Genomic DNA, 55707 nt, shown 5'->3' on the forward strand with positions numbered 1-55707 from the left:
GCTCAGCCTATCAGTCCGGGCCCGTCGCCTGCCCGTCGGTGACGTGCCGGGATGCATCCCAGCAACTCATTGTGGCCGGGATCTCGCAGTGGCCCAGGCGATTCCTACCAGTCCTCCAATAGTGCTGTGGTTCGGCCATCAGGCCCCCGCGAACTCGGCCTTGATTAACTTCGGCCGTGGGCACAAGTGAACCCCGCCTCCAGGCATCAAGGCGGGGGCCAGTGCGACGTTGGAAACCCTGGTGGGTGCCACTGTGTGTTGGTTCAGCAAGGGGTGTCACAGGTGGTGGTGCGGGTGCCGGGCAACGGTGGCGCTGTGGAGTGGTAGGTTTTGCCGGCCGGGGTGGTGATTCGTAGTCCGTGGCGTGTGCCGTGGGCGGGAGTTTCCTTCCATCCGGGGTATTCCTTGGTCTGGTTGCACCAGGCGCAACGGGCGCTGGCGTTGTCGGCGGTGGTTTGCCCGCCACGGAACCATTGGTCGATGTGGTCGGTGTGCCTCACCCGGTTTTCGCAGCCGGGGGTGGCGCAGATCTGATCGCGGATCTGCACCCAGTGGACCAGCCCGGCAGGGTAGGTGCGGCGGCGGGAGTCCATGGCCAGCAGTTTCCCGGTATCCGGTTCGGTATAGAGACGCCGGATCCAGCGCTTGAGTTTCAAGTCGGTGTCCCGGCCGCGGATCAGTTGGCGGGCCAGGCAGGCCGGGATGGTGCCGTAGCCCTGCAGGTATGCCGGTTCCGCGTCACTTTGGAACAGGGTCCGGTCGGTCATGACCAAGTTGATTTCCACGGGTGGGGTGATGTTGGTTTCCCCGGTGAGCAGTCCGCAGAATTCGTCGGTGCGGATCTGTTCGCGGGTGCGTCCGTTGGCGGCGCCGGTGGCCAGGGCGGTATCGGCGAGGTCGGACAGGACCTGGTGCATGAGTACGGCTTGTTCGGCGGGAATTTCCCCGATGATGCGCATGGTCATGTTGCCGGTCGGGATGAAACGGATGTAGCGCTTGGCGCGGGCGTCATCGATGCGTTCGGCGGCGGTGGCGGGGTCGATTTCCTGGACCAGGGCCCTGACGCGGTTACCCAGGGCCTTGAGGCTCTCACCGAGGAAGTCCTCGGGGTTCGCGTTCAGTTCCACATCGACCCATTGGCGGTATTCCGGGGCCAGTGCGCTGGCTTCGTGGGCGATGAGCATAGCCCGGTTCTCACTCAGGGCCCCGAAGGTGAAACGCGAGAGGGTCAGGGGCATGTCCGCGCACAGGATGCGGGAGCCGGCGAGGTGTCTGCTGCCTTCGAGGGGTGATTCGCTGCGGGCCAGTGCGATTTCGGTTCCGGTGCCGCGTCCTCGGGAGGTTTTATTCACTCCGTTGTCCGCATGGCGGTGGACGGCTGCGGCGTGCAGGGCGGTGGTGTCGCGGGCTTGGAGGGCCGCGAGGCAGGTCTTGACCTGTTCGGCTGATTCGATCCGGTCCGCCAGTTGGCGTTCGGTGAGCTGTTCGGAGGTGGTTCCGGCGATCAGATTCGCGAAGCCGGCCAGGAAGGAATGCGCCGATGTGGCCGGGGCGGTTTCCCCGGAGGGTCCCATCTGCGGGTTTTCCGGGTTCGTTTCCTGGGTTTTCCCGGTCTCGAACATGGAACTAGTGTCGGCCTTACGATTCCAGTGAGATGGACCCGTCGATTTCGGTTGCGGATGGACCGTCGGCGATGCGCCGCCGGGCTGCCGCTTTCACCTCGGCCCGGGCCTGCAATCTCAGCTGGGCCGCCGCGGACCACAGACTGTTTTCGGCTTTCCTTCCGTCCGGGGTGACCCGCCGATCGCAGATGTCGCGATACCTGCGCTGCGGGTGTCCCTGGTTGGCTAGCAAGTGCGCACGGATCGCCATGGCGTAATCACCGGCGTTGTCGGCCCGCAGCTCCCGCAACCTCATCAACTCCAGCAACAGGTTCAACCGGGCACGATTGCGCAAGGACAAGGCCCGGTCTCCGATGCATTTCTTCACCCGGACGAAAACGCTTTCCAACGCACCGTTGGTATAGATCGGCGCGATCGCCTCCCGGCGTCCGGCTTGTCGGCGGATCTGCTGGCCGTGGCCACCGACCCAGGTCTGGATGGCCAGCAGGCCCGACTCCTGAACCGCGGTTTCGAACGCATCCCACCGATGGATATCGTTCAGTGCACCGTGGAACAGCTCCCGTAAAACACCGGACCCGACGGTCCGTTCCAACGTTGCCCTCCCGCTGGCATACAGGTGGTGTTCGCACGCGTGGTAGCGCTCCAGCCAGAACAAGGCGCCCCAGCGCTTGATGATCGCGGCCCGAATACCGGGATCCTCGTCGGCAACGATGGACAGCGGGGTCCCCGGAAAGCGATCGAGGAACTCACCCCAGGCGGCGGTCGTGCGCGCGGGGTGGGCCTCCAACCGCCACAGCTGCCCGTTTTTGCCGTTCCGGTCATAGCCGTAGGCCGCCAGGACCGTATAGAGGGCGGTCCGGTCCGTGAATTCCCCGGCGGCATGCCACCAGAACGTCTTCGAGTCCAGAACGAGGATTGTCGGCCACCGCACGGGGGCCTGGGCCGCGGCCACCACGGGGACAAAATCAGCCACCCAATCAGCCACGGTTTGGCCGTTATGCAGAAGCTTTTGCCCCTGGGCGGGAGTATTGCCGGAGGCCTGCATCCGTACGCGCCGTGCGGCATCGATATAGGTGCTTCCGCGGCCGATATCAACAAGGGCCGCAGCGATTTCACGGATCAGGTATTCAAACTGTGCGGGAGCTGCGGGTCCTTCATGGGGTGCCAGATGGCTCTCACATTCGACGCACGTTTCGTGGTCTGCACGCGTCCGGCTGACCACGCCGAGGAAGCGGTGGTAGGAACCTCCCGGGAGGTTACACCGCCAGCGTTGCCGGGGCCGGCCTCCGTCTTTTTGCAGACCGTCACGCACGACCCGGCCATCGAGATGCCCACGGGGACAAGCCGGGATTTCTCCAGCCATGGCTTGATTTTACGCCGAAACCATCTCACTGGAATCGTAAGGCCGACAAGTATACGACTTAATAGGTAAATTAGGAAGAGTGTTCGAATGTTTTGAAGCTATGAATTTTTGCGATACAAGGTCTAGTCAAGTCGTGCTTTTTGGGTTTTTCACAGGGCTGCTTGGAGACGTTGACAAAGTACTTCGGACCTTAATATTCGAACAAAGGATCAGTCTGGCGCTAGAGCGACCTAACACTTGAGCAAGCAAGCGGGAGGCGATCCACACTGCAGCGCGTGGATCGCCTCCGTCATTTGCCGCTATCGGCCATGGACCCTGGAATCAGGCGGACAGCCCGGCCAGGGTCTCGGCGAGCGCAGATGCCGCACTTTCCTCGCGGGCGGCAATGCCGCGAACCAGGTGAGCCAGCATGGCGAAGTGGGCGGCCCGGGTCTCCGGATCAACGTCCGGGTCGATCAGGTCGGTCAGTTCCTCCCAGGCCTCGGCCAGCGCCTGGTAGTCGTCCACGTGCCCGGCCAGCGGCTCGAGCCCGGGCAGCGTCGCGGCCTCGGCGAGGAAGTCGGCGTAGAGCCCGCGCAATCCGCCCTCGCCGCCAAAGCGGGTGTCCGTGAGGAATCCGGCAACTTGGACCAGACCGGCGTGCAGGCGCTCGGGTTCCTCGAAGATCCGGGTCCAGCCCTTCTTCGTGGTGGTGTCCTCCAGCCGATCGGCCCAGGAATTCATGCCGGCAATGCCGAAGTTCTTGGTGAAGTGCGCGGGGATGCCCTCGAGCTCGGCGGTGCCGAGCAGCCGGGAGGTGGTCTGCGCGATGGCGGCACGGACAGCGGCACTGAGCGTTGCGGCATCCGGTCCCTTACTGGACGGAATCCAGGCCTGCCAGTGCTTGTTGCCCTTGTTCTTGGCGCGGGCCGCGGCAAGGTCTTCGGGAGAGATCGGCACCAGGTCCCCGGAGCCATCGTCGAGAAGCAGGTCATCCCCGTGTTCACCGACCACCACGAGGTCGATCGAGTCCTCGGCTTCCACGCCGTCGGCGTCGACCCAGGGAAGCGCGCCCACGGCGACGCGCACCACGACGGCGCGGCCCGCATCGAGTCCGGCATCCAGGTAATCGGCTGCCAGCCGGCCGCTGCCGGTGCTGCGTTCGCTCACCTTGGCACCGCAGCGGGCCAGCAGGTTGGCCGTATACGGCTCGGGGTGGGCGCGGGTGACCACGGTGGCGGTGGTCACCGTCTCGTACTGGAAGGTGAACACCATGAAGCCGATGCCGCCGGCCAGTCCGGAGAGCAGCGCCTCGCTCAGCGGCTCGCCGGTCAGCGGGTGGGTCACCCCGGCCTGGGTGAGGACGCGGCTCCAGAGCCCGGCGTCGTACTGGCGGACGTTTTCCGGGGCCGGGTATTCGGGGAGCTCGGCTTCCTGCGCAGCGGCTGCCGCCTCAGCGGCCTCGAGCGACGTGGTCGGTCGTTCGGGCTTGGCAGCCAGGATGTGCTTGCGGGCCGTCGTGTAGCTTTCGCCGGTACGTTCCATGCGGGCACGGGTCAGCTTCTTCAGGTTCTTCGGCATGGCCATAGTGGTGTTGTCCTCCTTGGGTGCGGCAGCGGGGTCCTCCCGCACGCCAGGGATTGGCGCCACCGGTCGATTCTACCGGCGCCGGGCCACCAACAGCATCGGGGCGAGGGTACCTGCGTCCATGGCGGCCATCACGTTGCCGATCCGGTCCACCGGGTCACTGCCTAGGATGATCGGCATCCCCAGCGGCATGGGATGCTCGCGCTGGGTCCGGCCCTGCGCCGCCATGGCCGCCAAGGCGGGGGCGCTCATGTCCTGCTCGCGTTCGACCTCGAACCCGGATTCCGCCAGCAGCTTCCGGTACCCGCTGACCGTGTCGACGAACGAACCCGCAGCCTCGTTGGCCCAGGGCTGCGGGTAGTGCAGGTCGTTGGAACCCATCAGGTCGTAGACGCCAAAGACGCCGCCTGGCGCCAATAGCCGGTGTACCTCGGCGAACACCGAGGCCTTGTCCTCCAGATTCATGCCCACGTGCAGCAGCGTCGCCACGTCGAAGCTTCCCGGCTCCAGCCCGGTGTCCTCGCCCGCCGCGCACAGCGAGGTGATCGACTCCCCCAGCCCGCTGGCGTGGTTCAGTTCCCTGGCGAGCTCGACGAACTCCTCCGTCAGGTCGACCGCCGTGACATAGGCGCCGTGGGCGGCAAAGGCCCGAGCAGCTCCGCCGATGCCGGAGCCGACGTCCAACACCCGGGTTCCGGGGCCGATGCCGGTGGCGCGAATCAGGTCCATCGTGGCCGCGGTTCCCCCGCTGTGGAACTGGTCTGCTTCCTCCAGATCCCCCGGGGACAACGCGCCTGGATCCCTGCCCTGGGCACGGACCGCGGCAAAGAGCCGCTCGCGCAGCGTCCCGGTGGTGTACCTGTTGATGGCCTGCTCGTGATCACCCATGCTCAACACTCCCCTGCGTCCCTGCCCCCGGGCACGCCGGACGGTGCCCGTAGCCCCATGGTAGATCCAATCGCCCGCCATGGCGGCGGGGAACGACCACCGGGCGGACCCTTGCGGTTCTTCGCGCCATGCCATGGACTGGTGGAGGTCCATGGCCGCCCGGTGCCATGGCGAAGAAGGAGAACCATGAAAACCACTGCCGCCATCGTTCCCACCCAGGGTGCACCCCTGGAACTGCGTGAGCTTCAGCTCGATGATCCCCGTCCCGACGAGGTGCAGGTGCGCATGGTGGCCTCGGGGGTCTGCCATACCGACGCCATCGTGAGGGACCAGTGGTATCCCACCCCGCTGCCGGCGGTCCTGGGCCATGAGGGTGCCGGCGTGGTGGAAAGGGTGGGCTCCGGCGTCACCTCGGTGGTCCCCGGGGACCACGTGCTGCTCAGCTTCGCCTCCTGCGGTTCGTGTTCATCGTGCCTGTCGGGCAGCCCCTCGTACTGCACCGACTTCTATGGGCGGAACTTCAGCGGGGCCCGCACCGACGGCAGCACCGCCTTCACCGATACCGACGGCTCCCCCGTCTCATCGCACTTCTTCGGCCAGTCCTCCTTCGCCCGGCTGAGCAACGTGAACGAGAGCAGCGTGGTGAAGGTGCCCTCCACCGCCCCCTTGGAACTGCTGGGCCCGTTGGGCTGCGGCATCATGACCGGGTCCGGGGCCGTGCTGAACGTGCTGGATCCGGAGGCCGGGTCCAGCTTCGTGGTCTTCGGCAGCGGCGCCGTGGGCCTGGCCGGCCTGCTGGCCGCCGTGGTGGCCAATGCGGCGATCATCATCGCCGTCGACGTGGTGGACAGCCGGCTGGAACTGGCGGCGTCCCTCGGCGCGACCCACACCATCAACGGCAGGAACGAGGATGTGGTGGCCGGGATCAAGGAGATCACCGCCGGCGGGGCGAACTACGCGCTGGATACCACCGGCAACCCGGTGGTGTTCCGGCAGATGGTTGATTCCCTGGGTCTGCGCGGGCACGGGGCCCTGGTCGGTGCCGCGGCTCCCGGCACCGAGGCGGCCATCGACATCGGCTCGATCCTGCTCACCGGGCTGAAGCTGAGCATGGTCATCGAGGGCGACGCGGTACCCCAGATATTCATCCCGAAGCTGATCGCCCTCTACGAGGCAGGCCGGTTCCCGTTCGACCGGCTCGTGAAGAAGTACCCGATCTCCGAGATCAACACGGCCTTCGCCGACAGCGAGAGCGGTGCGACCATCAAACCGGTCGTGGTGTTCTAGACCGCGCAGCGGCCGCCTCTCAGGGGCGCTGCAACGTCCCGGGGACCAGGACCAGACCGGTTTCCGGGTCGGCGTCCAGGAAGAGCGCCAGTCCGCCGGAGATGAAGAAGATGAAGGAGGCGATGGCGATGGCGCCGAGCACCAGGGCGAAGACGAGGGCTTTTCGTTCGGGGGTCATGCGTCCATCCTAGGCAGCGGTGGCCCCGGGATACGCATTGCCCGGGCCGTTCGCCCCGAACAGGGGCAATGCCACAGCAAGGCCCCAAGCCCGCAAACGGCCACAGGCGCCCCGCTCCCTCCAGGGAACAGGACGCCTGTGGCGGTGGAGCGGGCGGGTCTTAGCGTGAACGGTAGTTCGGCGCCTCGACGGTCATCATGATGTCGTGCGGGTGCGATTCCTTCAGCCCGGCCGCGGTGATGCGGACGAACTTGCCCTTGGACTTCAGTTCCTCGATGGTGTGCCCACCCACGTAGAACATGGTCTGGCGCAGGCCGCCGACGAGCTGGTGCGCCACGGCCGAGAGCGGGCCGCGGTACGGGACCTGGCCCTCGATGCCCTCGGGGATCAGCTTCTCGTTGGAGGGCACATCCGACTGGAAGTAACGGTCCTTGGAGTAGGAGGTGTTCTTGCCGCGGGTCTCCATGGCACCGAGCGAACCCATGCCGCGGTAGGCCTTGAACTGCTTGCCGTTCATGAACACCAAGTCGCCCGGGGATTCGGCGGTGCCTGCCAGCAGCGAGCCGAGCATCACCGAGTTGGCGCCGGCAACCAGCGCCTTGCCGATGTCGCCCGAGTGCTGCAGGCCGCCGTCGGCGATGATCGGCACGCCGGCCGGGATGGCTGCCTTGGCGGATTCGTAGATCGCGGTGATCTGCGGGACGCCGACACCGGCGACGATGCGGGTGGTGCAGATGGAGCCCGGGCCCACGCCGACCTTGATGGCGTCGGCGCCGGCGTCAACCAGGGCCTGGGCGCCCTCGCGGGTGGCCGCCTGGCCGCCGATGACATCGACGTGTGCGGCAGCCGGGTCCTTCTTCAGGCGGGCAATCATGTCCAGCACGCCCTGGCTGTGGCCGTTGGCGGTGTCCACGACGAGCACGTCGACGCCGGCATCGATCAGCGACATCGCACGGTCGTAGCCCTCGCCGAAGAAGCCCACGGCGGCGCCGACGCGCAGGCGTCCGTCATCGTCCTTGGTGGCCAGCGGGTACTGCTCGGCCTTGTCGAAGTCCTTGACCGTGATCAGGCCCTGCAGGATGTCATCGGCGTCGACCAGCGGCAGCTTCTCGATGCGGTGCTTGCCCAACAGCTTGATGACCTCTTCGCGGCTGACGCCGACCTGCGCTGTGATCAGCGGCATCGCGGTCATGACCTCGTAGACCTTGGTGGTCATGTAGGTTTCGCGCGGCACGAAGCGGGTGTCGCGGTTGGTGATGATGCCCAGCAGCTTGCGGTTCTCATCCACCACCGGCAGGCCCGAGACGCGGTAGTGCGCGCACAGGTCGTCCCATTCCTGGAGCGTGGCGCCCGGGTGCACCGTGACGGGGTCGGTGATCATCCCGGATTCGCTGCGCTTGACCTGGTCGACTTCCTTGGCCTGGTCATCGATCGACAGGTTGCGGTGGATGATGCCGATGCCGCCTTGGCGCGCCAGCGCGATCGCCATCGGGGCCTCGGTGACTGTATCCATCGCGGCGGAAAGCAGCGGGATGTTGATGTTGATCCGCTTGGTCAGGCGGGTGGTGGTGTCCGCCTCGGAGGGGATCACATCCGTCGGGCCGGGCAACAGCAGGACGTCGTCGTAGGTGAGGCCTTCAAGGGCAAATGGATTGAACTCAGTCACGGGGGACCTTTCACGCCGGTGCGGGGATTGGTTACATCCTAGAACGGTTCGCCCCGCTCCGACATTCCCGTAGGCCAAGGTGTGGCGAACGCAACTCCCGCACCCGGTTCGGGTTCGGCTCAGGCCCTCACGAAGACCGCCGTGGCGCGCGATGAATCGATCCCGGTGCGGCTGATCGCCTGGATCATGTACCAGTAGGAGATCCCGGCGGCCACGCCGGTATCCAGCCAGCTCTGCGAGCGGGTGGTACGCCGCACCACGGCGCGTAGATACGTTGCGGTGGACTGGATGTAGGGCAGCACCGAACCGGTTGAATCCCAGCGCCAGATGGCTATCGAATCGATCGCCTCCCCCGAGCCGCTGGAATCCCAGCGCAGCCTGATACCCCGGGATTCACGCCGGGCCGAGGTGATCACCGGGGTATAGGGACGGGTCCCCTTCAGGCCCGGCAGCGGCACCGGCAGTGCCGGTCGCGCGTAGTGCCTGGCGGCCAGGATCCCGAAGGCGTTGAGCTGATTGGCACGCACCGAGGCGGCGTTGTAGTAGACCTGCCCGTTGACACCGGATATCGCGCGGCCCAGGGTGAGGTGGTCGCGCAGCTCGTTCTTATCCAGCCACCCGGCGGGCGTTGGGGAACCGACCTTGTAGGCGGCCTCGCCGGTGAAAAGTCGGACACCGGTCCCGGCCACCGCCCTGGCCCACCAGGCGATCAGCACGTTGTAGTCGGCCGGCGTGTAGCCCTGCGGCCAGTACAGCTGCGGGGCGATGTAGTCGACCCAGCCCTGCTTCACCCAGTAGCGGGAGTCGGCGTAGAGCGCCGAGTAGGATTCCAGCCCGTTCGTGGCCGATCCCAACGAACTGCTGGAGGAGTTGCGCCAGATCCCGAACGGGGCGATCCCGAACACGGTCCGCGGCCGCACCCGGTGGATGGCGGCATCGGCCTCCTTGATGAACAGGTTGACGTTGTGCCGCCGCCAGGAGGAGAGCGAGGTGTAGCTCCCCCGGTACTTCTTCCATGCCGCGGCATCGGGGATCTGCGCACCGGAGACCGGGTAGGGGTAGAAGTAGTCGTCGAAGTGGATGCCGTCGACATCGTAGCGTTTGACCAGATCAGCCACGACGTTCCCGATATACGTGCGCACCGCAGGGATGCCGGGGTTGTAGTAGCGCTTGCCGCCGTAGGCGAAGGACCAGGACGGGTTCCTGCGGGCCGGGTGGGATGCCACCAGCGAGGAGAGCGAGGTGGACATCGATACCCGGTACGGGTTGATCCACGCGTGCAGGGCCAGGGCCCGGCGGTGTGCCTCGGCGATGGCGTAGGCCAGCGGGTCATAGCCGGGGTCCTGGCCCTGGGTACCCGTCAGGTACGCGGACCACGGTTCGCCCAGGGTGGATACCCACATCCGGTCGGCCGCCGGGCGGACCTGCAGCAGCACGGCGTTGAGCCTGCGCTTTACCGCCAGGTCCAGCCAGGCCCGCAGTTCGGCCTGCTGCGTGGCCACCGGCAGGCCGGGCTTCGATGGCCAGTCGACGTTCAGCACGCTGGCCACCCACAGGCCGCGGAATTCGGTGCGTGGGCAGGTCGGGCTGGTGACGGTATTGCGTTGGGAGATGGTGTAGACCCTGCCGCGGAGAGCCGCCGCCTGGGCCATCGGGGCGGCGGTTCCCGCCTGCAGCAGCAGGCCCGCGCCCACGGCGGCGCCGGTGAGCAGCTGGCGCCGGTTGGGCATCAGCGCCGTAGGTTGTGGATCGCGCATGGCTTCCTCCAGGGCACGGGCCACGGCCCGGGGTGGCCGTCGGCCGTGGCCCCATTCTGAGCCGGAACCGGTGAGAGGCCAAGCACGGGAGAATGACGATTCGGCACCGTTCGACTCCGGGGTGCGGTCCCCGGCCTCCGGGCTACGTCCAGCCGAGTGCGGCGTACAACCGCTGCCCGAAGACCGGGGTGGTGGTCCGCACGTACGTGCTGGTGAGGTGCGATTCGTCCATGTAGGCCAGGACGTTGCCGATCACCGGGCGGCAGCTGTCCTGCGGGCAAAGCAGGTCGGTCAGGTCCAGCGTGGAGAACCGGTGCCCAGGCAGGTTCATTTCCGGCAGCCCGAGAACCGGGCTGGTCTTGGCCATCGCGTAGTCCACCTCCATGGTGCAGGGTTCGCCGTCTGGACCAAACCTGTCTACGCATTCGGGAATGGAGGCGTCGAACCGGGGCGTATCTCGCATCCCGATTACCTGGATGCCGGCATCGAGGAACGCTTTGATCCCGGCCCGGTAACCGGTGGCCAGGCGCTCGCGCTGCCCGGGTGAATTCCCGTCGGCATCCGGACCCTGGGCGGTGCGCGTGGCAAGCGTCAGCAGGGCATCGGGCCGGTGTTCAAGTACGTATTTCGCTGCCACTGCGTTGAAGTCCGTGCAGTCCGCGTCGGTGTCTTGGGTCTCGTCGCCATAGCGGCAGCCCGGTCGGGTGAGCAGCACCCAGTGCAGGTCTTTCTGCTCCGCCAGCTGCGCCACCGCCCCGCTCCAGTGCTGCATGTGGGAGTCGCCCAGCAAGAAGAGCGTCTTTTCAGCTGCCGGGTTCCCGCCTTCCTGGCAGTACTCCATCAGCGGGTCATCCGATGCGTAGGCACCGGAGCAGTCATCGCCGAAGTTCGACCAGTCGAAGCTTGCTCTGCTGGTCAGCGGGATCATCAGCGCCCCGGGATCCCCGGAGGCGACATAGCCGGGCTCAAGCACCAGCGCGCCGGGGTTATCGACGGCCGGCTGCGTGGCGGCCAACTGTTCCTGCGCGGCGACCCGGTGTTCCCAGCCGTTCAACGGCACCATGACCACTGCAAGCATGAGCGCGATGACCACGCCGACGCGGCGGCGCTTGGCCGAGAGCCACTTCCAGGAACGCATCGGTGATTCCACGATGCGGGTCGTGGCCCAGGCCAGGACCAGCGAGAGCCCCATGATCATCAGCCCCTGGACCAGGCTCGGCTTCGATTCGCCCGAGCGCACCACGAAGAACACCAGCACCGGCCAGTGCCAGAGGTACAGGGCATAGGCGATGCCGCCGAGCCAACCAAGCACCGGCAGCGCCAGCAGCCGGTCAACGCCGAAGCGGGACTGCCCGGCGATGATGACACAGGCCGCCGCCAGCGTCGGCCAGAGTGCCAGGTAGCCGGGGAACTGTTGCTGGACCGGGAGCAGGATCCCGCAGCTGACGATCGCGGCAAGGCCGATCCAGCCCAGCGGCGCGCGCACGGCTCCCGGCAACCGGCTCATGAAGGGCAGCGCGATGGCCACCATCGAGCCAAGCGCGAACTCCCAGAGCCGAGCCCCGGTGTCGAAGTAGGCCCAGGCCTGATCCGAGGCCGTGATCCGGATCGAGTAGGTCAGCGAGGCTGCGAACACCACTGCAAACAGCATTGCCATCACCATCGCATAGCGCAGGCGGGGGAAGCGGCGCACCAGCAAGCGGTGGACCAGCAGCCCGGCGCCCAGGAGCAGCGGCCACAAGAGGAAGACCTGGCCCTGGATGGACAACGACCAGAAGTGCTGTAGCGGGCTGGTGGTGGCGCTGTTCGCCGCGTAGTAATCGACCGCGTCCTGGGCCAGTTGCCAGTTTTGCCGGTAGAACAGGCTCGCCCAGGCCTGTTCGAAGATGGAGCTCCAGCGGCTGGAGGGCAGCAGTGCAGCGGTGGCCACCAGCGAGGCAAGCAGCACCGCCACGGCGGCAGGCAGCAACCGGCGGAAGGTGTTGAGCCAGTATCCGGGAAGGTCGAAGGAGCGCCCGCTCTCCGCCTTGCGGATGAAGGAACCGGTCAGGAAGAAGGCCGAGAGCATGAGGAACACGTCGACGCCGCCTGAAACCCGGCCCATCCACACGTGATAGACCATGACCAAGACGACGGAGAGGGCACGAAGGCCCTGGAGCTCGGGACGGAACGGGGCACGGGAAACAGGGAGCATGTTTCCCGCCTCCAGTGCCGGGGCCGGCGCAAGGGTGAAACGGGACATCGATGACTTTCGTTGCTGAAAAGGGCCCAGGGCCGAACGGGACCTTGGTGGCGTCCATCATTCTAGCAACACCGTTATTCGTTCGTTACTGACGCTTGGCTTCAATCCCCAACCGGCGGCCCTGCGGGGCACCCCCCTCATGGAGAGGAACATGAAACTCATCGACACTGAGCAAAACCACTGCGGGACGTGAGGAGCCGGGACGGGAACCAGCTGGGGAGTCGAGAAGTGACACGGCCGGGCGCCGCCGCCCGGGCACCGCAGGACGCCATGGCGAGGACATCCTCTGCGCACCAACGATCTACGGACTGATCATGGTTTCGGCCCTGATCCTTGTCACCGAGCAGCATGGGATCGCCTCGGCCGAGGCCTTCGGCACGGCCCTGGGCACCGTCCTGGTGTTCTGGCTGGCGCATCTCTTTGCCGGAACCCTGGCCCGGCTGAGCATTTCAACGGCCGGCACTCCGGATATCCACGACGCCCTGGCACTTGCGCTGAGGCACTCGATCGGGCTGCTGCTGGGGCTGCTGGGCTACCTCGTCTCGCGCGGATGGACCAGGATCCGGGCTACCGGCTCCTGGCCGGTGTCATGACCTCCTCGTTGGGGCTGGTCATCGTGCTGCTCAAGGCGCGCATGCACTAAGGCTCCGCCGCCGGGCAGGGGGGGTGGAACGAAAAGGCCGCCGAGGCGCTCCCCCGGCGAAGGGGATTGCCTAGGCGGCCTTCGGCAGCGGTCCGCTAGTGCGAGTGGCCCGCGTGGGAGTCCTGCTCGCCGCTCTGCTTCTCGGCAACGAGCGTCTCGGTCGTCAGCACCAGGGCTGCGATCGAGGCGGCGTTGGCGAGGGCCGAACGGGTGACCTTCACCGGGTCGATGACGCCGGCTGCCAGCAGGTCCTCGTACACGCCGGACTTGGCGTTGAAGCCGTGGTTCGGAGCGGACTCGGCAACCTTGGAAATCACGACGTAGCCGTCGAAGCCGGCGTTCTGTGCAATCCAGCGCAGCGGCTGGACCAGTGCACGGCGCACGATGCCGACGCCTGCCAGCGCGTCGCCGGTCAGTGCGGCCACGGCCGCATCGGTGTCGAGCACTGCCAGGGCGTCGACCAGGGCGGTGCCGCCGCCGGCGACGATGCCCTCTTCGAGCGCTGCACGCGTGGAGGACACGGCGTCCTCGATGCGGTGCTTGCGTTCCTTCAGCTCGACCTCGGTGGCTGCGCCGACCTTGATCACGCCGATGCCGCCCGAGAGCTTGGCCAGGCGCTCGGAGAGCTTCTCGCGGTCCCAATCGGAATCGGTGCGCTTGAGCTCGGCCTTCAGCTGGGCAACGCGGTCCGCGACGTCGTCGGCTGCGCCGGCCCCGTCAACGATCGTGGTGTTGTCCTTGGTGATGGTGATGCGGCGTGCCGAACCCAGGACCTCGAGGCCGACCTGGTCCAGCTTCAGGCCCAGTTCCGGGGAAACGACCTGGGCGCCGGTGAGGATCGCGATGTCCTGCAGCATGGCCTTGCGGCGGTCGCCGAAGCCCGGGGCCTTGACGGCAACGGTGCTCAGGGTTCCGCGGATCTTGTTGACCACCAGGGTGGAGAGGGCTTCGCCCTCGGTGTCCTCGGCGATGATGAACAGCGGCTTGCCGGCTGCCAGCACCTTCTCCAACAGCGGCAGGAATTCCGCCACGGTGGAGATCTTGCCGGCGTTGACCAGGATCAGCGCGTCTTCCAGGACGACTTCCTGGCGCTCGGCATCGGTGATGAACTGCGGGGACAGGTAGCCCTTGTCGAACTGCATGCCCTCGGTGACGACCAGCTCGGTGGCTGTCGTGGAGGACTCTTCGATGGTGATGACGCCCTCGGTGCCGACGGTGCCGAAGGCCTCGGCGAGCAGGTCGCCGATTTCATCGCTCTGGGCGGAGATGGCAGCCACGTTGGCGACCTGCTTGCCCTCTACCGGTCGGGCGTTTTCGGCCAGGCGGCCGACGACTGCAGCAACGGCCACCTCGATGCCACGCTTGAGCGCGAGCGGGTCGGCGCCCGCTGCAACGTTGCGCAGGCCCTCCTTGACCAGTGCCTGGGCCAGCACGGTGGCCGTGGTGGTGCCGTCGCCTGCCACGTCGTTGGTCTTGGTGGCTACTTCCTTGGCCAGCTGCGCACCGAGGTTCTCGTAATTGTCCTCGAGCTCGATCTCGCGGGCGATGGTGACGCCGTCATTGGTGATCGTCGGGGCGCCCCAGGCCTTGGCCAGGACGACGTTGCGGCCGCGCGGGCCCAGGGTGACCTTGACCGTGTCGGCGAGCTTGTCGATGCCCGCCTCCAGTGCGCGGCGCGCGTCTTCGTTGAAAACTAGCTGCTTTGCCATTCGATACTCCTTTTAGGCTGCGAGAAGCCCCGGCCTGTGGACCGGGGCTTCACACGGGGAAACTACTTGACGACGATGGCCAGCACGTCGCGGGCGGAGAGTACGAGGTACTCCTCGCCGGCAACCTTGACTTCGGTTCCGCCGTACTTGGAGTAGATCACGACGTCGCCCTCGGCAACGTCGACCGGAACGCGGTTGCCGTTGTCATCGACGCGGCCCGGTCCAACAGCCACGACCTTGCCCTCCTGGGGCTTTTCCTTGGCGGAGTCCGGGATAACGAGGCCGGAAGCCGTCGTCAGCTCTGCTTCGAGCGGCTGGACAACAATACGATCCTCGAGAGGCTTGATGGAGATCGACACGGATCTCTCCTTTGCATGAGTTACCAATGGTTTACGGGCCGTTGGGGCGCTACCAACCGTCGTCGCGGTGCCAGCTGGCAAGTACCTCAGGCTTTCGGCTCCCGAACGGGCCGGGTGCCGTAAACGACTCTAGGCAACGGCTGGCACTCGGTCAAGGCGAGTGCCAGTTTGTGTCAGCTTTACGCCCTCGGCGCAGGGCTTTGGGGCGGGCGCTCAGGCGTCGGGTTCGGTGGGGGTGGCTGGTGCGGCCGGCATTCCACCGGAAAGCAACGAGCTCAGGCGGGACGCCGTGGCCGCATTGTTGGCGGCTGCCGCGGCGCGGTTGACCTCGGCGACGGCTGCGATGACTTCCTGGCGCTGGATCCGCACGCCCTTGGGCGCGTCGATGCCGATCTTGATCGATTCACCGCGGACATCAAGGACGGTCACCACGATGTCCTCGCCAATCAGGATCTGTTCTCCGACCTTCCGGGTAAGTACCAGCACCGGCTCATCATAGCCCAGTAACGGGCTTCACCTTCGTTCGGGCGCGCCCGAAGGCAGCCACATCCAACACCGGAAAGCCCAACTCATCCACTGTTTCCGGGCTCAGCGTCTCGGCCCGGTTCAGTGCCGCAACGGCATCGATCTGATGCACGGCACCCAGCGCCGCCAGCCATGCCGCACTGTCAACCGGTTTGCGCCCGGCATCGACGGCGGCCCAGAGCTGGTCCGGGGACAGGAGCTCGAGCGGTGCCAGCTGGGCCGCCATGTCGGCCACCGGGTCCAGTGCCAGGGCGACGACCAGCGGAACACCGGCGGCCACCGCGCCGGCACGGGCGCCCAGCACGGCACGGCGGTCGGCCAGCGGCGCCACGGCGGCGGAACCTGCGGCGAACATCGCGGCCAGTTCGCCGACGGCCGCCACGATGGCACCCTCGGGTGCCAGCACGCGCGCGGCACCGTGCGCGTCGGCCCACAACCCGATCACCAGGACCAGGTCGCCGGGGCCGTGCAGCGGCAGCGGTCCGCGCGGCGCTGCGACATCCTGCGCTGCCAGCCGGGCCGGGCCCGGGAAAAGCGGAACCCGCACGCCCGGGCCGGTGGGTGTGGCAGCGGAGGCCGGTGCCGGTCCCGGCTCCAGCGCCCGTCGGCGCGGGGACTGCTCGAAGGCCAACTGGTCCATGACCCGGGCAAAGTCCGGGGTGCCGGTGGCAACCACCGGCTCCTCGCGCCCGTGGATCCTGGCTTCGGCACCCTCGGCCTCGGCCAGCAACGCGGCGATGCCCACCCGCGAGGCCGGCGCCGTGGCACGCGAGCGCCGACCGCGGGAAGCCGGTGCCGCCGGAACTGCCGGACCGGGAACGGCCGCGGGAACCGGGGCCGCAGGGCCCGTCCCCTCGTCCGGGATCTCGATGAGCGCCTCATAGTGGGTCCGGCCCAGGAAGCCGCCCACTCCCCCGCGCGTGACCTTCTCGGCGGAAATGATCCGGGCTGCCGGTCCGTGCTCGGCCCGGATCCGCCTCGTCAGTTCCGCGGCGCTGGGTGCCTCAAGCCGTAATCTGCTCGGCACCGCGCACCACCCCCACGGTTTCGATCTCCGTGCCGCCCGCCGTGGCCTCCTGGTAGGAGAGCACCGGCAGGGAAGCGGCGTTACCGGCCAGCAACCTGCGCACGGCGGGGCGCAGCGCCGGGGCGCAGACCAGCACGGCCGAAAGCCCGCGGGATTCGATCAGCGCGGCGGTATCCTTCACCGATCCGAGCACCGACTCAAGCCGGTGGGCATCGAGCATGATCTGGGTTCCGTGTTCGGAGGGGCGCAGGCCCTCGAGCATCGACTGCTCAAGTACCGGGTCGATCATCACCACGCGCAGCAGATTGCCCTCGAGGTACGGCACTGCCAGCGCCGGACCCAGCGCGGTCCGCGCCGCCTCAATGAGCCCCTCGGGGTCGGTGGAGGCCTTGGCGCGCAGGCTCAGCGCCTCGTAGATGCGCTGCAGGTCGTTGATGGCCACCCCTTCGACCAGCAGCCCCTGCAGCACGCGCTGGACCTCGGCCAGGGACAGCATCGCGGGCACCAGCTCGTCGACTGCCGATGGGCTGACCTCGCGCACTCCCTCGGTGAGCACGCGCACATCCTCCCGGGTGAGCAGCCGCGCCGCCTGCGACTGCACGATCGAGGACAGGTGGGTGACCACCACCGAGACCCGGTCGATGGTGGTGGCACCGGCCATTTCGGCGTTGTGCCGCAGCTCGGCGGGGATCCATTTACCGGCCAGTCCGAAGACCGGCTCGTTCACGGCGATACCGGGCAGCGCATCCAGCTGGTCGCCCAGGGCCAGCACCTTGCCGCGCGGGGCCGTCCCGCGGCCGGCTTCGACCCCGGCGATGCGGATGACGTAGGTGGCCGGCGGCAGGTCCACGGAGTCTCGCGTGCGCACCGGGGGCACCACGATGCCCAGCTCCAGGGCGATGCGCCTGCGCAGCGCACGCACCCGGGCCAGCAGGTCATCTCCTCCCCCATTGACCACGTCGACCAAATCCGGTGCCAACTGGATTTCCAGCGCATGCACCCGCATCGCCTCGAGCAGGTCCTCCGTGGTCTCCTTGGGCACCACCGCCGATTCGGCCGCTGCCATTGACTTTTGCGCTGCTTCCTTCGCGGCGGTGATCGCCTTGATCCGCTGTGCGGTGAAGATCAGCAGCCCGCCGATCAACACGAACGGGAGCTTGGGCATGCCCGGCACCAGGGCCAGGGCAATTGCCGAGGAGCCGGCGATCAGCAGCGCCGTGCGCGACTGCGCCAGCTGCGCCGAGGCGGTGGAACCCATGTCGTCCGCTGCATTGGAGCGGGTGACGATCATGCCGGTGGACACGGCCATGAGCAGCGCCGGGATCTGCGTGGCCAGCCCATCGCCGATGGTCAGCAGCGCATAGGTGTTCAACGCCTCGCCGACCTCCATGCCGCGCTGGATCATGCCGATGGCGATGCCACCGACGAGGTTGATGATGATGATGATCAGCCCGGCGATGGCATCGCCCTTGACGAACTTCGAAGCACCGTCCATGGCACCGTAGAAGTCGGCCTCGGCAGCCACCTCGGCCCGGCGCTCGCGCGCCTGCGAGTCGGTGATCAGCCCGGCGTTCAGGTCCGCGTCGATGGCCATCTGCTTGCCCGGCATCGCATCCAGGGTGAAGCGGGCACCGACCTCGGCGACGCGCTCGGCACCCTTGGTGACCACGACGAACTGGATGACCACCAGGATCAGGAAGATCACGCAGCCGATGATCAGCGAGCCGCCCACGGCGATATCGCCGAAAGCACCGATGACCTCCCCGGCATAGCCGTTGCCCAGCACCAGCCGGGTGGAGGCGACGTTCAGGCCCAGGCGCAGCAGCGTTGCCACCAGCAGCAGCGAGGGGAACACGGAGAAGTCCAGCGGCCGCTTGGCGAACATCGTGGTGAGCAGGATGACCAGCGCCAGCATGATGCTGACGGCTATCAGCACGTCGAGCAGCGCGGCGGGGATCGGTACCACCAGCAGCATGATGATGCCCACCACGCCCAACGGGACGGCGATCTTGGACAGGCCGGCTAGTTTCATTCGGTGCCTCCGGTGGTGTGGACGGGGTCGGGAACCGGGCTTGCGCCCGGGAGCGTGTGGATGGCGTCGGCGGCTCCGCGGACCTTCAGCGCCATCACGAAGGCCAGCACCCGGGCGACCTGGTCGTAGGCACCCACCGGGATTTCGGAGCCGATCCCGCAGTCGGCATGCAGCATCCGGGCCAGGGCAATGTCCTTGACCAGCGGGACCCGGGTGCGCCCGGCTTCCTCGCGGATGCGCCCGGCCACATGCCCGGCGCCCTTGGCGACAACCCGCGGGGCCGAGACGCCGGGTTCGTATTTCAGTGCCACGGCAAAGTGCACCGGGTTCACGATGACCACGTCGGCATCGGCAATGCCGGCCATCATCCGGTTCCGGCTCATGGCCATCTGCCGGGAGCGGCGCTGGGATTTGATCAGCGGGTCGCCGTCGGAGCGCTTGTGCTCGTCGGTGACTTCCTTGCGGGTCATCCGGGTGTGCTTCCGGTTGCGCCGCATGACCACGAAGACGTCGATGGCGGCCAGCACCATGCCGGCCATCACCGAGGCCCGGATCAGCGATGTCGCCCCGGCGGAACCCGACGCCAGCAGCGATGACAGCGGCAACGAACCGGACAGCAGCAGCAGCGGCATCAGCGTGGAGATCACGGTCCAGAGCACCAGGGCGATCACCGTGAGCTTCAGCAGCGCCTTGAGCCCCTGCCACAGGGCCTGCGGCCCGAAGACCCGTTTGGTTCCGGCGATCAGGTCCAGGTTCTTCGGATCGATCTTGAACTTCTTGAAGCGGATCCCGCCCTGGGCCGTGGAGACGGCTATCACCGTCACCAACGCCACGATGAGCATCGGCGCCAGGATGCCCGGCATCGAAGCGAAGCCGGCATCCAGCGCGGCCAGCGCGACGGCCGGCTCCGGGTGGGCGATGACAGCCTCGAACGTCTGCACCTGGACGCGCATCGCCTGCGTGGCCAGTGAAATCAGCCCCGGAATCATCAGTGCAGCGGCGCCGATGCCCAGCCAGGCGGCGAGGTCCTGCGAGCGGGAGGTCTTGCCCTTGGAACGGACATCCTTCATCCGCTGGTCGGTGGCTTTTTCGCTGCGTTCGCCCGAATCCTCGCTCATGGCCCGATCACCGCCCCGATGGCTTCCAGCCCCTGGCGTACCAGCGCCGAGACGACCGATGGCAGCACCACGAACACCGTGCCGGCCAGGGCCAGGGTCAACATGATCTTCAGCGGGAAGCCCATCGCGAACGCGTTGAGTGCCGGCGCCGCTCGGGTGAGCAGGCCCAGGCCGATGTCCGCGAGCACCAGCACCACCAGCAGCGGTCCGGCGATCTGCACGGCGGCAATGAACATCTGGCCCACGGCGGCAACACCCTGGTAGGCGACGGCATCCAGCCCGATGCCGCCGCCCAGCGGTATCACGTCGAAGGAGCGGAACAGCCCGGCGAGCACCAGCTGGTAGCCGTCGGAGGCGAGCAGCAGCGCCAGCGCGGCAAAGTGGAAGAAGCGGGAGAACTGGGCGCCGTTGACCATCGACTGCGGGTCAAAGCCCTGGGCCATCTGGAAGCCGCCGAACAGATCGAGCAGCCCGCCGGCCGCCTGGACGGCGGAAAAGACGATCATCACCAGCAGGCCCAGCGCCGCACCGGTGATCAGTTCGAGCACCAGCGCGCCCAGGAAGGGTCCGGTTTCCAGCGAGGTGTACCCGGCGCTGGTCCGCGGAACCACGGCAAGCGCCAGGCCCACGCCGATCATCGCCTTGATCCGCAGCGGGAACGCATTATGCGAGAACGGGGGCGCCACCACGATGAACGCCGTCACGCGCAGCGAGGCAAGCAGCATGGCCTCGAGCGTGGCGAGCGGCAGCGAGACCTCCACCTCAGCCGCCCTGCAGCAGCGAGGGCAGCTTATCGAAGAGTTCGTGGGTGAAGAGCATCATCTCGGAGATCATCCAGTGCCCGCAGACCAGCAGCGCCATGGCCACGGCGGCCGCCTTGGGCACGAAGGAGAGGGTGACCTCCTGGATCTGGGTCATCGACTGGAACAACGAGATGGAGAAGCCGACCACCAGCGAGGTGATCAGCACCGGTGCGGCCAGCTTGGCGGCCACCAGCAGGCCCGCAAGCCCGATGTCCAATACGGCATTGGGATCCATGTCAACCACCCGTCCTGTAACTGCCGATCAACGCCGTGAGGATCAGGGCCCAGCCGTCCACCAGCACGAAGAGCAGGATCTTGAACGGCAGCGAGATCATCACCGGCGGGAGCATCATCATGCCCATCGACATCAGCGCCGAGGAGACCACCAGGTCGATGACCAGGAACGGGACGAAGACGACGAAGCCGATGATGAACGCGGCCCGCAGCTCCGAGAGCATGAAGGCGGGGATCAACGTGGTCAGTTCCACGTCGGCCGGGGTCGCCGGGTTGGGCATTTGCGCGGCCCGGGTCATCAGCGCGATGTCCGCCTCGCGCGTATGCAGCAGCATGAATTGGCGCAGCGGTTCGACGCCGGCCTCCAGGGCTTGGCCGAAGTCCAACGTGCCATCGAGATAGGGCTGCACGCCGAGCTCGTTCATCTGGCTCAGCACCGGGGCCATGATGAACAGCGAAAGGAACAGCGCCAGGCCGGCGAGCACCTGGTTCGGCGGAATGGTCGGCAGCGCCAGCGCGTTGCGGGTCATCGCCAGCACCACGAAGATCTTGGTGAACGAACTCATCATCAGCAGCAATGCCGGGGCGACCGAGAGCAGGGTGATGGCAATCAGCGTGACGATGGCCGAACTGGGGGCGCCGTCGGGCCCGTTGATCTCCACCGAGACCCCGCCATTGCCGGAGCCCGGGGTGCTCCCGGGGTCAAGCGGGGCTGCGGATGCCGGGGCGGCGCCCGGGATGCCGAGCACCGCCAGGGCCAGGACCAGCAGCGCGATGCACGCGCCAAGGATCAGCAGGCGCACCGGGAGCCGGTGCGCAATGACGGGTGAACTCATGCGGAGATGCTCCGCTTCAGTGCCTCGGCGGCCTGCTTCCAGGTCGCCGGGGAAAGGATCGAACCGGCAAGCACGCCGGTTGCTTGCGGCCGGAGGGGCCCCGGAACGGTACGCCTGGAGCGCCGCGAGGGATCGAGCAGCTCATCGAAGGCGGCAAGGCCGGGTTCCGCGTCCTGATCGAATCCGGCCCGGGCATGCTTCGGCTCCGGGGCGGCCGGGCCGGAGGCCTTCAGCAGGCTCAATGCGAAGCGCGGGCCGGTGCCGGTGGAAACCGGGAGTTCCGGCTCCTGGACCTCGGGCGCGTCATAGCTGTCGAGCACGTTGACCGAGGCCTCACCGACGCCCAGCAGGTAGCGCTTGGAACCCGATTCGAGCAGCACGACGGAGGACTTCGGACCGACACCGTGGCGCTCGATGATCCGCACCTCGCCGGTGGCGGCCGAGGCAAAGCGCGGCAGCAGGCGCTTGCGCAGGTAGAAGAGCAGGCCAAGCACCGCAGCGAGTGAAACCAGTACCCGCAGCAGGAGGAAAAAAGTGTCCAATCTAGCCCAGGCCCTCGGCAACGTCGAGGATCTTGGTGATGCGGATCCCGTAGTCCTGGTCCATCACGACCACCTCGCCATGGGCGATGAGCCGGCCGTTGAGCAGCACGTCGGCCGGGGCGCCGGCCGAACGGTCCAGCTCGACCACGGCACCGGTTTCCAGGTTCAGCACGTCGCGCACCGACATCCGGGTGCGCCCGATTTCCACCGTCAGCGCCATTTCTACGCTGTTGATCCGGCCCAGGCGGGCGCCGACATCGGCACGCTCGGCATCGGATGTCGCCCGGGCCGCCTCGGGGGCTGCGTTTTCGCGGATGCGCAGGGCGAAGAAGCCGATCAGTTCACCGGCGCTGGCCAGGTCGAAGCACACGGTTTCGCCATCGCCGAGCAGCGCGTCGTCCTGGATCGCCGGGCCGGCGGAAAGCACGCCGGTGCCCAGCACGCCGGTGGATGCCTCCAGCGCGGGACGCAGCACGTCGGCCCCGGAAACCAGGGCACTGGTATCGCCGGGGGTTCCGCCGAGCAGTCCGGCGTTCACCTGGACCAGCACGTCGGCCGAAAGTTCTCCGACGAAGCTGGCACCGGCACCGTGGCCAGCGGAGCTCATGACCGGACGCGGGCCGGAGCACAGCGTCGCGGTGACCGGGGCCTCGGTGGGCAGCATCGCGGCGAGTGCCTGTGCAGCGGCGGTGTACAGCGCGGTGGAGTGCAGGACCGGGCTGGAGACTGGTGGGTGGTTCATGCTGGGTTCTCCTCGGTGGATACGACAACTGCGGCAATCCGGCCGCTGCGGGTCCCGGCCGCAGCTGTACCCAGCCGCCGCCCGTCGACTGACAGTTCAAAGGGGCGGTGCGTGGGGTGCGGCAGTGCCAGGACGTCGCCCACCGCGAGGTTCAAGATGGTGCCGGGGGTGACGGCGGAGGGCGCCAGGCGCAACGCCAGGTCCACCGGAATGCCGGAGAGGTGCTGGGCGAGCAGCCCGGCGGTATCCCCGTCGGCGGGGCCGGTGTCTGCGTCCCCCAGCTGGGGCAACAAGAGTTCGGCGGGAAGCGCGATGCTTGCCACGGTGCTGCGCTCCCCCACGCGGACGCGCAGCGTCGCGGCAATGACGAGCTCGGACTTTGCCGCAGCCTGCGCGAACTGCGAGTTATGCGTAATCCCGTCCACGCTCAGGGGCCGTTCTAGCAGGGTGCCCAGCGAGTAATGCAGGTCTTCCAAGGCCTCGTTCATCAGTCCGCGGACCAGCGTCTGCTCGATCCGGGTGAACTTGCGTTCGGCGATGTCACTGGGACCGGGACTGCCGAGCATGTGCGAGATCCAGTTAAGTGCTGCCGCTGCCGGGAACTGGATGACGGCCTTGGCCTTGGCACCGGAACCGGGTGTTTCGCAGAGCACCATGGTCGTGGTGGCTGGAAGCAGGGACACGTAGTCGTCATAGGCCTGCATGCAGAGGGAGACCAAGGAGACCTGGGACATGACCCTGACCTTGGCCGTGAGCTGGGTGCCCCACTGCCGGGCGAAGGTCTCAAAGGCCAGTTCCAGCACGCGGGCGTGCTCGCGGGCCAGTGTGGTGGGCCGACGGAAGTCGTAGGGTACTGCTTCAGCGGCGTTGGGGCGTGTTTGTCTAGGAGTCCCCTCATCGGGATCCCGCACGGGCAGGGCAGTCACGGTTTCCACTATCGGACGGCTCGGTGCAAGCGTTAGCAGTTCTCCAGATTCGCCACCCGCGCCCCGGGCAGGGGGGCGTGCGGAAGGTCCAAGGCTGAATCAGCCGGAGTATCCGGGCAGCAGGTTGCGCACGCTTTCCGGCTGGTTGGACAGCACCACGACGTCCACGCGCCGGTTCAGCGAGAGGTTCTTGCGGCCGGCGATCGGCCGTGCATCGCCATAGCCGACGGAGGAGATCCGCGGAGCCTTGACCCCGCCGTCCTCGACCAGGTTACGCAGCACCCGGGTGGCCCGGCTGGCAGAGAGTTCCCAGTTGGTAGGGTACGGGGCCGCGGGGGTCAGCACGTCGGCGAACCCCTCGATCTCGAAGTGCCGGTCCGTCGGGGCCAGCACCGGGGCGATGGCGCCCAGGATCTGCTTCGCATTGGCCGTCATCGTCGCGCTGTTGGGTTCGAAAAAGGTCTCGGCACTGACCAGCCTGATGGTCAGCCCGCGCTGGTTGATCGAGAAGGCTGCTGCGCCCTTGTGGCCGGATTCCTCGAGCCGTCCCTCGATGCGCTCCTTGAGCTCCAGCAGATCGTCCTGCTCGGACTTGGCCAGCGCCGTCAGCGTTTCCCTGGTCTTGTCATCGAGCTCGGCGCTGGCCAGCAGCCCCTCGGAACCGATGAGTTCCGGGGGCACCACGATTCCCTCCGCCGTATCCGCATTCTGTGAGGCCACGCTGCCGAACCCCGTGGCCAGCGAGTTCTTCAACGCCGCGAACTTGTCCTGATCCACCGTGGACATCGCGTAGAGCACGATGAACAAGCACATCAGCACGGTGACCATGTCCATGTAGGAGGCCATCCAACGCTCATCGGGGCCATCGTGGCCGCCGGCGGCGCCACCGCCGCGGCCGCGCCGGGAACTTCGGCTGCGGGAACTCATGCCGCCTCCTCGAATTCGCGCAGCGGTGATTCAGCGGTGGCTTCCTTCTTCGACTTGCTGCCACGCAGTTCATGGGCCGGGACCATGGAACGCAGACGCTCCTCAAGCAGGATCGGCTGGGTGCCGGCCTGGATGGCGAGGATGCCCTCCATTGCCAGCACCATGCGGTCCGCCTCGATCTCCGCAAGCCGGCGCAGCCTGGTACCGATGGGCAGCCAGATGAAGTTGGCAGAGACCAGGCCCCACAGTGTGGCCACGAAGGCCGCCGCGATCATGTGCCCGAGCTCGTCGGGCTTGGAAAGGTTTTCCAGCACGTGCGTCAGGGAGATCACCGTGCCGATGATGCCCACTGTCGGTGCGAAGCCGCCGAGCGTGGCGAACCACTTGTAGGCGACGGCATCGACGCGTTCACGGGTGGCTATCTCGTCCTCAAGCGCGTCGCGCAGGTCATCGCCGTCGACCCCGTCGGCCAGCGACTGCAGTGCGCGGGCCAGGAACGGGTCTTTGGTGACGTGGGCCTCGGCTTCGAGCGCCAGCAGCCCGTTGCCGCGGGCGATTCCAGCCAGTTCCACCAGCCGTTCGATGAGTACCGATGCTGAGCTGATCTTTCCCTTGAAGGCCGAGGGCAGTGCCTTCACGGCGAGCAAGGCGTCGGCCAGGGTACCGCTGGCCAGGCCGACGGCGATGGTTCCGAAAAACACGATGATCATCGGGGCGGGAAGCAGGATGGAGGAGACGTTGGCGCCCTCCATCTGCAGCATGGTGAACATGGCACCGAAGGCCAGCAGCAGGCCTATGAGGGTTGCGGGATCCACTATGGCCTCCGGGGTAAGGGCTGGGGTGTTGAGGGGATCCGGTCTTCGGGGCCACCAAGGTGGGCCAGGGACACCACGCGCGCGCGCTGGGCAGCGATCAGCCCGATGAGCTCTTCCATGGATTCGGTGACCACGTATTTGGCCCCGTTCACCAACACCACCACGGTGTCGGGGTTCTCCTGGATCCGTTCGATCAGATCGGGATTGATCGCGAAACGGGTGGCGTTAAGCCTTGTCACAACGATCATGTTTACACCGGTCCTTTCAGCCCACACTCTCGGCAGCCGGGCCGTTCCCGTTAGCTGGGTGGAAGCGCCAGGACCCCGCATGACGCAGCTCCCACCACCCCGGCCCGGGAGCGTACCAGGCAGGTCAAGCACCGGCCCGGGACCAGCCCGCCCCGCGCCCCGGACGGTGGCGATGCGGCAGCAGCTGCCAGTCCTGCCCACGTAAAAACCCCGTTGCGCAAGTCTTTGTGCAGCGGGGTTTTTACGTGGTGGTCACAGGCGGTTTTAGCGCTTGAGGTTGGCCAGTTCCTGCAGGATCTCGTCGCTGGTGGTGATGATGCGTGCGTTGGCCTGGAAGCCGCGCTGGGCCACGATCAGGTTGGTGAATTCCTGGGAAAGGTCGACGTTGGACATCTCCAGCATGCCGCCGGCGATGGCGCCCATGGCACCGGCGCCCGGTGTGCCGAATTCCACTTCACCGGAGTTGGCAGTGACGGCGTAGCCCGAGCCACCGGTCTTCTGCAGGCCGGCCGGGTTTGACACGGAGCCGAGCACGATCTGGGCAATGGCCTGCTGGGTTCCATTGCTGAAGGTACCGGTCAGGGTACCGTCCGAGCCCAACGTGTAGGACTCCAAGGATCCGGCCGAGCGGCCGTTCTGCTCGGAGATGGACACGGTCTTCAGTCCGGCGTAGCCGGTGACCTTGGTCAGGTCCACGGTGATGCCGCCGACGGCCATGCTGGTGCCGTTCAGCTTGCCCTGGCCGTCCAGCATCAACGACTGGTTCACGACGGGGCCGATGCCGTCGTTGGCCGCAATGTCCCATCCGGCCGCGGTGCGGGTGAAGGTCATATTCATGGTGCGGCTGGATCCGTCGGCAGCGAAGACCTCCTTGTCCTGCGTGATGGTGTCGCCTACCGCGGTTTCCTTGGGCAGGTTGCCAGCCAGCTTTGCCGTGGTGGTTGCGGCTCCGGGGGCGATGAGGCCACTGGGCAAGATGATGTCCTGGACGGAGCCGCCGTTGGGCAGCACGCCGTTGTTGTCGGCCATCCAGCCCTGCACGATGCCGCCGTCGGGGCTGGTCAGGCGCCCGCGGGGATCGAAGTCGAAGGCACCGGCACGGGTCAGCGTGGTAGTAGTCCCCGAACGGGTCAGGAAGAAGCCGTCGCCGGCGATCATCATGTCGGTAGCGCGGCCGGTGTTCTGCGCCGAACCCTGGGTGAAGTTCATGGCAATGCCGGCGACCTGCACGCCGAGGCCGACCTGGGCCGGGTTGCGGCCACCGGTGTTGGCCTGGGGCGTGGTGGCACCCTGGGTCATCTGCGAGAGCGTGTCCTGGAACTGGACCGAGGAGGACTTGAAGCCCGCTGTGTTCACGTTGGCGATGTTGTTGCCAGTGGTGTCGAGCATGGTCTGGTGGGCGCGGAGGCCGGAGATTCCGGAGTACAGCGAGCGGAGCATGATGTGCCTTTCAGCGAGCGGTATGGGGAAAAAAGATGATGGAGGGCGTTACGCCGCGGTGCCGATTTCCGGGACTTCGGGGGGTTCGGGAGACTCTGGGGCATCAGGGGTTTCCGGGAGATCGGGTATTCCCGGGCTGCCAGAGACCTGGCGGATGCTCAGGACGTTGCCGTAGGACACCTGTTGATCCCCGATAGTCAGTTGCGGCTCGTTCCCGGCGAAGGAGACGCCCGTGACTATCCCGGTGATCGGGCTGTCACCACCGGTGGTGACCTCCGTGCCGATCAACGATGCGACAGCGGTGCGCTGCTGGAAGCCCAACGCGACGTCCTGCGTGGCGCTGAGCATGTTCAGCTTCTCCATGGAGGCCAGCTGAGTGGTCTGGGCAATCATCTCGTTGGTATCCATGGGCGAGCTCGGATCCTGGTTGGCCAGCTGGGTCACCAGCAGGTGCAGGAACACTTCGCCGTCCAAGGTCTTTTTGGGGACTCGAGGTGGCTGGGCGGCAGCTCCCGCGGTGGCCACACCGATAGGTGGAATAGGCATGTCTTCCTTCCTAGGCCAGTATGTCGAGGCCGGATGAACGGGTGGTGGATGTTACCGGTGCAGCGGGTTCCGGCAGCTGCGCAGGGCTCCCCGGCTGGGGACCCGCTGCCGATCCGGGGCATTGGCGGCCCGGGGCAAAGTGCCCCGCTCCCCCGGAGGCCGGACCGTTGCCTGTGCCACCCTGCTCCGGTCCGGTGCCGATGTGCACCGTTCCGGCGCCCGTGGAAGCAAGTTCGCGGCGCAGCTCAGGAAGCATGTTCCGTAGTGCCTCACGGCCGGCTTCACCGGGTGCCGTGAGTTCAACACGCAACCCCTCGACTCCGATCACCGCTTTGACGGTGATCGGCCCCAGGGCTTCCGGGGCTACCTGGATGCTGAGCGTGCGTTCGCCGTGCGGGCCGGTGGCTAGCATCAGCAACGGACCGGCCAACTGGCGGTGCAGGGGTTCGGCCTGTGGCGCCCGAACCGGGGCGGAGGCAAGAGCGGGTGCCAGAGCAGTGGCGGGTTCCAGCTGTACCGAAGCATTGGCCATTCCATGCGGGGCGGCGCCTGCCGGTGTCTCCTCAACGGGGACGAGCAGCGGGATCGGAAGGGCAACTACTGGTTGCCCCGCCGTTGCGGCAAGCGGCGGAACCGGGTGGGAGGACGTCGTTAGCGCGGCGCCTTGGACCTGCTCCGCGCCCGGCCCTGCCGTAAGTACCGCGGCGGCCGTGAGCGGCCGTACCGGGGATTCGGCGTGAACCGCCATGGCCGCTCGAGCTGGTGCCGTCGCGGTGAACCCGGCCGGGACATGCCCTGGATTGACGGTGGTCGCTGCTGTCCCAATAGCGTCCTCGGTCGGCTCCTGCACTGCGGATTCCTCCGGCTGCGATGCGACGGCTGGCAACGGTGAAGCAGCATCAAGCTCTGGTCCGGTCAGCTGCTGCGTGGTTGCTGGTAAGGCTGTTCCGGCATCCGGGGTTCCTGCCCCCACCATGTCCACTACAGCGGGTGTAGCGGGTGTAGCGATACCTTCGACAGCCGGAGCAGCCGGAGCAGCGACAGCGAGAGCAGCAGGCGCACCGGGCGCGGCGACAGCCAGCGCACCGGGCGCGGCGGGTGCACCGGGCGCGGCGACAGCCAGAGCAGCAGGCGCACCGGGCGCAACGGGCGCACCGGGCGCAACGACAGCCAGAGCAGCAGGCGCACCGGGCGCAACGGGCGCACCGGGCGCAACGACAGCCAGAGCAGCAGGCGCACCGGCAGCCGGTTCACCGGAAACGGTGGGGGCCATCGGACGATAGTCATCGGGCAGCACAAAGCCAGGGACGGTTAGCTGGGTACCGGCCCCCTGCTCACCGGCTGAATCTTCTACGGGCGCCGGTGTTCCGGCTTCGAGGGTGTTTTCCCCGGCACCGAGCAAGGAGGAGAGCACGTCTTCGAACTGGCCGGGAGCCGAGACGGGGGCAGTTGAGGATCGTTGGGCACCGGGTGCCGGCGTCAGGAAGCTGACCGGGTTCATGTCTTAGCCCCCTCAAACGCGGCGCGCTGCGCGGCAAGCCCGCGATCGGCACCGGTCGGATGCCCGGTCGGCACGGATGCCGCCTGCGCGGCATTTGCCGGGACAATGCGTCTGATGGTCATGATGTCGGCGTCCGTTTCAAAGAGTTCCCTGATGCTCACGTTTTCCCCTGGCCGGGGAGCATGGAGCATCCTGTTATCGCCCAGGTAGATGCCGATGTGGCCGCCACCGCGGGTCACTATCAAATCCCCCGGCTTGGCCTGTTTCAGCGAGGGAACCTCTGTGCCCTGTTTTGCCTGGTCCCGGGCGACCCGGGGCAGGCTCACGCCCAGGTCCTTGAAGGCATGCTGGACCAGTGAGGAGCAGTCCAACCCGATCTTGGGGTTGTTTCCGCCCCATATATAGGGAACGCCGAGGTATTTGCGGGCCGCGGCGACCACGTCGTCACCGGTGGTGCCGCTGCCCGATGTCACCGGCCCGGCAACCGCCTGAACCGGTGCGGCGCCAGGTACCAGCGCCGTGGACTGCACGCCGGCCTGCCCGGTAGCCTGCACCGTGGCCGATACCGGTACCGGGTTCAGCGCGGCAGAGAGCTGCGACACGGCGTCCCCGTTGCCCAGCGCCGCACCGAGTGCCTGGGTGAAGGCCTCCGGATCGATACCCGACGGGGCCACGGGGGTTCCGCCCGCCACCGTCGAGTTCTGGATCCGGTCCTGCAGGGTCACCGGCCGTGCCTCGGAACCTGCGGTTCCGGCGGATGCTCCATCGCGGTAGCCGGTCAGGCTGGCCATCGTTTCGCGAATCTCGCCGATGCGGCCCATCACCTCATTCAAACTCACGATGCAGCCCTTCCGGCACCCTGGCGGGTTCCCAAATCATCAAGTAGCAGCTGTTCGCGGGCGAGGTCCTCGGTCCGGACCATCACTTCGTGCTTCTCGGCAAGTTTTTGCAGCATCGCCGCCGAGCCGCGGGCCTGCAGGTAGTCGGTTTCCGCGTTGAGTACGTGGGTAGCCTGTGACTCCACCAGCGCGTTGAGTTCAAGCAACATGCTGCGGCTCGAGGCCCGGGCAGCAGCGATGGCCAACAGTGCATCAGCATCCACCGGCTCGGCCGTGGACGCTGCCACGGTGTCGCGGACCCGCAGGACCCGCTCCTGTCCACCATGCAGCGCCGAGTTCGCCGAAGCGAGTTTGCCGGCAGCCCGCTTTTCCTGAAGTTCACGTAGCCGCAGCAGGCCGGCCAGTGGGAAAACGCGTCCCATCAGCACACCCCCAGTCCATGCAGCAACGCATCCAGATGCGCCCAGGATCCGGAGGCTGGCATCGGCTCATCCAGGCGCTGGCAGAGGAACGCGGAAATGGCGTCCTGGTTATCTACCGCAGCGTCAACCAGCGGGTTAACCCCGCGCTGATAGGCACCGACATCGAGCAGGTCCTGGGCCGAGGCCCGGGCTGCCATGACCCGGCGAAGCGTCGAGGCAGCGGCACGCTGGGGCCCGGTGGTGACCTTCGATGCGACACGGGAGACCGAGGCCAGGGCGTCGATGGAGGGGAAGTGCCCGGCCACGGCCAGCTTCCTATCCAGCACGATGTGTCCGTCCAGCAGCGAGCGGGCCGAGTCGGCGATCGGCTCATTGTGGTCATCGCCGTCCACCAGCACCGTATAGATGCCGGTGATGGATCCCTCGGCCGATGTGCCGGCACGCTCGAGCAGCCGCGCCAGCAGCGAAAAGGTGGAGGGTGGGTAGCCGCGGGTTGCCGGCGGCTCGCCGGCGGAGAGCCCGATTTCGCGCTGCGCCATGGCAACACGGGTGAGCGAATCCATCATCAGCAGCGCCTCGGCGCCGCCGGCGCGGAACTCCTCGGCGATGCGGGTCGCCACGAAGGCGGCACGCAGGCGCATCCGTGCCGGTTCATCCGAGGTGGAGACCACCACGATGGAACGGGCCAGGCCCTCGGGGCCCAAATCCTCCTCGAGGAACTCACGCACCTCGCGGCCGCGCTCGCCCACCAGGGCAATCACGTTCACCTGGGCATCGGTGCCCCGGGCGATCATCGAGAGCAGCGAGGACTTGCCGACGCCGGAACCGGCGAACAGCCCGATGCGCTGCCCGGAGCCCACGGCGGTCAGCGTGTCCATGACCCGCACGCCGAGTTGCAGCGGGGTGGTGATCCGGCGGCGTTCAAGCGGCGAGGGCGGGTCCCGGTCCAACTGCACCAGGGCATGCGGGCCCAGCGGACCCTTGCCGTCAAGGGGCCGGCCGAGTCCGTCAATGACCCGGCCAAGCAGGCCGCTGCCCACCGGGACCAGGGCGGGGCCCGATCCGGCATGGGCCTCGTCCCCGACAGTGATGCCGTCCAGGGAGCCCAGCGGCATGCAATGCAGTCCGCTGGACCGGGCTGCGACGACCTCTGCCGGGACCCGGTCCGGGCCAATGCCCACGACAGTGCCCAGCGGGCAGGAAAGCCCGGCGATATCCAGGCCCAGGCCGAGCACCGAGGTGACGATGCCGACCCGCGTGGGTGCGGCTGCACCCACTGCCGACTGTAAAGCGGTCCAAGACCCGGCAGTCAGGGTCCCGACGCTCATGTGGCCCCGCCCAACAGGGCGGTTCGAGCGCGGTCCAGTGCCGTGGAGATGCGTGAATCGAGGAAACCGTCGGCAAATTCGCTGATGGCATCCCCGGGAAGCAGGCCGGCATCAGCCACCAGCTTCACGCCGGCCGCCGGGCCGACGGCCGGGTCCAGCAGTCCCAGATCGGCGGGGTTCATCCGGATCGAGTGGATCTCGGCATCGCGTCCTGCCGACAGGGCCCGATCAAGGGCAGCCCGGGCTCCGGAGGGGGCATTTGAGAGTTCAACGCCGAGGATTGCCTCGGCCAGCAGCAGGGCCGATTCAGCCAGCACCGCGGAGGCATGATCGAGTGCCGGAACGGTGCGCCGTTCCAGCGCCTCGCTCGCCGTGCGCAGCACGGCGATGGCCCGGGCGTGGTCGCGAGTCCGGGCCCGTTCGGCCTCGATGGTCCGCGCCTCCAACTCCCGGCGCTGGTTCCGGGCTGCCGACTCGGCAGCCCGGATGCCATGCGCGTACCCCTCGGCATAGCCGCGGGTGCGGGCCGACACTGTCGCATCTTCGCCGGGTCCAAGCCCAGCCAACGCAGTGTATGCGGCCGGTTCGAAGACCAGCGGTTCACAGGACATAGTCTTCCTCCCCGCGCGTCATGGTGATCTCGCCCTGGTTTTCCAGTTGGCGGATCATCCGTACCACCTCGGCGCGCGCCTCCTCGACTGCGCTGAGCCTGACCCTGCCCATGGTGGAGGATTCGGCCTCGAGCAGTTCGCGGGTGCGCTCGGAGACGTTGGCGCGGATGGAATCGGCCACCGATTCGGCGGCGCCACGCAGCGCAAAGGCCAAGGTCTTGGGATCGAGGCCACGCAGGATGCGCTGCACGTCGCGGGGCTCGAACTTCACCAGATCGGCGAAGGTGAGCATGCGCGAGCGGACCTCTTCGGCCAGCTTCGGGTCGCGGGCATCCAGCCCGGCCAGCAGCTCCTTTTCCACGGCCACGTCCGAGCGGTTCAGGATCTCCACCAGCGGCGCAATGCCTCCGACTGCCTCGACCGGCTCACGCGGGGTCACCACGGCGATGGCGCGTAGCTTCAGCGCCTCGGCCACCACCCGGACGGCCTCCGGGGAGGCCGGGCCCATGGTGGCCAGCGCACGGGCGATCTCGGTACGCATGAGCGGGTCGAACCCGGACAGCACGGCGGAGCCTACCTCCGGGCGCAGGTGCCCAATGACCAGGGCGATGGTCTGCGGCAGTTCCCCGTCCAGCAGGGCAATCAGCTGCGGGGCCTCGGCACTGTCCAGGAAGTCGAAGCTCATCCCGGCAAGCGAGGAGGAGAGCCGGTCCATGACGGCACCGGCGCGCTCGACGCCAAACGATGCTTCCAGCAGTCCGGCTGCAACATCCCGGCCGCCACGCTGGTTGCGGCGTCCCGAGGTGGTCAGCTCGTGCACCTCATCGATGGCACTGGCCGCGAGGTCCGGGTCAACCCGGCGCAGGCGCACCAGCTCGGCTGCAATCTCGTCTGCCTCGAACTCGGTGAACTGGCGCATCACCTCGGCGGCGTGTTCGCGCTCCATCTGCATGAGCACCACGGCGACCTTCTGGGTTCCGGTCAGTTGGATCTGGCTCTGGTTCCTCATTCGTTCCTCCCATCGTCCATGACGCTGCGCAGGTAGTCGGCCATCTGCCTGGGATCGTTTGCCGCTATCATCGACAGCTCGCGACGCTTTTCATTTGCGTCGGAGGCGAAGGCCGGCACCAGTTCGGGTGCCGGGATCACTGCCATGGTCGTGGTTGCCGGGCCGGGGATCTCGCCCAGGGACTCGATGACCGACGGGTACTCGCGGAATTCACCCAGGTCGATGGCCTCGCGGCTCTGCTTGTTCCGTCGGGCGTACAGGGCGTAGGCGGCGGCGAGCACCAGTGCGAGGGCGACGACCCCGGCGATGATCAATTGGTGTTGCAGCTGGGCCGTGCGTGCTGCCGCCTCATCGGCGGCAGCAGCTGCAAGCGCGTCCTTGGCGGCTGTCGCGGCTGCCATGTTGAAGGGCACGACAGAGACGTTCAGCGCATCGCCGCGGGCCGTATCGATGCCGGCGGCACCGGAGACCAGCTGGGTCACGTCGGCCATGTTCAAGCCCTGGGCCGTTGGCGCATCGATGGCCACGGAGACCGTTTGGCGGCGCAGCGAACCGGCGGGGATCACCCGGTTCTCCGTGACTTTGTCGATCGCGTTGTTGCGTTGGGAGTCCTTGGAATTGAAATTGCTGTCCTTGGTGGCTCCGTTGGGCACGGCGATGTTATCCGGACCCAGGACACCGGTGGCACCGGCACCGTTTGCGCCGGCACCGGTGAGCTTCTCGGTCTTCAGGCTTTCACTTAGTGCCGGTTTGCCCTTGGGATTCTTGAACTTCTCCGAGGTGCGTTCGGCCGATTCCATGCTCATGTCGGCGGCGACGGCGACGGTGGCATTGCCCTGGCCCACGATCCGGTCGAGCATCGCCTGGACCGAGGTGCCCACGCGAGCCTCGTAGTCCAGTGCCTGCGTGTCAGCTCCCCCGGTGGCTCCGACACCGACGGCGGAGAGCAGCCTGCCGGAGGCATCGACCACGGCGACATCCTCGGGCTTGAGCCCATCCACCGCGGCGGAGGTCAGGTGCACCAGCGCCTGGACCTGGTCGCGGCTCAAGGACGCCCCGGGCTTCGTTTCGATGAAGATCGAGGCCGTGGGGTTGGTCTTGGAATCGACGAAGACACTCTGTTCGGGGATCGCCAGCTTCACCGAGGCGGCTCGCACACCGTCCATGGCCTGGATGGTGGAGGCCAGTTCGCCCTCCAGGGCGCGCTTGTAGGTGATGCCCTGCTGGAATTCGCTGGAGGTCACACCCATGTTGTCCAGCAGCGAGTAGCCGGCGTTGGAGGAACTGGGCAACCCCGCGGCCGCGGCCTTGAGCCGTGCGTCGTAGACGTTCTGCTCGGGGACCATGATGGTTCCGCCGCCGCCGGTGAGTTCGTAGGGAATGGAATCGGCCTTGAGCTGCTCCACGATGGTGGAGGCGTCGGCCGGGGCCAGCCCGGAGTACAGCGGGGAGAGGTTCGGTTTGTTCAGATAGGTGGCCAGGGCGATTCCGCCCAGCACGAGCACGGCGACACCAATGATGGCGATGGTGCGCTGGGCCAGGGTGAATCCCTTGACCGAGTCCCCCAGTTTGGCCAGGGGCGCAGGCATGCCCGCCATCAGCCCTGCATCCTCATGATCTCGTTAAACGCCTCGACGCCGCGGTTACGGACGGTGGAGATGAGCTCCATGGCAACCGCGGCGCGGGTGGAAGCCAAGGTCGCCGCGTGGATGTCCGTCAGATCCCCGGTGACGGCCTTCAGTGCCAGGTCATTCGAGGTTCCCTGCAGCGACTGGACATTATCGACGGCACCGCTCAGTGCCGTGGCGAAGGCCGAGCCGTCGGTGAGTGCCGCGCCGGCAGGTTCCACATAGCCGGTGCCCAGGGTGGGCGCCACTGCGGTAACGGGGGCGATGCTCATGGGCATTAGTTGCGTCCGATCTGAAGTGCTGCCTGGTAGGTTTCCTTGGCTCGGTCGACCACTGCCGCATTGGCCTGGTAGCCGCGCTGGGCCATGATGAGCGCACCCATCTGTTCGGACATGTCGATGTCCGGGTAGCGGACGTTGCCGTCCGCGTCGGCTAACGGGTGGTTTGGTTCGTGCACGATGCGCCCCTGCGCGTCGCCGAACTCGACGCCATCCACGTGCACGCCCTGCCCCGAGGCATCGGCGCGGGCGACGATGTAGCGGGCACGGAAGGCATCGCCGGAGGTGGCGGTGGCCGTGTTGACGTTGGCCAGGTTGTCCGCAACGGCATCGAGCCATTTGCGGTGCACCGTCAGGGCGGTTCCGGCAATGCCGATGGCGTCGGGCATTAGTTGCTCCTCAGCGCGGTGCGGATAGCGTTGAGCGGGCCTGAGGCAGCCTGGGCGGCGAACTGGAAGCGCAGCACCGTATCGATGTTCGACAGCGTCTCGGTATCCAGGTTCACGTTTGAGCCGTCCAACCGGGTCGGCTCGAGTGAGGTCGAGGTGGTGGCGCTGTTGCGGCCGTTGCCATTGGCAATGGACCGGGACAGGGAGTCCTCGAAATCGACGCGACGGGCGTGGAAACCGGGGGTGTTGACGTTGGCAACGTTGTTGGCGATGGCACGTTGGCGCATCGCCAAACCGTCGAGGGCGCTTTCCAGGGCCAACGACGTGACGGATTCGAACACGACGGGGTTGCTCCAGGGTCGTTCTGCAGCCCATCCGTGGGCATGAAGGGGTAGAGCGATCCATGCTCTACTGCACACCATCGGCAGGCGCTGACCTGCCGTTAGCTGTTTCTGTCTAACCGGTCACATCAAGGTAGACCGAGTTGCCGGGCGCTGGCCGCGGGACAATTGCCACGGCGCGTAACTGCCTCGACGCCTCATCGCGCTTCCCGGCGACAGTCAACTTGGCATCATCCATCTCGGCGAGCAAGGCAGACACGCGCGGCTCCAGCGAGACGGGCAGCGGCCCCAGGCCGGCAGGGGGTGTCCAAGGGGCCGGGTCCGGCTCCGGGTCCCCGCCCCGGGCGAGCGTGCCGCGCAGCGCCGAAAGCTCCGACTCCATGACAGCTATCAGCTCAAGCCACCCGGCTTCCTCGGCCGCCGGGGCCGATTCAGCCAATGCCCAGTCCCCCGGCGGTCCCGATGGGGTTTGCAACAGCCGCCTCGTGCCAGGCAACGCGCAGCGGCTCGAGCAGACCGATGGCCTCCCGGATGCGCGCCGGATCACGGTTGATGTTGGCCCCAACCAGGGCGGTGCCCAGGTAAGCGTATAGACCGGCCAGACCCTCCGCCCCGTCCCAAGCCCCTGTATCCAGCGACGAGGAAAGTTCGGCAATGATCTCTTGCGCGTGGATCAGGTTCTCGGAGGCCACCGACCACTGCTCGGCCAGCTGAGCAGCCTCGGCACGGCCCAGATCCAGCAGCAGCCGGTCATACAGCATGGTCAGCAGGCGGGCGGGACTGGCCGAAAGGATGGCCTCACGGTTCAATTGTGCGCGTTTGGCGGCAGCGTTCATCATCATTAGTTGTTCTGCGAGTTGTTCGGCAACGAACCCAGCTGCGAGATCAAATAGCCGGACTGCGCATTCAGCTTGCTCAGCTGGACCTCCAGTGCCGCATAGGTGCGCTTGAGGGTCGCCTCACGGGTGGCCAGACGTCGATCCCAGTCCATGATCTGCCCATCAAGGCGCTTGGCCATCGATTCCTGGCCAGTGATCCTGGTAGTGATCTGCCCGTCATACTTATCGGATAGTGTCTCCGCAACCCCGGTCACACGGCTGGAAATAGCCTGCAGCACCTTTTCGACGCGTGCCGGGTCATCGTTCAGCGCTTTAGCGAACTTCTCGGCATCGAAGTCGATCGACCCGTTGCGGTTGACCGAAATGCCGATCTCCGAGGGGGAACGTCCATCAACCGGGCCGATGGCAGCATCCATGATCCTGCGGTTGACATCGCGAACGGTGCCGTCTCCAGTGAAGATCATCCCGGAGGTCGCCCCTTCGGAGCCTGCAGTGACTGCCGAGTTCGTGGCAATGAATTTAAACAGCCCATTGAGTGACTCCACCAAGCCGGCGGCTACCTTCGAGGAAGCTTCGGTATCCCGACCGATGGTGAGCGTAACTGGTTCGGTGGAGGCCTTGGAGACGCTCACGTCGACCCCGTGCATCAGGGCTGTGAAGGTATTCGTGGCCGAGGAGATCGTTTGCTCGGCGTCGGTTCCTGTCCACAGGGTGACTTGTGCGTCCTGGGCGACGCGAATCTCAGTCAGCGGCACTGTGCTGCCGCTGATGGAGAAGGAGTTCTTCTCGCCGGAATCGGCTGAGGTGAACTGCACGCGGAATTCACCGTTACCGGCAGCCACCTTGACCGCCTTGACCCCGGATGCGGAGGCGTTGACGGCCTTGATCACGTCGTCCAGCGAGTTCGACGCGGCGCTGATCGTGGTTTCACTGCCGTCGTTGGCGGTGATGGTGAAGGAGTCCGAATCCCATTCGGCGATCGGTCCGGAGACGATGAGCTGGCTTTGTGCCGTTTGCTTAACAGTCAGTTCCAACGATCCGGGCGCGGCCCCAGCACCGGCGGTGACCTTAATGGCATCAGAGCTCGTAGATGTACTGAACAACTGCAGCGAATCGGGCTTGGCCGACTTGGCGGCAAGCTTGGCAAGGTCGGCGACCTTGGTATTCAGTGCCTGAAGCGCAGTAACCATCGTCTGGGTCGACTTGGACTTGTTCTTCAGAATGTTCTGCGGGATCGCCTCGACCTGCATCAGTGACTTGATCAATGCCGCGGTGTCCAAGCCACTGGCGAGTCCGTCAAGTGCCAGGCCCATGCTGCCTCCGTTTTCGTGTGCTGGTGGTGCCACAAACCTCCCGCAGGATCTCCGGTCACTTAGGAGATATCCGGATTCTGCGGGAGGTCGTGGGTTTACTGCTGATGCTGCCGTTGCTCACCCCGGTCTTGCCACGCCCTCGGTGCTTGGAGCGCCGTCGGTGTGGCCGGATTCGGGAGCTTTAGACCGAGGCCTAGCGCAGGAGCGAAAGGACACCCTGGTTGGACTGGTTGGCCTGCGCGAGCATGGCGGTACCTGCCTGGGACAGGATGTTCTTGGCAGTGAACTTAACCATTTCGCCGGCCATGTCAACATCGCGGATGCGGGATTCGGCAGCCGCGAGGTTTTCGCGCGAGACGTTCAGCGAGTTGATCGCCGACTCGAAGCGGTTCTGCACTGCGCCGATCTCGGAGCGCTGTGTGGAGATGGCCGTGATCTCGGTGTCGACCGATGCGATGCTTGTCAGCGCGACGGCGGAATCGACGTAGGTCAGGGCCTTGACGGTGGCACCGAGTGTTGCCAAGTTGGTCCCGGTGAGGTCAACGCCGATCTGGTCATTGGCGGCGGTCGAGCCCGCGCCGACCTGGAAGGTCAGGTCTGCGCTGCCGTCAAGCAGCGCGATGCCGTTGAAGTTCGTGGCACCGCCGATGCGGATCAGCTCGTCGCCCAGCGCATCGGATTCGGCCTTGATGGCCTCACGCGATTCAGTATTATTCGAGTCGTTGCCGGACTGCACGGCCAGGTCTCGGACTCGCTGCAGGATGGAGTGGACCTCGGTCAGGGCGCCTTCAGCGGTCTGGATGACCGAGATGCCGTCCTGGGCGTTGCGGGCTGCAACAGCCAGGCCGTTGACCTGTGAGCGCAGGCCCTCAGAGATGGACAGGCCTGCCGCGTCATCTGCTGCGCGGTTGATGCGCAGGCCGGAGGATAGCTTCTCCAGCGACTTCGACAGGTCGTTCTGCGTGTTGGACAGGTTCCGGTGAGCGTTCATCGCCGAAATGTTCGTGTTGATCTGCATACCCATGGTGAATTCCTCCGTGAGACGGGTGTTTGTCAGGGGCCCATCCATGGGCCCCACACCCTCCTATCGGCCGGCCTTCGAAATCCGTTAGCCGACTGGGAGTTTCTTTTCATGATTAACAGGGAAACCCGACGAGGCCGATGAATTACGCGTCAAACCCCCGGCCGTCCGCTGGCCGAATTCGGCCAGGTATTCTTCGCGGCGGCGTTCGGCCGAGCGGGTCAGTACTATCGGAACCGCCGGCTTTTCCTCGGACAGGTATCCGGACTGCAGGCCCTCTTGGATGAGCTTGATGGCAGCTGTCCGTCGTTGCGATACGGCCGAGTGGGTCACACCGAGCTCTGCGGCGAGCTCCTTGACGGTACTCCCCCTGAAGTAGACACTCTCGATGACCAGACGGAGGTTTTCCGGCAGCGCATCGACCGCAGAGCGGACCGTCTGGGTTCGTTCAGCATCAAGCGCTTGCTCCTCGGGGCTTTGGGTATCAGAGCTCAGGTAGTCGGCCATGGCATCATCTATCCCCACCACCGTGCGTTCGGCATTGCCGAGTACCGCAAGAACTTCGCCTTGGCTGATACCCATGGTTTCGGCGAGTTCCGCGACGGTGGGCTGGCGTCCCAGCGCACCGCTCAGGGCCTCTTGGGCCGAACGGGTCTCGGTCATCCGCCGGCGGGCACCGCGGGTCGCCCAGTCGTTCGAGCGCATGTCGTCGGCAAAGGCGCCGACGATTCGGCGTCTGGCATAGGCTCCGAAAGGTACCCCCAGCGCGGAATTGTACGAGCCTGCTGCAGTCATCAGGGCAATGGCTCCGACAGAGACCAGGTCTTCACGGGAGAGATGGGTGGCCTTGGCACACAACTCCGATGCGAGATACCCCACCAGCGGAAGATTTTCTACCACCAGACGGTTGCGCGCGTCTTGATCCAATTTGGGAATCCTCAGCATTAATAATTCATCGACACCGACAAGTTAAACATCGGTCCCCACCACCCCAAATATGGCTTATGTGACCTTCCCCCTAGAGATAGTAGCGGCAAACCGGGCTCTCATGTGCGATTACTCCTTACATTCGCATTGGAACGGCCGATAGGGTTCGAATAAGGCAGGGGAAAATTGGGGAATTTCGATTCTTGGGAGGTGTCGTACATGGGAGCCAATCAGCTTTCGGTGCTTTTGTGGGAGGAACGCGAACTGCTGGAACTTCTCCAATTTAAATTGGAAGAAGAACAGCTTCTGCTTGTTTCAGGAAAGTCCCGCTGGATTTCGCTAGCCACCCGTGAAGTGGAAAAGGTCTTGGAGAAGGTCCATGCGGCGGGCTTGGCCCGGTCGATCGAGGCATCGAACGTCGCTACGGCATGGGGCTGCCCCGAGGACGCACCGCTGTCGCAGATCATCGAGTCTGCTCCGGAGGGACCCTGGCGCGAAATCCTCACGGCGCACCTGACCGCACTGCGCACCATCACGGGTGATATTTCGCAACTGCGTGAAGCCAACGACCAGTACCTTCGCGCTGCCTACCGCTCCAGCCAGGAAACCCTGGCCACGCTGGGCAACGACACCTCACTGTACGGGCCCTCCGGCGCCTCGGCCGCACACAGCACCAGCGCATACATCATCGACACGAAGCTCTAGGGAGACCATGTGAGTACGTTCAGCGGCCTGAACACGGCCATGACCGGATTGGCCGCGGCCCGCATGGCCATGGAGACGGCTGGCAACAACATGACCAACGTCAAGACCGCCGGCTACACCAGGCAACGAGCCGAGTTCGACTCGATCGGCTCCGTCGCCACGATCGGGCGCCTGGCCGGCCGCTCCGGGCCGGGCCAGGGAGTTGCCTTCGGTGGCATCGCCCGGCTGGCCGATGCCCACCTTGACGCCCGCGTTCGTGGCACCCTGGCCATTGCCTCCTACTCGGACACCAAGGCAGAGGGCCTGAGCAACCTCGAAGGCGTGCTGCGCGAACCCGGCGAAAACGGACTCTCGGCGCTCCTGAACGACTTCTGGGCCGGGTGGCAGGATGTCGCGAACCAACCCGGTGAAAGCTCACCGGCCGCTGTGCTGCTGGAACGTGCGAAGTCCATCGCCGACCGTTTCGCCCTCACCCACAGCGAGGTCTCCGGGCAATGGTCGTCCCAGCGTGCCACCCTCGATACCATGGCATCCGAGTTGAACTCGGCGGCCGCTGCCGTTGCCGAGCTGAACGGACAGATCCGTTCAGCCACGGCCACCGGAGGCAGCCCCAACGCCCTGCTTGACCAGCGCTCCCAGCTGACGGAGCGCATGGCCGAAATCTCCGGGGCAACCGTCCGCGATAACGCCGATGGCTCGGTAGACGTGTTGCTGGACGGAAATGCACTGGTTTCGGGGACTACTATCCGACCCGTTCAGGTCAGTGGGTCCGCGACGATCGATGGAACCGTCGCACCGTCCCTGCAATGGGCGCACCGCATCGGCGAGCCCATCGCCCTGGAATCCGGCCGCATGGCAGCCGCCCTCTCCCTGTTGGCACCGGCCACCGCGCAGGGCACAGGGGGCAAGCTGGCCGAGATGGTGAAGTCGTTGGACTCCATCGCACGTGAGCTGGCCACCCGCGTCAATCTGGTGCAGTCGGAGGGCCGGACGGTGTCAGGCACAGTCGGCCCCCCGTTCTTCGCCTTCGACCTTGATAATCCGGCCACCAGCCTGAGAGTCGTGGCCACAGGCGCATCAGACCTTGCCACGGGAACCCCGGGCGGAGGTGCACTGGATGGCTCGAACGCGCTGCGCATGTCCGGCTTGGGAAGCGCCAAGGACGGACCCGACGCCCTGTGGAACGCCACCGTGATCACCGTCGGTGTCGCTTCTAAGTCCGCCGCACAGCAGGCACTTGCCTCGGCAGTGGCGGCATCCACCGCCGCCGGAGCCCAGATGTCCCTGTCTGCGGTGTCGCTCGACGAGGAAAACGTCTCCTTGTTGGCTTCCCAGCACGCCTTCCAGGGCGCCGCCCGGGTCATGACGGCAGTGGATGAAATGCTTGACACACTGATTAACCGCACCGGCATTGTCGGACGATAGGCACTGAACACCATGAGCAGAATCACCAACATTGCGATGAGCACATCCGCCGACCGCAACCTCCAGGCCGCCATGGGCCGGCTGGCCGCGATCCAGGAAAAAGCCTCCTCGCAGCGGGAGATCACGCGTCCCAGCGACGACCCGTCCGGCACCTCCAACGCCATGTTGGTGCGTGCCGAACAACGGGCCAACCAGCAGTTCGCACGTAACGTCCAAGACGCCCAGGGCTGGTTGAGTACTGTGGACAGCTCGCTCGGCGCCACCACTGAACTGCTCCAACGCATGCGCGACCTGACGCTGTTGGGTGCCAACGACGGCGCCATGGGTCCCGACGCCAAGGAAGCAATCGCCCTGGAATTGGATCAGATCCACGACGCACTGCTCACTCAGGCCAACACCAAGTTCATGGGCCGTAGTGTCTTTGCCGGAACATCCGATGCGGCCGCAGCCGTGGATGATGACTACAATTTCTCTGCTACCGGTTCGGTTGATCGACGCATCGGCCCCAACTCCACCGTCCGGGTCGATGCCGACGGAGCGAAGGCCTTTGGCCAGGGCCAGTCCGAAAGCATTTTTGCACTGGTCAAGACCATCGCAGCCGAACTTCGCGACGGGACGAACGTCGGGTTCCGCGTGGGCGACATCGATGAACGCCTGAAGGCCGTCAACGGCGTCCGGGCAACAAACGGTGCCAGTCATGCGGCTGCGTTGACGGCCGAGTGGGCATTGCTCACCGACTCCGTGGAACTTGAAGGAAGGCGAAGCAAAATCGAGGATATCGATCTGGGCCTTGTCGCCCTGGAACTCAAGAGCCAGGAACTGGGTTACCAGGCTGCACTGTCGGCGGCCGCCCGCACCCTGCAGCCCTCACTGATGGATTTCCTGCGATGAGCCTGCTGCTGGTTCCTGCCATTCCGTTCCCCGGTTTCGAGTCGAGCGCCGGGTTTAGGCTTGAAGATGTTGAAGGCACCATGGGGCTCCACTCGCTGGAATCCGTGCAGGATCCGGCCTTGCGCCTCTTCGTCCTGGATGCAGCGCTGCACCTGCCCCACTACACCCCGGTGTTCACCGACGGCCAGCGCGACCTGGCTGGCATCACTGAACCGGATCAGCAGCGTGTGCTGGTAGTGGTCAATACCTCAGATTCCAATCCCACCGTCAATCTGCTCGCACCGATCCTGGTCAATGCCAGCACGTTGGCCTGCGCCCAGGTGATCCTCGAGGGCCAGAGCTGGGACCTGCGTACACCGCTGCCCGCATAGCAATAGTCGCCAACAAAAAACGGCATGGGGTGGAGGGCTCCCGTGCCGTTTGCGTTTGCTACAGTTAGCGGCGTCCGCGCAGCACGCCGATGGCCCCGACGCTCAGTGCGGCAAAGCCGGCCAACAGCGCCACCACGAAGCCGCCCAGCGGGATGCCCAACACGTCGCGTGCCGCCTGCGCCTCCGGTCCGGAACCCAGGTAGTCCCCTCCGGCCTGGATGAAGTTTGTTGCCACCCAGCCCTGGAAGAACACGGAAGCCAGCAGTGCCAGCGAGGCGATGACTCCCACTCCCATGCCGAGGTAGAACAGCAACCGGTAGGCCAGCGCGGAGGTCCGCATCGGCGCGGCGGGCCCCGGATCGGCATCGAGCGCCTCGGGGAAACGGTCCAGCCACCGCCCGCTGGAACCATCGCTGGGCTCGAGGTCGTCGGTGCCATCGGTCTCTTCGATGAGCTCGTCGTCTTGCTGCAGCTCTTCGGCGGGCACCTCGGCGCGGGCCTCGCGGGTGCTTCCGGCCTGATTCATATCCACTCCCCCACCGTACCGCGAACCCGTGGCGGATCACCGGCCCCACCGCGGCCAGCTAGGCTTAAGCACATGGCTTCCTCCCCCACAGCACCGGGTTCATCCCCGGGCGCCGAACCGCTTGCCCTTCTGCTCAGCAGCACCGGTTGGGCACTGCTGAACTCGATCGACCCCTCTGAGGCCGGAAACGACTCCGCGGCACTGGCGCTGAACCTGCGCCTGCGCAAGGAGGGCCACCCCGTCGAGCTGGTGACGGCCGTGGTGCAGCAGACCCGGCTGCGGGCCCGCGCCCGGGCCAAATTCGGTCCCTTTGCCGATTCCATGGTGTTCACCCCCGCCGGGCTCGAACAGGCCACCCGGTTGAACCTCGCGGCCCTGCACGCGCAGCGGTTCACCCGCGCCGGAGTCAAAAAGGTCGCCGACCTGGGCTGTGGCATCGGCGCCGATTCGCTCGCCCTGGCCAGCGCCGAGCTGGATGTCACCGCCGTGGAAATGGATGAGACAACCGCGGCAGCGGCAACGCTGAACCTGATGCCCTGGCCCAATGCCCGCGTGGTGAACGCCGATGCCACGGCATTCGATCTCACCGGGTTCGACGGGGTCTGGCTGGATCCGGCCCGGCGCACCACCAGCACCTCCGGCACGTCCCGGCTCTTCGACCCCGAGGCGTTCAGCCCGCCGCTGTCCTTCGTCGAGGCCCTGGCCGACCGCGGCCTGGCGGTCGGGGTCAAGATGGGCCCCGGCATCCCGCATGAAGCCGTCCCCGCCCAGTGCGAGGCCCAATGGGTATCGGTCAACGGGGACGTGACCGAAGCGGCCTTCTGGTTCGGTCCGCTGGCCCGGCCCGGCGTACGCCGCGCGGCACTGGTCATCGGCCCGGACGGCGCTACCGAGCTGACCAGCGCGGTGGACCACGATCCGGATGCAGCACTGCGCGGCGAGGTGCCGGTGGGACCGGCCGAGGGCTACCTCTATGAGCCGGACGGAGCGGTGATCCGGGCCGGGCTCGTCGCGGACCTGCTGGCCACCGTGGACGGGCACCTGCTTGACCCGCACATCGCCTACTTCTGCGCCGCCGTGCACACGCCCACGCCGCTGGCCCGCGCCTACCGGGTTCTTCAAGTGCGTCCCTACAACGTGAAGTCGCTCCGTGCGTGGGTGAAAACGGAGAAGATCGGGGTGCTGGACATCAAGAAGCGGGGGCTCGATGTCACCCCCGAGGAACTGCGCAAGATCCTGCTCGCGGGAACGGGCAAGTCCTCCAAGAAGAAGGCGACGCTGGTACTCACGCGCATCGGCGAGCAACGCTTTGCCATCGAGGTCGAGCCGGTCGACTGAGACGGGTGTCCGGGCTGGATCCCTGCCCTGTGCGGGCCCACACCAATCCGCGGATCTCCGGTGCGCACGCATAGAATGGTACTGAAGGCCAAACCATTGGGGTTGCTGGTTGCTTTGATAGGTCAGGAGACCCGATGAAGATTGATTTCGCCAAGTCCAGGCAGTCCACCCTCGGTGTCGAATGGGAGATCGCCCTGGTCGACCGCGAAACCGGTGACCTGCGCTCCGTAGCCGAGGAAGTCCTCGGCCAGCTGCATGCCCAGCACGGCGGTCTGGGCCCCGATGAGGAACACCCCTTCGTCAAGCAGGAACTGCTGCTGAACACCGTGGAAATAGTGACCGGCATCTGCGAAAACGTCGCCCAGGCCAAGGCCGAACTGAGCGAGAACCTCGCCGCCATCCGTGCCCTGACCGACCCCATGGGCATCGACCTGTACTGCGCCGGTTCCCACCCCTTCGCTCCGCCCAAGGAACAGCCGGTGACCGACAAGGAACGTTACTCCCGGCTGATCGACCGTACCCAATGGTGGGGCCAGCAGATGGTCATCTACGGGGTTCACGTGCATGTGGGCCTGGACAGCCGCGAAAAGGCCCTGCCGATCACCGACGGACTGGTGAACTACCAGCCGCATTTCCAGGCGCTGTCCGCCTCCAGCCCCTTCTGGGGCGGCGAGGACACGGGCTACGCCTCGCACCGCGCGCTGATGTTCCAGCAGCTGCCCACCGCAGGGGTTCCTTACCACTTCGAGGACTGGGCCGGGTATGAGGCCTATGTCGCCGACATGAAGCACACCGGGGTCATCGACGACGTCTCCGAGATCCGCTGGGATGTGCGCCCGGTCCCACGCCTGGGCACGGTGGAAATGCGCATCAGCGACGGGCTGTCCTCGCTGCAGGACATTGGCGCCATCGCCGCGCTGACCCAGTGCCTGGTCGATGACATGTCCACCCGGATCGATAACGGCGAGTCCATCCCGGTCATGCCGCCGTGGTACCGGATGGAAAACAAGTGGCGTGCCGCCCGCTATGGGATGGAAGCGATCATCATCCTCAATGCGGCAGGCGACGAAATGCTCGTCACCGACCACCTGCTCCAGGAGGTCGAACGGCTGGCCCCGGTGGCCGAGAAGCTCGACTGCGTCGAGGAACTGGCAGCCGTCAAGCGGATCATCAACGGCGGTGCCGGCTACCAGTGGCAGCACAAGGTGGCGGCGGCCCACGGCGGGGACCTGCGCGCCGTGGTGCGCGATAACGTGGCGCGGATGAAGCAGGCCTGAGCGCTGACAGGCCCGCTTTTCCTGGTGTAGAATCGCGGAACGGTGACCGGGCAGGCAGCGCGGCTCCGGATCCGGAAGGATACACCATGAGACGACCACTGGCTGCGATTCTTGTGGCATCGCTGCTTGCCTTTCTGGGGCCGGCCCCCGTTCAAGCGGCGCCCGCTGCGTTGTCGGTGACCGCACCGGTGGCGAGCACAGCGACGATCGCGGCCAGACCGCCGGTCCTCTACCAATCAACAAAGATCCAGCCCCTCCATGCCTCGGCATCCACCAAATCCACGCGCCTCACCACGGTGAAGAAGGCCAGCTATGTTGCCCTGAAAGAGCTCAAGGGAAGCTGGGTGCGTGTGACGTACAAGGGACGGGCTGGTTGGCTGCCGCTCTCATCTGCCAAGAAGCTGGCGCAGACACGCTACGAGGCAAAGGCAAAGTTAACCCTGCGGGCCACCCCGGGCAGAGGCAAGACCATCACCGTCTTGGCCAAGGGCAGCACCGGCTATGCCACGGGCAGGAAATCCGGACGCTATATCCAGCTCTACCGCACCGGCAAGACGGGCTGGACTGCAGCATCCCTGGTCCAACGACCGGTGACGGCCAAGTACCAGACCAACCGTCCGACACCGTTTTACGCCTCGGCATCGGCCACGGTAAAAAGTGCGGCCATCCCCGCGGACTACACCCTGGCTACCCGCACCAACGCCAAGTCCTCCGGCCGGATCCAGCTTGAATACAAGGGCAAGACCGGGTGGGTCGCCGCCAAAGGCCTCTCGGCCGTCGCCTTGTCCGTTAAGGTCGGCAAACTCTCCTTCGCGAAGTCAGCAGCCAAGAACATCAGGAAGTGGTGCAAGGGTGTTCCCATCAGCGCCGGGCCGAACAACGGGAACTATGCCACGGCCAGTGGCTACACGGGGAAGATGAAGGAATCGATCACCCTTGGTACTGCGGGGCTTTTTAGTAAAAAGCTTGACCCCAACCATCCGATGGCCATTGCCGTTCAATATCACGAATGTGCTCACATCCTGCAGTTCCGTGCCTACAAGTACGACTTCACCAAGCTGGATCAGCGAATGAACGTGGTTTACGGAAAACCCCGGAAAGCCGCGGGGATCGAGCACATGGCCGATTGCATGGCCGATGTCATGGGTGCCAAACGTACCGGCACGGATTATGATCCCAAAACCGGGTACACCAACTCATGGACGGCCGGATATGGCGGCAAATGCACCGCCACGCATCTGAAGAAGGCCAAACAGATCATTGCCGGCAAAATGGTCTGAGCCAGTTGGCCGCCCCTGGACCGGCAGGCGGCTACAAACAGATCAGGCTGACCGGCTGGCCCGAATCGGTGGCGAAGGACAGGCCCGAGGGACTGCCGCCGGCCATCACGATCTGCGCGCCCAAGGCAGCGACCATGGCCCCGTTGTCGGTGCACAGGCTCACCGTGGGCACGCGCAGCGAGATCCCTGCCGAAGTGCAGCGCGCGGCGAGCAGTTCGCGCAACCGCGAGTTGGCTGCCACGCCGCCACCGAGCATCAGGTTGGTGATGCCGTTCTCTTTGCAGGCGCGCACCGCCTTGGAGGTAATCACATCGACCACCGCCTCCTGGAAGCTGGCGGCGATATCGGCCACCGGCACCTCCTCGCCACGGGCTTCGTACTGCTCCACGCAGCGGGCCACTGCGGTCTTCAGCCCGGAGAAGGAGAAATCGTTCCGGTGCTTGCCCGGTTCCTCCGCCGTACCCACGAATTTGGGCAGCGACAGCCCGCGCGGGAACCTGATCGCCTTCGCGTCCCCGGTCTTGGCCATCGCGTCGATGGCCGGACCGCCCGGGTAGCCCAGGCCGAGCAGCCGGGCGACCTTGTCGTAGGCCTCGCCGGCGGCATCGTCGATGGTGGATCCCAGCAGCGTCACGCTGTCGGTGAGCGAATCGACCTTCAGGATCTCGGTGTGCCCGCCGGAGACCAGCAGCGCGCCGAGGTTTTCCGGCAGCTTGCCTCCGTCAAGGACTCCGACGCCCACATGGGCGACCAGGTGGTTAATGGCGTAGAGCGGTTTGCCGGTCGCCAGCGCCAGCGCCTTTGCAGCCGAGACACCGACCATCAGCGCACCGGAGAGACCCGGTCCGCTGGTCACGGCGATGGCATCGATCTCCGCCAAGGTGACGCCGGCCGTTTCCAGCGCCTGTTCCAGCGTCGGGATGAAGGCCTCGAGGTGCGCCCGGGAGGCGATCTCGGGGATCACTCCGCCGAAGCGTACGTGCTCGTCCATCGAGGAGGACACGGCGTTGGCCAGCAATTCGTCCCCCCGCACGATGCCGATCCCGGTTTCGTCGCAGGAGGATTCGATGCCGAGGATCAACGGTGTGGAGGAGGTCATGGGATCCAGCTTAATTGCTTGGTCCCGGAACCAACGAAACGGGGACCGTTCCAGCGGTGCTGGAACGGTCCCCGAACCAACTGGCACAGGGGCTACGGCAGTGCCAGACGGAAGACCTTGGCCCAGGCCGAGCCGACCTGCTTGAGCAGCGGACCGGCGTTGTAGGGCAGTCCGTAGCGCTCACAAATTTCCTTCACCTTCGGTGCCACCTGGTGGTAGCGGTTCGAGGGAAGGTCCGGGAAGAGGTGGTGCTCGACCTGGTGCGAGAGGTTGCCCGTCATCAGGTGCATGAGCTTCGAACCGGTGATGTTTGCCGAACCGACCATCTGGCGCACGTACCAGTCGCCGCGGGTCTCCCCCTCCACCATTTCCTCGGTGAAGGTCTCGGCCCCGTCGGGGAAATGCCCGCAGAAAATCACGGCGTGCGCCCAGACGTTGCGGATGGCGTTGGCGGTCAGCGTGCCGATCAGCGCCTGCTTTCCCGACCCGGTCAGCATGGCCACGGCGGGGGTGGCGGCGTAGTCCTTGGCGAATTGCTTCGCTGCCTTCTTACCCAGTGCCTTGAGCCCGGCAACGAATTCGGCCTTGGGCTTGTTGCCCGCCTTGTACTCGTCGATCTCCAGGTCGTAGATCGCGATGCCCCATTCGAAGACGGGGGCCAGCAGGGCGTTGTAGAGCGGATTGCCGAGGTTTGCCGGGTGCCAGGGCTGGTCCTCGTCCATGCGCAGGATGGTGTATCCGACGTCGCGGTCCTTGCCCACGACGTTGGTCCAGCGGTGGTGCAGGTCGTTGTGGGTGTGCTGCCAGGCCCGTGCCGGGGTGACGAAGTCCCATTCCCAGGTGGTGGAGTGGATGTCCGGATCGCGCATCCAGTCCCACTGGCCATGCAGCACGTTGTGCCCGATCTCCATGTTTTCCAGGATCTTGGCCGTGGCAAGCATGCCGGTTCCGGCGACCCAAGCCACCTTGTTGCGCGATCCGACGAGGGCTGCCCGGCCGGCGAATTCCAGGGTGCGCTGGATCTTGATCACCCGGCGGATATAGGCGGCGTCGGACGCGCCGCGTACGGCCAGGACCTCGTCGCGAATCGCGTCCAGTTCACGGCCGAGCTCGGCGATCTGTTCGTTGCTCAGGTGTGCCGCGGCCGGCGGGCGGACGCTCGGCTCACCTGATTCGGCCAGCGCGCCGGGGCGCGGAGCCCTCGGCTTGGCCGAGTCCCTCGGCTGGTGTTGGGCGGATGCGCCGTGGGTGGGACGTGCTGAGGTGGCTGTCATGTCGGGTGGAGCTCCCCTAGAGTTCGAGGTTGACGGGTCCGGCTGCTGCCGAAACACAGGTCTGGATAAGTTGTCCGGGTTCCCCGAAGACTTCTCCGGTGCGCAGATCGCGGACCTGGCCGGAGCGCAGCGGAGTCAAGCAGGAATGGCAGATGCCCATGCGGCAGCCGCTGGGCATGATCAACCCGGCATCTTCACCGGCGTCGAGCAGCGTCTGGTCACCCGGGGCGTCGATTTCCCTATCGGAAACCTCGAAGGTGACCCTGCCGCCTTCGCCTTCGGCCCCTGCGGCAAGCGTGGTGCCGAAGCGTTCGATCATCAGCCCGTTCCCGGCGACTGCCGTGTTGCTTCCGTCCCCGGCATTGGTCACGCCGCGGCCCTCGGCCAGCCAGAGCGCCTCGGCCGAGTCGAGGAACGCCTCGGGCCCGCAGGCGTAGGCGGCGCGTTCTTGCCAATCGGCGCAGTAGCCCGCCATTTGTTCGGTATCGGATAAGTCGATCCGGCCGTCGGCATCGGTGTGGTGGTGGTGGACCTTGAACCCGGGGAACTGGTCGGCGAGTTCCGCCAATTCCTCGTGGAAGATGGCATCGGCGCGCTCGCTCGAAGAATGGATCAACACCACGTCGGCGTCGGGACGGTTCGGAACCAGCGTGCGGATCATCGACATGACCGGCGTGATGCCGCTGCCCGCGGTGAGCATCAGCAGGGGACGCGGGTGCTCCGGAAGCACGAAGTCCCCTTGCGGCGGGGCCAGGAAGAGCACGTCGCCCACCGCCGTTTCCCGGACCAGGGCGCCGGAGACGGCGCCGACATCGGTGACGGTGATGGAGGGTTCCCCTCCGGCCGCGGCGCTGAGCGAATACGAGCGCCAGTGGCGGACACCGTTGAGCTCGACGCCGATGCGGGCCCATTGGCCGGCCACGTGCCGTCGCCAGCCGCGTCCGGGGCGGAAGTAGATGGTGGCGGAATTCGCCGTTTCCGAGACCACCCGGGTGACTATGCCGCGCAATTGGCGGGCGGAGAACGCCGGGCTGAAGAGCGCCAGGAAATCCTCGGGAGCGAGCGGGGTGATTAACATCGATGCGGCATGTGCCAGCGGACGGAGCCGAACCATGTCACAAGCCTATAGTGCCACGCATCATTTTTCTCTGCCTTGGGCATACGATATTTATCTTAAAACTAGCGTGCCAGGATAATATTTAGGAAACTCCGGAGGTCAAAGCCAAAATGTCGCCCCGAAATGCTTCCAACCAACGTATCGACCCCCCTTGGCTCTCCCTGCCGAAGGAGGTATCCGAGATGATCCGTCCCCTGCTGCCCGGTGTGGTCGAGTCCATCATCGAGGCGGTCCCGCTGCAGGTACCCGCCTACGCCCGGCCCATCGAGGGCCGTTTCGGCCGCGGCCTGCGCAGCGGTGTTGCCACGGCATTGGAACGGTTCCTCGAATTGCCCGGCACCCGCAAGGCCGCCCTCTCGCCCGAAAGCCGCAAGCTGGTCGAGGGACTCGGAATCGGCGAATGCCGCCAAGGCCGAAGCATGGATGCGCTGCTCGGCGCCTACCGCACCGGGGCCAGGGTCACGTTCCGTGAAATGTCGAAGGTCGCCACCGAACACCACCTCGGCATGGAGGCGGTGGTCACCCTCGGCGAGTGCATCCTCGCCTACATCGACGAGCTCTCCGCCGTGAGCGCGGAGGCCTATGCCTTCGAGCAGTCGCTGCACGCCGGCCAGCAGGGCCGGCGCCGCACCGAGCTTCTGGAGCTGCTGCTCCACGGCCGGGCGGATGAGGTTTCGGCGTTCCGCGCGGCTGCCGTTGCGGACTGGCAGCTGCCGACCACGCTTCGGGCCGTTTTCCTTCCCCTGGCTCGCGCCTCTGGCGTGGGCCACCGGCTGGGTCCCGGGGCGCTGCTGGTGGAGCGGGATTCGGATGCGGTGGCACTAGTCCCGGCCAGGGGCTCGGCACGGGCCCACGCCGAACTGTCCAAGGCCCTGCGTGGACGCGGCGCATGCATCGGCACGGCCGTCCCCTGGCAGCAGGCAGCCGACTCGCTGCGCCTGGCCATGTTGGCCGCCACGGCGATCAAGCCCGCCGAGGGAACGGACGGTCCCCCGATCTGGGCCGAAGAGCACCTGACGGACCTGCTTCTTGCCAGCGAGCCGACGGTCGTTTCGGCGTTGGCCACCCAGTCGATTCGAGAGCTCGAGGATCTACGCCCGGGGCAGCGCAAGCGACTGACGCTGACCCTCGCCTCCTGGCTTCGACATTGGGGCCAGCGCGCGCCCATGGCCCAGGAGCTCGGCGTCCATGTCCAGACGGTGGGCTACAGAATCGCCCAGCTACGTGAGGTTTTCGGGGAGGCCCTGGATGATCCGCAGCGCCGCCTCGACATGCAGCTGGCGCTGCGGGCACCGGCCCGGTAGGCCGGCGAGGGGATCAGTCAGCGTTCTCCAGCTGCTTGCGCATGATCAGCGCGTCGATCCCGCCCTTGTAGTAGCGCGGGCGGACATGGATCTGTTCGAACCCGAAACGCAGGTAGAGCTGCCGGGCACGGGGGTTATCGGCCCGCACCTCCAGCAGCACGTCGTTCGCACCGCGGTCCCGGGCCTCGGCTATCAACGTCTCCAACAGCCGGGAACCAAGGCCCCTGCCTTCGAAGGCGCTTGCCACGCCAATGGTCTGCACGTCGGCCAACGGCAGCACGCACATCATCCCGCAGTAGGCGATGATGGCGCCACCCTCCTCGGCCACCCAGAACCGCCGGGTCTGGCTGTGGGCCAGCTCCTCTTGAAACATCCTCCGCGGCCAGGCATCCTCCGGAAAGAGCTCCTGTTCAAGCGCCCAGACGGCGTCGATGTCGGCTTCCGTCATCACCCGCAGCGTGTACCCGTCAGCGGCGCTCATGCGTTGCGGCCCTTGAGCATCGCGGCAGGGACCTTGGCGTCGGATTCGCGCAGGTAGAGCGGTGTGGTGGGCAGCAGAGCCCCGCCGGCGGCCAGCACCTGGACGGCGCGGCGGCCCAAGGCATCGGCCGTGGGGTGGTGTGCCAGGAACTGCGGGTCTGCCACGGCGCCGGCGGCAGCCAGACGCTGGGCGTAGATGCCGGCCCCTGCGCCGAAGACCTCTCCGGACGGGACCTGCTCGGCCGTGGTTACCTCCGGGCCGCTGAGCAGGTTTCCGGCTCCGTCGTAGGCGGCCCAGTAGACCTCCTTGCGCCTCGCGTCGATCGCCACTGTGAAGGGGGTTTCGCGACCCGATTCCAGGACCTGGCCGGCAATGGCGTCCAGGCTCATCATGCCCTGGACCGGCACGCCCCAGGCGAAGCCGAGCGTCCGGGCAGTGACCAGGCCGACGCGCAAGCCGGTGAAGGGCCCCGGTCCCACGCCGACGATGATCCGGTCCAGTTGTCCGCCGGTGAGCCCGGCCTCCTCGAGGAGGCCGGCAACCGCCGGGGCCAGGACCTCGGAGTGGTTATTCGTCTCCTCGGAGGCGAAGGCCGCCAAGGTCGTGGTTGTTCCGTCCGCCCCGGCGCGAAGGATGGCCGCGGAGGCGATTGCTGAGGTGTCGATAGCCAAGATAAGCACGCGTCCATCTTATGCGCCCGCGGCCGCCACCCTATCCGGGCTGGATGCCGTCCCAGCGCGGGCCATAGCCAGCCACATGGACGGTGCGGGGTTCCTCGGCGTCCAGTTCCTCGAAGTCGAAGATCAGCTCGCTGCCGATCCCTTGGCCGGCGGCGCGCGAGAGCGTGATCTCCAACCGCGAATCACTGAGCTGCTCGACCTTGCCCGCACCCCATTCGACCACCGTCACCGACCGGGCCAGCGTGGATTCCAGGTCCAAGTCATCGAGTTCCCCGGCGGAGGACAGCCGGTAGGCGTCAACGTGGACCAGGTCAGGGCCGCCGCGCAGCGACGGGTGGATGCGCATCAGCACGAAGGTCGGTGAGATGATTCCCTCACGTACGCCCAGGCTCTCGCCCAACCCCTGGGTAAAGGTGGTCTTGCCCGCGCCCAGCCCCCCGGTGAGCACCAACAGGTCACCGGCGCGCAGGTCCGCCCCGATGCTCCGGGCCAGCTCCTGGGTTTCTGCGACGTCGGCCACCGTCAGCGTTTTTTCCCAGCATGGTTCCCTGGGCTCAGTCACCGGATTCGCCCCAGGTGCCCTCGACGTAGGTGCGTGGGACGCGCGGCGAAATCCGGGTGACCACCTCGTAGTTGATGGTTCCGGACGCGTCGGCCCATTCCTCGACGTTCGGTCCGCCCTCGCCGAAGAGCACGGCAGTGGCCCCCATGTACTGCCCCGGATCAATGTCCGGGCCCAAGTCCACGACGAACTGGTCCATGGCCACCCGGCCGACGCTGCGGTAGGTGATGCCGTTGATCAGCACCGGGCCGCCCTCGGCAACGCGCGGGATCCCGTCGGCGTAGCCCAGCGGCACCAGGCCCAAGTAGGTGGGGGCGTTGGTGCGGTAGTTCATTCCATAGGAAACACCGTGGGCGGCGGGGACCTTCTTGACGTTGGCGACCTTGGCTTCCAGGCGCATCGCGGGGCGCAGGCCCAAGGAGTCGTGCGCCTCGTCGGCGAAGGGACTCAGGCCGTAGAGGCCAAGGCCCAGCCGGACCATGTCGAAGTGTGTATCCGGACGAGAAAGGATTGCCGGCGTGTTGGCCAGGTGGCGTACCTGCAGGTCAAATCCGGCGTCCTCGGCGAGCGCAACCGCCTGGCGGAACGCGCCGAGCTGCTCGTCGGTTTCGGGCCGTTGCGGCTCGTCGGCGACGGCAAGGTGGGAGAACACCCCCACCACGCGCAGCAAGCCCTCTTCCTGGTAGGCGGCGGCTTGGCCTAGCAATGCGGCCCAGTCCTCCGGCGTGCATCCGTTGCGGCCCAGACCGGTGTCGATCTTCAGGTGGACCCGGGCCGGTTGCGCGGCACTGCGGGCGGCTTCGGCGACCACCGCCAGCTCCCATCCGGAAACGGCGATGTCGATGTTCTCGGCGATGGCCAGTCCGAAGGGCGTGTCGGCCGTATGCAGC

The 55707-nt window shown here is 66.5% G+C and carries 59 protein-coding genes (1 of these 59 cut by a window edge); 10 read left to right on the forward strand and 49 right to left on the reverse strand.

What is annotated here, in order from left to right:
• Positions 1-263: 263 nt before the first annotated feature.
• The 4 genes from E9229_RS00265 to E9229_RS00280 form a co-directional block, all read right to left on the reverse strand.
• Positions 264-1622, reverse strand: coding sequence for a DUF222 domain-containing protein (locus E9229_RS00265; protein ID WP_183509216.1), 1359 nt, complete (start codon positions 1620-1622; stop codon positions 264-266).
• Between the two features lie 16 nt (positions 1623-1638).
• Positions 1639-2595 (reverse strand): hypothetical protein, encoded by a 957-nt coding sequence (locus tag E9229_RS00270; RefSeq protein WP_183509217.1) that lies wholly within the window; start codon positions 2593-2595, stop codon positions 1639-1641.
• 711 nt (positions 2596-3306) lie between these two features.
• Positions 3307-4614, reverse strand: coding sequence for a DUF4872 domain-containing protein (locus E9229_RS00275; RefSeq protein ID WP_312855559.1), 1308 nt, complete (start codon positions 4612-4614; stop codon positions 3307-3309).
• 9 nt (positions 4615-4623) lie between these two features.
• Complete coding sequence (locus E9229_RS00280; protein ID WP_183509218.1) at positions 4624-5439, reverse strand: class I SAM-dependent methyltransferase; 816 nt, start codon at positions 5437-5439, stop codon at positions 4624-4626.
• Positions 5440-5625: 186 nt separating this feature from the next.
• On the opposite strand from E9229_RS00280, the gene E9229_RS00285 reads away from it, so the two are divergent.
• Positions 5626-6726: an NAD(P)-dependent alcohol dehydrogenase gene (locus tag E9229_RS00285; protein WP_183509219.1), complete on the forward strand. Its 1101-nt coding sequence runs from the start codon at positions 5626-5628 to the stop codon at positions 6724-6726.
• Positions 6727-6745: 19 nt separating this feature from the next.
• On the opposite strand, the gene E9229_RS00290 is transcribed toward E9229_RS00285, so the two are convergent.
• The 4 genes from E9229_RS00290 to E9229_RS00305 all read right to left on the reverse strand — a co-directional run bounded on the left by E9229_RS00290 (position 6746) and on the right by E9229_RS00305 (position 12569).
• Entirely contained in the window at positions 6746-6904 is a 159-nt protein-coding gene (locus tag E9229_RS00290) for a hypothetical protein (protein WP_183509220.1), read from the reverse strand.
• A 160-nt stretch (positions 6905-7064) separates the two neighbouring features.
• A complete protein-coding gene (guaB, locus tag E9229_RS00295; protein WP_183509222.1) occupies positions 7065-8570 on the reverse strand; it encodes an IMP dehydrogenase in 1506 nt (501 codons plus the stop codon).
• Between the two features lie 119 nt (positions 8571-8689).
• Positions 8690-10327 carry a glycoside hydrolase family 10 protein gene (locus tag E9229_RS00300; protein ID WP_183509223.1) on the reverse strand — a complete coding sequence of 546 codons (1638 nt, stop codon included), beginning with the start codon at positions 10325-10327 and terminating at the stop codon, positions 8690-8692.
• 142 nt (positions 10328-10469) lie between these two features.
• Positions 10470-12569: an acyltransferase family protein gene (locus E9229_RS00305; protein ID WP_246380283.1), complete on the reverse strand. Its 2100-nt coding sequence runs from the start codon at positions 12567-12569 to the stop codon at positions 10470-10472.
• A 314-nt stretch (positions 12570-12883) separates the two neighbouring features.
• Between E9229_RS00305 and E9229_RS00310 the strand changes: the two genes are divergently transcribed.
• Positions 12884-13162 (forward strand): hypothetical protein, encoded by a 279-nt coding sequence (locus E9229_RS00310; protein ID WP_183509224.1) that lies wholly within the window; start codon positions 12884-12886, stop codon positions 13160-13162.
• A 145-nt stretch (positions 13163-13307) separates the two neighbouring features.
• Here the strand turns inward: E9229_RS00310 and groL are convergent, their stop codons facing one another.
• From groL to E9229_RS00475, 33 genes are all read right to left on the reverse strand, one after another.
• Positions 13308-14921, reverse strand: coding sequence for a chaperonin GroEL (gene groL / locus E9229_RS00315; protein WP_183509225.1), 1614 nt, complete (start codon positions 14919-14921; stop codon positions 13308-13310).
• A 62-nt stretch (positions 14922-14983) separates the two neighbouring features.
• Complete coding sequence (gene groES / locus E9229_RS00320; RefSeq protein WP_183509227.1) at positions 14984-15280, reverse strand: co-chaperone GroES; 297 nt, start codon at positions 15278-15280, stop codon at positions 14984-14986.
• Between the two features lie 213 nt (positions 15281-15493).
• On the reverse strand, positions 15494-15766 hold the full coding sequence (gene csrA / locus E9229_RS00325; RefSeq protein WP_183509228.1) for a carbon storage regulator CsrA: 273 nt from the start codon (positions 15764-15766) through the stop codon (positions 15494-15496).
• Positions 15767-15773: 7 nt separating this feature from the next.
• Positions 15774-16832 carry a hypothetical protein gene (locus E9229_RS00330; protein WP_183509229.1) on the reverse strand — a complete coding sequence of 353 codons (1059 nt, stop codon included), beginning with the start codon at positions 16830-16832 and terminating at the stop codon, positions 15774-15776.
• Positions 16810-18864: a flagellar biosynthesis protein FlhA gene (locus E9229_RS00335; RefSeq protein ID WP_183509231.1), complete on the reverse strand. Its 2055-nt coding sequence runs from the start codon at positions 18862-18864 to the stop codon at positions 16810-16812. Before E9229_RS00335 ends, E9229_RS00330 begins: the two co-directional genes overlap by 23 nt.
• Positions 18861-19982 (reverse strand): EscU/YscU/HrcU family type III secretion system export apparatus switch protein, encoded by a 1122-nt coding sequence (locus tag E9229_RS00340; RefSeq protein ID WP_183509232.1) that lies wholly within the window; start codon positions 19980-19982, stop codon positions 18861-18863. The genes E9229_RS00335 and E9229_RS00340 overlap by 4 nt, the downstream gene beginning before the upstream one ends.
• Positions 19979-20743: a flagellar biosynthetic protein FliR gene (locus E9229_RS00345; RefSeq protein ID WP_312855560.1), complete on the reverse strand. Its 765-nt coding sequence runs from the start codon at positions 20741-20743 to the stop codon at positions 19979-19981. Before E9229_RS00345 ends, E9229_RS00340 begins: the two co-directional genes overlap by 4 nt.
• A 1-nt stretch (position 20744) precedes the next feature.
• Positions 20745-21020 (reverse strand): flagellar biosynthesis protein FliQ, encoded by a 276-nt coding sequence (gene fliQ / locus E9229_RS00350; RefSeq protein ID WP_183509234.1) that lies wholly within the window; start codon positions 21018-21020, stop codon positions 20745-20747.
• Position 21021: 1 nt separating this feature from the next.
• Entirely contained in the window at positions 21022-21855 is an 834-nt protein-coding gene (gene fliP, locus E9229_RS00355) for a flagellar type III secretion system pore protein FliP (protein WP_183509235.1), read from the reverse strand.
• The gene (locus tag E9229_RS00360) at positions 21852-22397 is read right to left on the reverse strand and encodes a FliO/MopB family protein (protein ID WP_183509236.1); all 546 of its coding nucleotides are present in this window, start codon (positions 22395-22397) and stop codon (positions 21852-21854) included. Before E9229_RS00360 ends, fliP begins: the two co-directional genes overlap by 4 nt.
• Before the next feature lies 1 nt (position 22398).
• A complete protein-coding gene (gene fliN / locus E9229_RS00365) occupies positions 22399-23139 on the reverse strand; it encodes a flagellar motor switch protein FliN (protein WP_183509237.1) in 741 nt (246 codons plus the stop codon).
• A complete protein-coding gene (locus E9229_RS00370; protein ID WP_312855561.1) occupies positions 23136-24065 on the reverse strand; it encodes a flagellar motor switch protein FliM in 930 nt (309 codons plus the stop codon). The genes fliN and E9229_RS00370 overlap by 4 nt, the downstream gene beginning before the upstream one ends.
• A 99-nt stretch (positions 24066-24164) precedes the next feature.
• The gene (locus tag E9229_RS00375) at positions 24165-24992 is read right to left on the reverse strand and encodes an OmpA/MotB family protein (protein WP_183509238.1); all 828 of its coding nucleotides are present in this window, start codon (positions 24990-24992) and stop codon (positions 24165-24167) included.
• Entirely contained in the window at positions 24989-25807 is an 819-nt protein-coding gene (locus E9229_RS00380) for a motility protein A (RefSeq protein ID WP_183509239.1), read from the reverse strand. The genes E9229_RS00375 and E9229_RS00380 overlap by 4 nt, the downstream gene beginning before the upstream one ends.
• The gene (locus tag E9229_RS00385) at positions 25807-26055 is read right to left on the reverse strand and encodes a flagellar FlbD family protein (protein WP_183509240.1); all 249 of its coding nucleotides are present in this window, start codon (positions 26053-26055) and stop codon (positions 25807-25809) included. Before E9229_RS00385 ends, E9229_RS00380 begins: the two co-directional genes overlap by 1 nt.
• 264 nt (positions 26056-26319) lie before the next feature.
• Positions 26320-27495, reverse strand: a complete 1176-nt coding sequence (locus E9229_RS00390) for a flagellar hook protein FlgE (protein WP_183509242.1) — start codon at positions 27493-27495, stop codon at positions 26320-26322.
• 48 nt (positions 27496-27543) lie between these two features.
• Positions 27544-28041, reverse strand: a complete 498-nt coding sequence (locus E9229_RS00395; protein ID WP_183509243.1) for a flagellar hook capping FlgD N-terminal domain-containing protein — start codon at positions 28039-28041, stop codon at positions 27544-27546.
• A gap of 10 nt (positions 28042-28051) precedes the next feature.
• The gene (locus E9229_RS00400) at positions 28052-29017 is read right to left on the reverse strand and encodes a flagellar hook-length control protein FliK (protein ID WP_221184327.1); all 966 of its coding nucleotides are present in this window, start codon (positions 29015-29017) and stop codon (positions 28052-28054) included.
• 5 nt (positions 29018-29022) lie between these two features.
• Positions 29023-29328, reverse strand: coding sequence for a hypothetical protein (locus E9229_RS00405; protein WP_183509245.1), 306 nt, complete (start codon positions 29326-29328; stop codon positions 29023-29025).
• Positions 29329-29538: 210 nt separating this feature from the next.
• Positions 29539-30381, reverse strand: coding sequence for a C40 family peptidase (locus tag E9229_RS00410; RefSeq protein WP_312855562.1), 843 nt, complete (start codon positions 30379-30381; stop codon positions 29539-29541).
• Entirely contained in the window at positions 30378-30809 is a 432-nt protein-coding gene (locus E9229_RS00415) for a flagellar export protein FliJ (RefSeq protein ID WP_183509247.1), read from the reverse strand. The genes E9229_RS00410 and E9229_RS00415 overlap by 4 nt, the downstream gene beginning before the upstream one ends.
• A complete protein-coding gene (locus tag E9229_RS00420) occupies positions 30803-32131 on the reverse strand; it encodes a FliI/YscN family ATPase (RefSeq protein WP_183509248.1) in 1329 nt (442 codons plus the stop codon). Before E9229_RS00420 ends, E9229_RS00415 begins: the two co-directional genes overlap by 7 nt.
• The gene (locus E9229_RS00425) at positions 32128-32742 is read right to left on the reverse strand and encodes a FliH/SctL family protein (RefSeq protein ID WP_183509249.1); all 615 of its coding nucleotides are present in this window, start codon (positions 32740-32742) and stop codon (positions 32128-32130) included. The genes E9229_RS00420 and E9229_RS00425 overlap by 4 nt, the downstream gene beginning before the upstream one ends.
• Complete coding sequence (gene fliG, locus E9229_RS00430) at positions 32732-33751, reverse strand: flagellar motor switch protein FliG (protein WP_183509251.1); 1020 nt, start codon at positions 33749-33751, stop codon at positions 32732-32734. Before fliG ends, E9229_RS00425 begins: the two co-directional genes overlap by 11 nt.
• Complete coding sequence (gene fliF / locus E9229_RS00435) at positions 33748-35349, reverse strand: flagellar basal-body MS-ring/collar protein FliF (protein ID WP_246380285.1); 1602 nt, start codon at positions 35347-35349, stop codon at positions 33748-33750. Before fliF ends, fliG begins: the two co-directional genes overlap by 4 nt.
• The gene (locus E9229_RS00440; RefSeq protein ID WP_246380287.1) at positions 35349-35651 is read right to left on the reverse strand and encodes a flagellar hook-basal body complex protein FliE; all 303 of its coding nucleotides are present in this window, start codon (positions 35649-35651) and stop codon (positions 35349-35351) included. Before E9229_RS00440 ends, fliF begins: the two co-directional genes overlap by 1 nt.
• A gap of 5 nt (positions 35652-35656) precedes the next feature.
• Positions 35657-36046 carry a flagellar basal body rod protein FlgC gene (locus E9229_RS00445; RefSeq protein ID WP_183509253.1) on the reverse strand — a complete coding sequence of 130 codons (390 nt, stop codon included), beginning with the start codon at positions 36044-36046 and terminating at the stop codon, positions 35657-35659.
• Positions 36046-36387: a flagellar basal body rod protein FlgB gene (locus E9229_RS00450; RefSeq protein WP_183509254.1), complete on the reverse strand. Its 342-nt coding sequence runs from the start codon at positions 36385-36387 to the stop codon at positions 36046-36048. Before E9229_RS00450 ends, E9229_RS00445 begins: the two co-directional genes overlap by 1 nt.
• A gap of 115 nt (positions 36388-36502) precedes the next feature.
• On the reverse strand, positions 36503-36826 hold the full coding sequence (locus tag E9229_RS00455) for a hypothetical protein (RefSeq protein WP_183509256.1): 324 nt from the start codon (positions 36824-36826) through the stop codon (positions 36503-36505).
• A complete protein-coding gene (fliS, locus tag E9229_RS00460; protein WP_312855563.1) occupies positions 36819-37229 on the reverse strand; it encodes a flagellar export chaperone FliS in 411 nt (136 codons plus the stop codon). The genes E9229_RS00455 and fliS overlap by 8 nt, the downstream gene beginning before the upstream one ends.
• On the reverse strand, positions 37229-38539 hold the full coding sequence (fliD, locus tag E9229_RS00465) for a flagellar filament capping protein FliD (protein WP_183509257.1): 1311 nt from the start codon (positions 38537-38539) through the stop codon (positions 37229-37231). The genes fliS and fliD overlap by 1 nt, the downstream gene beginning before the upstream one ends.
• 193 nt (positions 38540-38732) lie before the next feature.
• Positions 38733-39563, reverse strand: coding sequence for a flagellin N-terminal helical domain-containing protein (locus E9229_RS00470; RefSeq protein ID WP_221184329.1), 831 nt, complete (start codon positions 39561-39563; stop codon positions 38733-38735).
• 84 nt (positions 39564-39647) lie between these two features.
• On the reverse strand, positions 39648-40487 hold the full coding sequence (locus E9229_RS00475; protein WP_246380289.1) for a sigma-70 family RNA polymerase sigma factor: 840 nt from the start codon (positions 40485-40487) through the stop codon (positions 39648-39650).
• Between the two features lie 219 nt (positions 40488-40706).
• Between E9229_RS00475 and flgN the strand changes: the two genes are divergently transcribed.
• Genes flgN through E9229_RS00495 form a run of 4 tightly spaced genes read left to right on the forward strand, consistent with a single transcriptional unit; the run spans position 40707 to position 43879 of the window.
• The gene (gene flgN, locus E9229_RS00480; protein ID WP_183509259.1) at positions 40707-41192 is read left to right on the forward strand and encodes a flagellar export chaperone FlgN; all 486 of its coding nucleotides are present in this window, start codon (positions 40707-40709) and stop codon (positions 41190-41192) included.
• A 9-nt stretch (positions 41193-41201) separates the two neighbouring features.
• The gene (gene flgK, locus E9229_RS00485) at positions 41202-42617 is read left to right on the forward strand and encodes a flagellar hook-associated protein FlgK (protein WP_183509260.1); all 1416 of its coding nucleotides are present in this window, start codon (positions 41202-41204) and stop codon (positions 42615-42617) included.
• A 12-nt stretch (positions 42618-42629) separates the two neighbouring features.
• Entirely contained in the window at positions 42630-43508 is an 879-nt protein-coding gene (flgL, locus tag E9229_RS00490) for a flagellar hook-associated protein FlgL (RefSeq protein ID WP_183509261.1), read from the forward strand.
• Entirely contained in the window at positions 43505-43879 is a 375-nt protein-coding gene (locus tag E9229_RS00495; RefSeq protein WP_183509262.1) for a flagellar assembly protein FliW, read from the forward strand. Before flgL ends, E9229_RS00495 begins: the two co-directional genes overlap by 4 nt.
• A 64-nt stretch (positions 43880-43943) precedes the next feature.
• Here E9229_RS00495 and E9229_RS00500 read toward each other — a convergent pair whose 3' ends face one another.
• The gene (locus E9229_RS00500) at positions 43944-44405 is read right to left on the reverse strand and encodes a hypothetical protein (RefSeq protein WP_221184330.1); all 462 of its coding nucleotides are present in this window, start codon (positions 44403-44405) and stop codon (positions 43944-43946) included.
• 72 nt (positions 44406-44477) lie between these two features.
• On the opposite strand from E9229_RS00500, the gene E9229_RS00505 reads away from it, so the two are divergent.
• The 3 genes from E9229_RS00505 to E9229_RS00515 all read left to right on the forward strand — a co-directional run bounded on the left by E9229_RS00505 (position 44478) and on the right by E9229_RS00515 (position 48300).
• A complete protein-coding gene (locus E9229_RS00505) occupies positions 44478-45743 on the forward strand; it encodes a class I SAM-dependent methyltransferase (RefSeq protein ID WP_183509264.1) in 1266 nt (421 codons plus the stop codon).
• A gap of 134 nt (positions 45744-45877) precedes the next feature.
• Complete coding sequence (locus tag E9229_RS00510) at positions 45878-47020, forward strand: glutamate--cysteine ligase (RefSeq protein ID WP_183509265.1); 1143 nt, start codon at positions 45878-45880, stop codon at positions 47018-47020.
• Between the two features lie 86 nt (positions 47021-47106).
• Positions 47107-48300 (forward strand): SH3 domain-containing protein, encoded by a 1194-nt coding sequence (locus E9229_RS00515; protein ID WP_183509266.1) that lies wholly within the window; start codon positions 47107-47109, stop codon positions 48298-48300.
• A 31-nt stretch (positions 48301-48331) separates the two neighbouring features.
• On the opposite strand, the gene tsaD is transcribed toward E9229_RS00515, so the two are convergent.
• The 3 genes from tsaD to E9229_RS00530 all read right to left on the reverse strand — a co-directional run bounded on the left by tsaD (position 48332) and on the right by E9229_RS00530 (position 51787).
• Positions 48332-49399, reverse strand: coding sequence for a tRNA (adenosine(37)-N6)-threonylcarbamoyltransferase complex transferase subunit TsaD (gene tsaD, locus E9229_RS00520; protein ID WP_183509268.1), 1068 nt, complete (start codon positions 49397-49399; stop codon positions 48332-48334).
• Between the two features lie 92 nt (positions 49400-49491).
• Positions 49492-50673, reverse strand: coding sequence for a fatty acid desaturase family protein (locus tag E9229_RS00525; RefSeq protein ID WP_183509269.1), 1182 nt, complete (start codon positions 50671-50673; stop codon positions 49492-49494).
• A 16-nt stretch (positions 50674-50689) separates the two neighbouring features.
• On the reverse strand, positions 50690-51787 hold the full coding sequence (locus E9229_RS00530) for a ferredoxin reductase (RefSeq protein WP_183509270.1): 1098 nt from the start codon (positions 51785-51787) through the stop codon (positions 50690-50692).
• 185 nt (positions 51788-51972) lie between these two features.
• Between E9229_RS00530 and E9229_RS00535 the strand changes: the two genes are divergently transcribed.
• Positions 51973-53094 (forward strand): helix-turn-helix domain-containing protein, encoded by a 1122-nt coding sequence (locus tag E9229_RS00535; protein ID WP_246380291.1) that lies wholly within the window; start codon positions 51973-51975, stop codon positions 53092-53094.
• A gap of 13 nt (positions 53095-53107) precedes the next feature.
• Here E9229_RS00535 and rimI read toward each other — a convergent pair whose 3' ends face one another.
• The 4 genes in view from rimI to alr are tightly spaced (at most 31 nt apart) and all read right to left on the reverse strand, a layout consistent with a single transcriptional unit that may run on beyond the window.
• On the reverse strand, positions 53108-53575 hold the full coding sequence (gene rimI / locus E9229_RS00540) for a ribosomal protein S18-alanine N-acetyltransferase (protein WP_183509273.1): 468 nt from the start codon (positions 53573-53575) through the stop codon (positions 53108-53110).
• Positions 53572-54255: a tRNA (adenosine(37)-N6)-threonylcarbamoyltransferase complex dimerization subunit type 1 TsaB gene (tsaB, locus tag E9229_RS00545; protein WP_183509274.1), complete on the reverse strand. Its 684-nt coding sequence runs from the start codon at positions 54253-54255 to the stop codon at positions 53572-53574. Before tsaB ends, rimI begins: the two co-directional genes overlap by 4 nt.
• A 31-nt stretch (positions 54256-54286) precedes the next feature.
• The gene (tsaE, locus tag E9229_RS00550; RefSeq protein ID WP_183509276.1) at positions 54287-54817 is read right to left on the reverse strand and encodes a tRNA (adenosine(37)-N6)-threonylcarbamoyltransferase complex ATPase subunit type 1 TsaE; all 531 of its coding nucleotides are present in this window, start codon (positions 54815-54817) and stop codon (positions 54287-54289) included.
• Positions 54810-55707 carry the 3' portion of an alanine racemase gene (gene alr, locus E9229_RS00555; protein WP_407671311.1) on the reverse strand. The gene runs 299 nt beyond the window's last position, so only the last 898 of its 1197 coding nucleotides appear in the window; its start codon lies beyond the right edge, outside the window; the stop codon is at positions 54810-54812. Before alr ends, tsaE begins: the two co-directional genes overlap by 8 nt.

Source organism: Paeniglutamicibacter cryotolerans, from assembly GCF_014190875.1.
Taxonomy (GTDB): Bacteria; Actinomycetota; Actinomycetes; order Actinomycetales; family Micrococcaceae; genus Paeniglutamicibacter; species Paeniglutamicibacter cryotolerans.

What these genes read in the sequence shown, in the direction of transcription:
- E9229_RS00265 (WP_183509216.1), bottom strand. Translation starts at nt 1,622, where the DNA reads ATGTTCGAGACCGGGAAAACCCAGGAAACGAACCCGGAAAACCCGCAG.
- E9229_RS00280 (WP_183509218.1), bottom strand. Translation starts at nt 5,439, where the DNA reads ATGGGTGATCACGAGCAGGCCATCAACAGGTACACCACCGGGACGCTG.
- E9229_RS00285 (WP_183509219.1), top strand. Translation starts at nt 5,626, where the DNA reads ATGAAAACCACTGCCGCCATCGTTCCCACCCAGGGTGCACCCCTGGAA.
- E9229_RS00290 (WP_183509220.1), bottom strand. Translation starts at nt 6,904, where the DNA reads ATGACCCCCGAACGAAAAGCCCTCGTCTTCGCCCTGGTGCTCGGCGCC.
- E9229_RS00300 (WP_183509223.1), bottom strand. Translation starts at nt 10,327, where the DNA reads ATGCGCGATCCACAACCTACGGCGCTGATGCCCAACCGGCGCCAGCTG.
- E9229_RS00305 (WP_246380283.1), bottom strand. Translation starts at nt 12,569, where the DNA reads ATGTCCCGTTTCACCCTTGCGCCGGCCCCGGCACTGGAGGCGGGAAAC.
- E9229_RS00310 (WP_183509224.1), top strand. Translation starts at nt 12,884, where the DNA reads ATGGTTTCGGCCCTGATCCTTGTCACCGAGCAGCATGGGATCGCCTCG.
- groL (WP_183509225.1), bottom strand. Translation starts at nt 14,921, where the DNA reads ATGGCAAAGCAGCTAGTTTTCAACGAAGACGCGCGCCGCGCACTGGAG.
- E9229_RS00335 (WP_183509231.1), bottom strand. Translation starts at nt 18,864, where the DNA reads ATGAAACTAGCCGGCCTGTCCAAGATCGCCGTCCCGTTGGGCGTGGTG.
- E9229_RS00340 (WP_183509232.1), bottom strand. Translation starts at nt 19,982, where the DNA reads ATGAGCGAGGATTCGGGCGAACGCAGCGAAAAAGCCACCGACCAGCGG.
- fliQ (WP_183509234.1), bottom strand. Translation starts at nt 21,020, where the DNA reads ATGGATCCCAATGCCGTATTGGACATCGGGCTTGCGGGCCTGCTGGTG.
- fliP (WP_183509235.1), bottom strand. Translation starts at nt 21,855, where the DNA reads ATGAGTTCACCCGTCATTGCGCACCGGCTCCCGGTGCGCCTGCTGATC.
- fliN (WP_183509237.1), bottom strand. Translation starts at nt 23,139, where the DNA reads ATGAACCACCCACCAGTCTCCAGCCCGGTCCTGCACTCCACCGCGCTG.
- E9229_RS00375 (WP_183509238.1), bottom strand. Translation starts at nt 24,992, where the DNA reads ATGAGTTCCCGCAGCCGAAGTTCCCGGCGCGGCCGCGGCGGTGGCGCC.
- E9229_RS00385 (WP_183509240.1), bottom strand. Translation starts at nt 26,055, where the DNA reads ATGATCGTTGTGACAAGGCTTAACGCCACCCGTTTCGCGATCAATCCC.
- E9229_RS00390 (WP_183509242.1), bottom strand. Translation starts at nt 27,495, where the DNA reads ATGCTCCGCTCGCTGTACTCCGGAATCTCCGGCCTCCGCGCCCACCAG.
- E9229_RS00395 (WP_183509243.1), bottom strand. Translation starts at nt 28,041, where the DNA reads ATGCCTATTCCACCTATCGGTGTGGCCACCGCGGGAGCTGCCGCCCAG.
- E9229_RS00400 (WP_221184327.1), bottom strand. Translation starts at nt 29,017, where the DNA reads ATGGTGGGGGCAGGAACCCCGGATGCCGGAACAGCCTTACCAGCAACC.
- E9229_RS00405 (WP_183509245.1), bottom strand. Translation starts at nt 29,328, where the DNA reads ATGACTATCGTCCGATGGCCCCCACCGTTTCCGGTGAACCGGCTGCCG.
- E9229_RS00420 (WP_183509248.1), bottom strand. Translation starts at nt 32,131, where the DNA reads ATGAGCGTCGGGACCCTGACTGCCGGGTCTTGGACCGCTTTACAGTCG.
- E9229_RS00425 (WP_183509249.1), bottom strand. Translation starts at nt 32,742, where the DNA reads ATGTCCTGTGAACCGCTGGTCTTCGAACCGGCCGCATACACTGCGTTG.
- fliG (WP_183509251.1), bottom strand. Translation starts at nt 33,751, where the DNA reads ATGAGGAACCAGAGCCAGATCCAACTGACCGGAACCCAGAAGGTCGCC.
- fliF (WP_246380285.1), bottom strand. Translation starts at nt 35,349, where the DNA reads ATGGCGGGCATGCCTGCGCCCCTGGCCAAACTGGGGGACTCGGTCAAG.
- E9229_RS00440 (WP_246380287.1), bottom strand. Translation starts at nt 35,651, where the DNA reads ATGAGCATCGCCCCCGTTACCGCAGTGGCGCCCACCCTGGGCACCGGC.
- E9229_RS00445 (WP_183509253.1), bottom strand. Translation starts at nt 36,046, where the DNA reads ATGCCCGACGCCATCGGCATTGCCGGAACCGCCCTGACGGTGCACCGC.
- fliS (WP_312855563.1), bottom strand. Translation starts at nt 37,229, where the DNA reads ATGATGATGAACGCTGCCGCCAAACGCGCACAATTGAACCGTGAGGCC.
- fliD (WP_183509257.1), bottom strand. Translation starts at nt 38,539, where the DNA reads ATGGGCCTGGCACTTGACGGACTCGCCAGTGGCTTGGACACCGCGGCA.
- E9229_RS00470 (WP_221184329.1), bottom strand. Translation starts at nt 39,563, where the DNA reads ATGGGTATGCAGATCAACACGAACATTTCGGCGATGAACGCTCACCGG.
- flgN (WP_183509259.1), top strand. Translation starts at nt 40,707, where the DNA reads ATGGGAGCCAATCAGCTTTCGGTGCTTTTGTGGGAGGAACGCGAACTG.
- flgL (WP_183509261.1), top strand. Translation starts at nt 42,630, where the DNA reads ATGAGCAGAATCACCAACATTGCGATGAGCACATCCGCCGACCGCAAC.
- E9229_RS00495 (WP_183509262.1), top strand. Translation starts at nt 43,505, where the DNA reads ATGAGCCTGCTGCTGGTTCCTGCCATTCCGTTCCCCGGTTTCGAGTCG.
- E9229_RS00500 (WP_221184330.1), bottom strand. Translation starts at nt 44,405, where the DNA reads ATGAATCAGGCCGGAAGCACCCGCGAGGCCCGCGCCGAGGTGCCCGCC.
- E9229_RS00505 (WP_183509264.1), top strand. Translation starts at nt 44,478, where the DNA reads ATGGCTTCCTCCCCCACAGCACCGGGTTCATCCCCGGGCGCCGAACCG.
- E9229_RS00510 (WP_183509265.1), top strand. Translation starts at nt 45,878, where the DNA reads ATGAAGATTGATTTCGCCAAGTCCAGGCAGTCCACCCTCGGTGTCGAA.
- E9229_RS00515 (WP_183509266.1), top strand. Translation starts at nt 47,107, where the DNA reads ATGAGACGACCACTGGCTGCGATTCTTGTGGCATCGCTGCTTGCCTTT.
- tsaD (WP_183509268.1), bottom strand. Translation starts at nt 49,399, where the DNA reads ATGACCTCCTCCACACCGTTGATCCTCGGCATCGAATCCTCCTGCGAC.
- E9229_RS00525 (WP_183509269.1), bottom strand. Translation starts at nt 50,673, where the DNA reads ATGACAGCCACCTCAGCACGTCCCACCCACGGCGCATCCGCCCAACAC.
- E9229_RS00530 (WP_183509270.1), bottom strand. Translation starts at nt 51,787, where the DNA reads ATGGTTCGGCTCCGTCCGCTGGCACATGCCGCATCGATGTTAATCACC.
- E9229_RS00535 (WP_246380291.1), top strand. Translation starts at nt 51,973, where the DNA reads ATGATCCGTCCCCTGCTGCCCGGTGTGGTCGAGTCCATCATCGAGGCG.
- rimI (WP_183509273.1), bottom strand. Translation starts at nt 53,575, where the DNA reads ATGAGCGCCGCTGACGGGTACACGCTGCGGGTGATGACGGAAGCCGAC.